We start from the raw sequence: 41,786 nt of genomic DNA, 5'->3' as shown, positions 1-41,786 counted from the left end.
ACAGTAAAAGACCGTATGATTCAACAAGCTATTGCCCAGGTGCTTACACCGATATTTGATAGACAATTTATCGAATGCAATTACGGGTTCAGGACAAGAAGATGCGAAAATGGACATAGTAAAGACGTTAAAATATATATGATTAAAGGACATATTGGATGTAAATATTGATCTGGAGAGATTCTTTGACACGGTAAACCACGATAGGTTAATAACCTTGCGTCTCGAAAAGTAAAAGTTGGGGATGTTATATTAATTATCTATAAATCTCTAGTAAGTAAGTGGCGTGCAAATAGATAATGAATATTATACTTATCAAAACCTAGACTGTCCGAATAAGAGGAATTCGGACAGCAGATGGCTTATCAATATAAAACTTTAATTTGGAATTCCTTTTTTTGTACCTATTGCTTCTATTTCTTAATCCTACACAGTTTCATCCGATCAAAAGGAAACTCAAATCGCGGGAGGACTTCTGGTCTCCCTAATGATTGTTAGTTTAACATTTGAGGTGATAGCATCCCACTTAAACAACCTAGGATCTTATTGTTGTTTTTAAGCGGGAGTTTATTAAAAAACACCAGGCAAAACACCACCTAGCTTTCTGACTCAGGACCAAGAAAACAAGCATAATACCTATCCTTCCACATCTCTTCTACGATAACCAAACAAACCCATCGCATACAAACCTAGAGCAATGATCGTTATTAAGCTTAAAGAAGACCAATTCAATGATTCTACAGGCAGTTCTGGTATATGAGCATATGGTGTTAGGTTAACAAGCCAATCCGGCATCTCTAATAATTCTCCTAGATAGACGACGAAAAAAGAGTAGATCAAGTAAAACCAAATCCAGCTCGTAAATTTAGGAGCGAATCCGAATAGTACGGTCGCCAATCCAAGCATGATCCAAACAGCTGGTAAATAAGCAAGCATTGCCTGTAATAATGTAGAAAAAGATACCTCTACATCTAGTAGCGCTAAACCTGCTCCTGCTAAGCCGACCACAGCAGTAAGTAACATCACCGTACTCGTTATGATTGCAATGGCTAAATACGTCATCAATAATTTCATTCGTGAAATTGGACGTGCTATGATATGCTCTGTTCGTTCTTTTTTCTCTTCCCCACGAATTCTTAACAGACTCATTAATGCAGGTATCGTTCCCATGATCGCCATAACAACCATGAGCATGGAGAGAAATTGTTCTGTCATCGATACTCCTTCAACAGCTCCAATCAATTCAACCATCATTTCATTTTCCGCAAAAAAACCTTCTAAATCACCGAGCACCGACCCATAACTAGCACCGATAAGGAACATCCCAATAAGCCAAGCTATTAAAGGCGTGCGCTGTAACCTGAGCGAGAGGCCGATTGGTGTTTGCAAAAAGCGAGAGGCTTCTTTCTTACCAGGCTTTTGTCGAATTAACCCTGCTCCGATATCACGAGTCTGTTGAAGGCGTAGAGCAACAAAACCAATAATAATTGCTAAGATAACCGAAACAGCAATCGGCCACCAATAATTGTTCACATAAACTTCTGTACCTAATAATATACCAAGTGGTGAAAACCAGGAAAGCAGCTCATTACCTGCGTCGCCAATCGCACGAATCATAAACGAGACACCTAGTACAGCAAATGCAAGCATTTTTGTTCCTCTCGCATTATCGGAAAGTTGTGCAGCTAACAGTGTAAACACACCAAAAACGATCCCGGTGATACCTAGCACAACACCATACAACAATGAACCATGCCAATCAATCGATTCTATTCCTAAGCTAGCTAAGGATATAGCAGTGATAAGTGTCAATACAACATTCGTAGCCACCATGACGAGTAACGCGGCGTTCGTTTGTGCGAGCCTCCCAACAGGTAAGGCACGAATCATTTCTAATTGCCCATCTTCCTCATCTGCTCTCGTCAATCCCACAACGAGCAAGATGTTCATAATCGCTACAACCACAGCCGTCATTAATAACATTTGATGTGCTAACATCGCACCATCCGTATAATTATCTAGCCCGTAACCTTGACCTACAAGTGCAGACATTGCAGGATTACGCATCGTTTCTGCTATCGCTTGACGTTCTTGATCATTTTGGAACAAACCACTTAACGCAAGAGCAACCATGAGCGTAACGACTACGATCGATACAATCCAAGTAGTTATTTTTAATGCTTCACGCTTTGAAAAAAAACGAAACAAGAGAGCCGTTTGATAACTTGATTGCTTTGCCATAACTACTTGCCTCCCTCACTTTGTGTTCCTTCATAATGACGCATAAACAAATCTTCTAATGTCGGTGGAGCACTTTCTAATTTTTTTACACCAAAATCACTAACATAACGAATTACTTCACCGAGTGATTCACCATCCACTTGAAATGTATAAGCGTTCTCCTTTGCTTCCAGATCATGCACACCTTTTACAGAAGCAATGTCATCGATCGCTCGCTTGGTCTCGACAGATAATTGAATCCGTGTTAAGTGACGTAATTCAGCAAGCGAACCAGATTCGATAATTTGCCCTTCTCTAATAATAGCTACTCGATCACATAAACGTTCTACTTCGGATAAAATATGGCTCGATAACAACACACTACTGCCAGCCTCTTTTGCTTCTAACACACAAGACTGGAAAACTCGTTCCATCAAAGGATCAAGACCTGATGTTGGTTCATCCAATATATATAGATCAGCATCCGCAGCAAAAGCTGCAATTAACGCTACTTTTTGCCGATTACCTTTAGAATAGGTGCGACACTTTTTGGTCGGATCAAAGTCAAATTGCTTGATTAACTTTTCTTTTCTTGCTGAATCAACTGTTACGCCACGCATTTTTAAAAATAGATCAATGACTTCTCCACCCGTTAAATTAGGCCAAAGGTTTACATCACCAGGTACATAGGCGATTTTTTTATGAATCTCCACCGCATCTTCCCAAGCATCTAAACCAAATATTTTCGCAGTACCTGAAGTAGATTTTAGTAACCCTAATAAGACGCGAATCGTCGTTGATTTCCCTGCACCATTTGGTCCAATAAAACCATAAATTTCACCTTTGTTTACGGTTAAATTAACACCATCTAATGCGGTAAAACCGCCAAACTTTTTCGTCAATTGACTCACTTGCAATAATGTCATCACTTTCCCTCCTCATTTTCGTAATATACTTGTTTTAATAGTTTTAAATAATCATAAAATTCTTCCCAATAGGGAGTTAAATCAATCTCGTTGAATTTCTTTCCTTGTAATTTTGCTTTTAACTCATTTTGGTAGCCCTCGAACGACCAACGAATCAGATCAAACGCCTTTTTCACATCAACATCTTGACGAAATAATTGATAGTTAATTCCATCGAACATTTTCTGATGAGCCAGAACTTGTATCTTTTCATATTTTTCTTGAATAGATTTGGGTAAATTATGCTCATTTGCGAGCATAAAAGTACCCAAGAAATTCATCATATCTGGGTGTTTATCGAACAATGCTAGTTTCACTTGTGCCATTTGATAGAGGCGTTCAATAAAATCCTCTTCTTCCATATCTACCTTCGCTAAAAAATCTTTTAGGGTAAGATCTAAGCTATATTCCAGTAGATAATAGTAAAAGGATTGTTTATTTTTAAAATAATAAAATAACATCCCTTTACCGATTCCTGCACTTTTCACGATTCGATTTGTTGATGCCTGTTCATAACCTTGTTCACCGAATTCCTGTAACGCTGCATCAATAATCCGTGCTTGTTTTTGTGGATCTAAATTCAAAAACTTCTCATTCATGGTTGGTTTCCTTTCTTTGAATACTTTAGACCACATCGGTCGGTTTCATTATAGCAAAAGTAGACCAGGATGGTCAATCTATTTTTAGATTGTTATGATAAACCGAAAAAACACCTGGTTCTTTAAGAGCTTCTACAAAGCGTCTGCATGGCACTCCAGTTACAGACGGTCGCTTTCCACGGGTGCGGCCTCAGCTAACTTGGTAAAGAAAAGCACTTTACCAAGTGGATCTTCGGACTCGCTTTTTTCCCGTTGGAGTCGCCGTCTTTCACTTCCGTTTTCCCCATATTTTTCAAGAACAATATCAAGAAGAGAATATCTTTTATAAAACATAAGGAAATGCTTACAGACTCCTTAGAGAACATCAATTTAAAATTCTTTTTCTTTTTTTGATTCTTATTTCGGTGTTTTCAAGTTTTAAAGACCCTAAACCCATGATACATCAACAAAATATTATCTTTCTTATCTTGTAAGAAAAACCAGGCAAACTACCCACCCCTTCGAAAAAACAAGAAGAGGCTATAGTTTGTAAGGAACTTATGGTGACAAGCTATAGCCTAACACTTTTCAATAAATAACCATCAGATCTGCTGTTATACCAGAATCTATAGTAAACGCCTCACAACAATTTTGTGTTGTAAGGCGTTTTTCAATGACTTATATTTTTGTGTCTCGTTCCATTAAATTAATTCCAATCCCCATGAAGAGAACACCCATTAATAATAGGATAGAGAGTGGTTGAAGCAATTCAGTAATTCCTTGATCAAAAAGAATCGCACCTTTTAAGCCTTCCATGCCATGGAAAATTGGCATCACTCTCGAAAGGGCAATCATCATTTGATTCGAGATAAGATCGATCGGCCAAAATGCACCACCAAGCATCGCCATTCCTGTTGCAACAATTGGGTTAACAGCGTCTAATTGTTGTGGTGATTGAATTAATCCCATTAGGAACATGCCTAAAGCTACAATCGAAAAGACATACACGATCAACACAAGAACAATTGCCCCAAATTGATCACCAAAGTCATACCCCAAAAGATAATGGAATAATGCAAAACTAACGACTATTTGCAGAAACCCAATCAGGAAACAGTAAAAAAGATGACCGAGATAGATTTTTGTTTTCTTGACCGGGGATAAAATTAATCGGTTCCACGTCCCATCTCGCTTTTGAATGATGATCGATGAAATAGTAATCAAGATCGTATAGATGGCAAAGTATAATGTCATCCCAATAACGACATGAAACCGTTCTGCATCTGCTTGTGAAGCATCACCTTTTAGTGCGTCCACATCAATGCTCATTAATGGTTGTTCCAGCGCCTCTTCAACTCGTCCCTGAATATCGGTTATCCCTGTTTGCTCAGCCACCTGCCTAATTCTTAATGTTTCTTGAAAAACGCGTTGCACATGTTGATCCACCGCAATCTGATAATGCGATTGATGTCCAACTAAATAATGAAATTGTTCCTCGTCTACATGTAAACCAAAGCTTATTCGCCCAGCTTCGATTAAATCGACTACATCTTCTCGATCACTTTGTTGAAAAGTTAACGTATCTGAATCATTCAAAAGATCGAGCCATTCCGCCATCTGCGGTTCAGATAGCTGGTCGGTAAAGGTGTGTACGGTCATCTTTTGGTCAGCCTGAGAACCAGCTAATAAAAAGACAAAAACAAACGTAAGGCCAAGAAAAGATAAGACAAGAAACGGATTCCGTTTTAATCGTACCCATTGCAATTCAAATACTGCCCACATTATACGGACCTCCTTTTCGGAAATAACCCTATCGCAAGGATAAATAAAAGCACCGTAGTACCGAGCAGACGAATAACAATTTGGGACATGCTATTCCATCCAACACCTTGCAATAACTGCATATACAACGTCATCGATGCTCCATTTGGCGTCCAATTACCGAGCACACGAATTATTGGTGAGATTTGTTCTACCTGTGTAAAACTCCCACCAAGAAATGCAAAGATTGTAACGACACCACCCGAGAATACCCCGGATACAGAATAACTATTATATCGAAGTGATATGCTTGTTAATAGGGCGGCAATTGCTCCGATGGACAGAGAGAATACAAAGATAATGAAACCTACACCCAACCAAAAGAAGAATGACTCGCCAGCAAAGGTTTGAAAAATTACGGTTGATAAAGAAAATAAGATTCCCAGTTGAATCACAGAGATAAAAATAGTAGAAATCATTTTTCCTGTCAAATAATTTAATGGCGATTGACCCGTTAACATCAATCGATCAAACACTTTTGTCTCTTTTTCGAGTGTTGCATTGCTAGAAATCGTACCAGCAACATAAAGTGCAAACATAACCGCCATACCGATTGTATAATATTGAAATGCAGTCACCGGTTCACGGGTTGATAAATATTCTGAATCACCTAACACACCTCTGTCATTCGATGACTGGCTGCTTTCTCCTTCCGTCACTTCAGCTAAAGCCATCTCTAAATTGATCGATGTAACAAAACTTTCTAGCATATTTTTGATCACATTGGCCCGCACTTGACCAAAATCTTGTATCAACAGTTCGAGCTCACTGCCATCACCAGTTTCCAGAAACATTTTTTCTAGTGTTGCGAATGTATAGCCTGACGGGATCGTTACCATTGCCGCAACCTCATCTTCTGCTAACGCTTCCTCTGCCTCTGCTCGATTCATTTCAAAGATTTCAATCGCATCAGAGACTTCTGGATTTTCAAATAATTCTTTTACCATTTCAATAGGATCTATGAGAGTCACTGAAGCTTCAAGTTCTTCCACTGCTCCCTCTGGCAATTCCAGCGTCTGTAGGTGGGCAGTAAAATCAGCAAATCCAGTTTCTGATTGATCTTCTTCTACAAGTGCAACGTTAATATCAGGCATCGTTTGATTTCCAGATATTAACCCACCGAGCGCAAATCCCAATATTGATATCAAAATAAACGGCATCAACAGCAAGACAAGAAGTTCAGCACGATCCCGGGCGATAATCAATAAATCTTTCTTTATAATATTCCACACGCGGATCTCCTCCTAATCTCGTAATTTCCGTCCCGTTAAATGTAAAAAGACATCTTCAAGTGTCGGTACTTCTACATGTGCACTAGTGATCTTGATATCCATCGTTTCAGCAAGAGAAAAGACATCTGCCAACACATTGGCTCCTTTAGAAACGATTAGTTTATACCCTTTTGGAGCTTCTGTTACCTGTTGAATAGCAGTTAACTCGTTTAGCGCATCTAGCATTGCTGAAGAGGTCTGATCCACTTCAATTAGTACCGTTTCTTCACTAGACAGGATGCTCTTTAGCTCTTCTTTTGTTCCAGATGCAATGATTTGCCCATGATCCATAATGTAAACTCGGTCACAAAGACGCTCTACTTCTTCCATATAATGACTCGTATACAATACGGTCATACCCTTCTCTTGATTGAGTTTACGAACCATATCCAAAATATAACTTCTTGATTGCGGATCGATTCCAACTGTTGGTTCATCCATAATTAGTATTTCTGGTTCATGCAACAAAGCCACCGCAATATTAATTCGACGTTTCATTCCGCCAGAATACGTTTTTACTAAATCTTTTTTTCGATCTTGTAATCCAACCAATTCAAGGACTTGATCAATTTTTTGTTCTAATTGCTTTCCTTTTAACCCATAAATTTTCCCGAAAAATTTTACATTTTCATAGGCAGATAATAGTTCGTACAGCGCAATTTCTTGTGGTACCACACCCAAAATCGGCCGGATACTGTTTGGATCTTTCAAGATATTTTTTCCTTGATAACGAACCTTTCCTGCTGTCGGTTTGATTAAAGTAGATATCATGGAAATGGTTGTTGACTTCCCAGCTCCGTTCGGTCCAAGCAGACCAACCGATTCCCCTTTATCTAAATATAAATTCACCTCATTTACAGCTACATTTGTCTTGAATTTCTTCTTTAATCCTTCTACTTCTAACATTCGTATAACCTCCTTCTAAGGCTTCTTGCTTCCAATCATTTGATTATCCATGCATAGTATAAAACAAAAAAGACAGTGAAAACACTGTCTGGAGTCATTACTTATGGTTTGGAACATGACCTTAGTCATATTCACACAATATGGTGGTGGATCGCGTAGATCGCAATTTGCGTTCGATCACGTAAATCCAATTTATCCAAAATCGTCGTAATATGATTTTTGATTGTTCCGACCGATAAGTATAATTGTTCTGCAATTTCTTTATTGCTTAATCCTTGACCAATTCGTAGCATAATCTCTAATTCTCGTTTCGTTAAGGACGGATCAACCTCCTGTTCGGGTTGCCTCTGCATCAGTGCAGGCATGACCTTTGCCGCTACCTGATCTTCTATCGACAATCCACCTGCCAAACAACTTCGAATCGAACGAATCAATTCTGCGGGATCTGCGTCTTTTAACATATAACCATTCGCTCCGTTTTTTAACGCTTCCAACGCATAGGATTCATCATTAAATGTCGTTAACATGAGGATTTTTCGTTCTGACCAGTTTTGGTGAATGATGCGCGCTGCTTCTAGCCCTGTCATTTCTGGCATACGAATATCTAAAACGACAAGATCATAATGATTATTTCTACACAAATCAATCGCAACTTTGCCGTTTTCCGCTTCACCCGTCACACGTAGTTCTGGATCTGTTTCGATCATCATTTTTAATCCTTGCCGAACTAGCGCTTGATCTTCAGCTAATAAAATAGAAATCATTACAATTGCTCTCCCTTCGCTAACGGAAATGTGCCAATTATTCGAAACTCCTCATTCGCCTGCGTTATTTCTAAGTTCCCAGATATTTGGTCGATTCGCTCACGCATTGCGGTTAAACCAAACCCTTCCTGAAAAGAAGTGGTTTTATCAACTGGATTACTAATCTGAAACCGAAAATAACGACCAGTCGGGACACTGAAGGCGACACTAGCTTCTCGCGATTTACTATGTCGCATAATATTCGTTAGTGCTTCTTGTACCGCTCGATAAACCGTGATCGATTGTTGGTTCGTTAGCATCGAAGATAAAGCGCCTTGTTTTACAGAAAAAGTAATTCGAACATTGCTTTCCGCTTCTAACTTTCGTATCAATTGAATCACTGCCGACAATCCACCAACCTCATCATTTTTCAATGTTTTTACCGCAGTTCTTGTATCCGCTAAACTTTCTTGAGCCAAATCTTTTAACAAAAGCAACCGATCTTTTGATTCCAAATCCGTTGTTTGCATTTGGGCGACCTCTAATTGCATTAACAGTGCGGTTAGTTTATGGCCCACCGAATCATGCATATCTCGAGCAATTTGTGCGCGTTCTTCTTGGCGTACTAATTCTTCACTCGTGACCAACTGCCTTTTCACCTTGCGAAATTCACTTCTCAGGGCTTCTTGTTGTTCCACCAATTTTTGTTCATGATCAATGGTTTGGTGAAATGCTGTCAATGCAATACTTAATAAGATCGCATACAAACTAATCGATAACAAATATTCTAACGGCCCATACACATATGGAACAATTGCTCCAAAATAAAGAATCGTACCGATAAGAATTGCGTGTATGTTTTTCAATCGATAGGCAGCTTTTCCTCCGATTAATCCGAATATTAGGAGAGCAAAGAAATTAACCTGTGTCGTATGTAACGGCCAAAACACTACGATACTAATCATGCTCATGAGAATAAATAAAAACATATGATAGGACGGCTTTTTTTCCAGCAATGGTGAAAGAAAATAACAACCAAAAAAGAGCGCACTTCCTACCATAAAGGTAAGACCTTCTATATCGCCACTGAACAATCCAGCTAGTGACCACGTAACAATTAACAAACCGAACCAAACCCAATAAGACCGCATTCCACTTCACTCCTCTACCTACCGATAACTCTATTCATAGCATAGCAAAAGGTTTTCTAGAACAAAAGGAAAATTTTCAAGTTGATGACAGAAGGGAAGTGGCATTGATAATACAGATTTTTTGTGGGGTGCTACAACTTACAAGAAGAGTTCCGTAATAATATTTACTACGAAACTCATCTCTATTATATTATCTTGCAGTGAGATTATTAATTGTTGGTGTATTATATAATTTATACTCTTTAAATCCATGTCCCCGTTTAAATGTGTAATCCCAAGTAATAGACCTTGTGCTACCAATAGTATGAGAAATAAACTGTGTAGTCCCAAATGCAGTTAAACTAACTCCTGTAGTATTAGTTCTGGTTGAAATATGTTCTCTCGTATGAGTAGAACCTGGTAGATATATAGAACCTGAAACGGAATTGAAAGACACTCCATTGCCACCTCTTATTGAAGCACCCCAATTAGTTCCTCCGATCCATTGATGTGCCCTTTTAGTTCTATATTGATTACCGTTATGGTGTTTCCAAAGCGTATTCAAAAATTCTACTTGTGTTCTTGCCCATACTCCATTCGATGATACTGTAGTTCCTGTTCTTACAGGATAAGTTGTTTTACTGCCATAAGATATGGAACTACTTCCGCTTACTTCAGCAGCTCCGCTTTTATAAGCGGTTCTTGTTTGATAATTAGATGCTGTAGTAGAAGAACTACTAACTGTTAGCATTACATCTACACCTTTGATAGCGTGTACTGGAACTAAATTAACCCATTCAGTTGTTCTAGTAGTACCGGCATTATAATAACCAACACAAGCAATGCAAAGAGTAGATACAGAATCAACATTATCAGGATGTAAATGCAAATGTGGATCAGCACTCTCAACAAAATTGAAATCTAATCCTTCATCTAGATTATTTGAAGTAATATAATCCAAAATATTTATTTTTTCATCAACATTTATCTTATCGTAATTTTTAATATAAAATTGATCGTAATTAAAAACACTTAAATGCTCAGGAGTTGATATTACTACTGAATAGGGGATTTTAAAGTAATCCTCAGTAGATAACTTCTCAATTAGACCTTTAGGTGGAATAATCTCAATATTATTTAATTCATCATAGGTAATAATTTCGTTAACAATTTCAGTTTAATTTATTTCTTCAAAAATTTGAACTTGGATTTTGGACTTCTTTATATATTCATTTTTTGACATTGATTTATTTCTCGAATTTAGTGTACCTGTATTATTTTCAGAAAAACGAGTAAATTCTTTTTCTAAAACTTCTTCCAAAATTTCTAAATCTGTAGTAATTTTTGTAGAATATTGTTCTAAAGATTTTAATATTTGTTCTTTAGCCTGTAATTCAATTTTGTTGTCAACTTCAGAAGCTGAAAGCACATTAGAAAATGATAATAGCAATAAGACCGTTAAAGTTTTCGTTTTAAATACCTTTTCATTATCGATTCTTTAGAGATTGACTGCATTGTAATTACCTCCTAATAATTGTTTTTTCATTACATGAGTATAGTAACATTTTTTACATAAAAAATACATATATTTTAATTTTTTTGAAAAAAATGTTTTTATATTTTAAGAAACTGATATTTATCATATAATGATTTAAAAAAGAAAGGATTTTAAAATGAAAAAAACAGTATTAACTATAATCTCTATTCTCATTATTGGTTTGACAATATTAATATTTAATAAAATTTATTTTAAGCCAGCGTTAATAATTGACGGGTACAGTTTGCTACCTATAGATGGCGAAACATATTTCCATGTTCAATTTATACCAAATCATCATCCCCATATAAGATATTTTGAGGAGGTTAAAATGAATGTATGTACCACAAGAATTTAAGTATTACATATTTCCTGATATGTATGATTACACTAAAATAGATTTTTCTACTAGTGCGAAGATTCCAACAAAGTTAGAGAGCGGACTTTCTTATGCTGTCATCGTTGGACCAATTGATTCAAATTATAATTATGAGGAAACTGAGATATCGGTTTTATTTACCAAGTACAAGCATTCATTCGAGTGGCCGTGGGTCAATTAACCCAGAAAACACAAATGCTTCTATTCATTACGATTTATTTTTGGTAAAACTCTATACCTATGTTTACACTTTAGTATAGTTTTTGATAGGTAGTATAAGCCCTTAATCCAATTAGAGCTATGGGTTTTACTTTCCTTCATTTTTGATTCAGAATATCCGTTCAAGGTTTAACAAGGAATAACGATGGTTATTGCATTTAAATTGAGCCACTTCTGCGTAGTTTTAAGCTATCGATTGCGGAGAATAAGGCCATCATTTGCGAGGTCGAGAGACACTGATAGTAAACAAGCTTATTAAAAAACAGAGTCAGAGCCACAGCGGAGAAGCTTGCCATTGACTGTAACGCCCGATTCTTTGCATTTGCTGGGAGAGGGCGGGGCCTCACCAGCGAATGCTTAGAATCGGATTGACCGTGTTATCATATTTGAGCAGGTGTGCCTATTGGCATTATTTATTGCAGGCCTGCGATTGTTCCTCAAAACGCGGACAACGGTATTTACACTATTTATAGCGAAAGATTTGTAGTGGTTCACCATTCCTCAATTACTGACTCAAACTGTCCGCAATACTCAAACGGTTTAATGTTTTACGAAATTACCAAATAAAAGTATTCCTCTGTATATGTCGTTTTTCTTAATCCCGCATGCAACTTATCCATTCCAACCGGTTGTTATAATGTTATGTAAATAGCTATTTAATCAGTAAACAGGTTGCGTTAATTTAATGAAGGTGATTTCCCGTGAGCTTTGCATATATGAAACTAGGAGAATAACTGTACTTATATAATAAACAGAAAGTATACGCTTACCTATAAAAAGAAAAAAATAAGGCACTGTAGAGGAACAGTGCCTTAACTCTATCATTAATACCCTTACAAGAATACTTTTTATTTTCTCTACTGCTTATACTCCATATAAACAACTTGCGTGACAAGGAAGTCTTCTACGCCATGTTTACCATCCGTACCACCTAACCCTGATTTACGCATTCCGGCATGATAACCTTGAACAGCTTCCATATTTTCGCGATTAATAAATGTTTCGCCAAATTTTAATTGGTTCACTACTTTCATCGCTTCGTTTAGATCATTGGTGTAAACAGAAGATGATAGTCCATATTCCGTGTCATTACCTAATTCTATTGCTTCGTCTAACGTTTTGTACGTCATCACTGGAATGACTGGCCCGAATATCTCGTCTTGAATGATGTCCATATCTTGTTCTACTTTTGTTAAAATCGTTGGTTGATAGAAATAACCATAGGACTTTCCTTCTACTGGATTGCCTCCTGCAACTAACTCCGCTCCTGCTTCTACTGCATCTTGCACCATCTGATCGACTTCTTCCAATCGTTCTTCATTAATGAGCGGGCCAATGTCCGCATCTTTATTTTTCATCGGCTTGTCTGCAGTCACATCGGCAAATGCTTCTTTTAACTTTTCCACAAACGTATCGGCAACCGATTCTTGCACATACACACGTTCTGCATTGGTACATGCTTGTCCATTGTTTAATAAACGTGATGTCTTAATATTTTCAACAGCTAAGTCTAAGTCGGCATTTTCCGTTACGATTGCTGGCGCTTTCCCGCCTAACTCTAAATTCACTTTTGTGATGTTTTTTGCAGCTGCTTCCATTACTTTTGTACCTGCACCAATACTTCCAGTAATTGATACTAAATCAACATCAGCATGAGAAGATAGTTGATTTCCTACCGTTGATCCTGTCCCGGTAACATAGTTGTAAACACCCGCTGGGACAATATTCATATCATCAAGCATTTTCGAGAAAAAGTACGCCGTGTTAGGGGTTTGCTGACTCGGCTTTAATACAATACTACATCCGGTAACCAGTGCGGTGGCAACTTTACGCGCCAAAATAAACACAGGGAAATTCCAAGGCACAATTCCGGCTACAACACCGATTGGTTTTTTGTATAGAAAGATATTCTCATTAGGTCGATCACTCGGAATAACCTCCCCTTCTATTCTTCTCGCCCACTCCGACATATACTTGAAATAATCGATCGCTAATTCTACTTCCCCTTTTGCTAAATCATAGGCTTTTCCTTGCTCTTCTTGCAATAATTGAACAAACGTTTCAAAATAGGCTTCCATTTCATTCCCTAGTTCTCTCACAATCTCTCCACGCTCTATCGGAGGGCGTAATTCCCATTCTCTTTGGGCACTATTCGCAGCTTCAACGGCTTTGTTCACATCGTTTTCCGTTGCTTTTGCTATCTTAGAAATAACTTCTTCCGTCGCAGGATTGATCACATCAATTGTTTCCGTAGCTTCTGACTGTACAAATTGACCATTAATATAAAGCTTGTGTGTTTCCATGTATAATCCTCCTTTTTTCGTTACCAATTCTTTACCACTTGTTTGGTTGGGTTAAACATTCGGAGGATTTTCTTGTATACGTATAAGGAGAAGACGACTAAATTACCTGGTATAACAGAGTAAAGGGGGAATGAATTTAACTATACTTGATCATTTGATAGATAGTGATCACTTCATTCAGTGAAAATGACAAGGGAGTGAACGAATAAGGTATTTCTTCTAACCAATAACCTTTCACCTCTTCTACAGCTAATGTAAAACTAATAGTTCTCTTGATAGTTGTGATAAAACAATAGCTAGTTTAGCTATCTTTCGTTACAATATAAGAAAATTGTTAATGGGAATGTGTGGTGAAAATCGTGTTAAAAATCTTATTAATAGAAGATGATTTTACTTTATGTCAAGAAATTAAAGAGCGCTTATCGACTTGGAATTATGATGTACACACCGTTGAGGACTTCCATCAAGTGATGGATCGTTTTACTAATGTCAATCCAGACCTTGTTATTATCGATATCCAATTACCACAATTTGATGGATTTCATTGGTGCCGAATGATTCGCACGCACTCTAAAGTGCCAATTATCTTTCTATCGTCACGCGATCACCCAACGGATATGGTGATGTCGATGCAGCTTGGAGCAGATGATTACATTCAAAAACCTTTTCATTTTGATGTGTTAATTGCAAAAATTCAAGCAATACTTCGACGTGTTTATAATTATAATGCAGAAACGAATCATATAAAAACATGGCATGGGGCTACGATTGACTTTGAAAGAAACACTATTGAAACCAACGAAAACTCTATCGAACTAACGAAAAACGAAGCGTTTATTTTACAAGCCTTACTTAGTAAAAAAAACAAAATTGTCAGTCGCGATCAATTAATGGAAATGTTATGGAAAGATAGTCGATTTATTAGTGATAATACGTTAACCGTAAATGTTAATCGATTAAGATCTAAACTTGAAGTGATTGCGCTTGATCAGTTTATTGAGACAAAAATAGGACAGGGTTATATAGCTTTAGCTGAGGAGAATGATTATGTTTAAAACCTATTTACAAGAACGAATCAGTTGGATCACATTTATTGTCGGATTACAATTGCTGAGTATACTAATCGCATTGGTTGATCCGACACTTTCTTTAGCAGGCATCTCCTATCTCGTTTTACTATCTTTTATTTTTTTGGTCCTATTTATCATTGTCCGTTATCACCGAGAAAGCCGTTTCTATAAAAAATTAGAAGAGCACAACGATGACCATTATCCAGTAAGCCCGTTTCAAGCAATTGTTACAGATTACTTAACAACTATTTCAAATCAATATGAACAGCACTTATCAATAAATCACATGGAAATAGAACAAGAAAAAGATCAATTATTAGCATGGATTCATGAAGTGAAGACACCTTTAACGGCCCTTCAACTTGTCATAGATCGTGTTAATGATCGATCTCTTAAGCAGAGCTTACATTATGAGTGGTTGCGACTACACTTATTGCTTGATCAACAGCTACATATAAGGCGCATGCCTGCTATTGAAAATGATTTATACATTGAAACCGTTGATCTATCTTCTCTTTTAACAGAAGAAATCAAACCACTCTATACATGGTGTCAGCAAAAAAAGATTGGATTTGATTTAGACCTCAACAATTCAGAAGTTATGAGTGATGGGAAATGGTTGGCCTTTATTATCCGACAAATAATTATTAATGCAATAAAATATAGTAATGAATCCACAATTGAGATCAAATGGTATGAAGAAGCTCAACATAAGAAGCTTTCTATCCAAGATTACGGTCAAGGTATCGCTACACAAGATTTACCAAGAATCTTTGATAAAGGCTTTACTTCAACCTCAACCCACAATAACCAAGCCTCCACAGGAATGGGGCTATACTTAGCTAGAAAAGTTGCTTCCTCTCTCCAAATAACGATTGATGTTAACTCAACATTGGGGGTTGGAACGGATTTCACGCTAACTCTTCCTAATCGAAATGCGTTTATGGAGCTATCAAGCATGTGACAAAGATGTCACATGCTTTGTCGTTTTTGTTAGTCAATTCAAACGCATGACTTTTCGTATAAGTTTATACTTTAATTAAGATCACATAAAGGAGTGTAGTAAATTGACGATATTAAAAGCAGAAAAGATCCATAAAGCTTATGGGAATAAATTCAATAGACAAGAGGTATTAAAAGGGATAGATCTAGCCATAGAAGAGGGAGAATTCCTTAGTATTATGGGGGCATCCGGCTCAGGGAAAACAACCTTATTAAATGTGCTCTCATCAATAGACAAATTGACAAGTGGAGCTTTACAAATAGAAGATCAAGATATGACAAAATTAAAAGAAAAACAACTTGCCACATTTCGCAAACTACATCTCGGTTTTATTTTTCAAGATTATCATTTACTTGATACGTTAACCGTAAAAGAAAATATCCTTTTACCTTTGTCAATTGCTGGATTTTCAAAAAAACAAGCACAAGCAAAATTTGATACACTAGCAAATCAGCTTGGTTTAAAAGAAATTTCCAATCATTACCCTAACCAAATTTCAGGTGGTCAAAAACAGCGTACATCAGCAGCTCGCGCCTTTATTCACCAACCCTCTATTATATTTGCAGATGAACCGACCGGCGCTCTGGATTCAAAAGCTGCAGCTGATTTATTAAACCTATTGAGTGATCTTAATCAACAACGTAAAGCAACGATTGTCATGGTCACACATGATATGACAGCAGCTAGCTTTTCAAAACGCGTTGTCTTTATTAAAGATGGTCAAGTTTATACCCAATTAAATAAAGGTGATCAAACTCAGCAAAGGTTCTATCAAGATATTATGAAGACGCAAGCAGTATTAAGCGGGGTGCCTCATGAGCATTAATCGTTTAATCATTCAGAACTTGAAACAGAATGTTAAAAACTATTATTTATATGTACTTGCCTTAATATTTAGTGTGGCATTATATTTTTCTTTTGTGACATTACAATATGATCCTTCTATGGATCGAGCAAGTGGCTCGATAAGAGGTGAAGCAGGCATTCGGTCAGCTTCCGTTCTCTTGTTTGTCATCGTAGCGGTCTTTTTATTGTATGCTAACCGTATTTTTATTAAGCGACTCAGTCAAGAAATCGGATTGTTTCAACTTATTGGTATGAATAAAAAACAGATTTTCCGAGTTCTAACGATCGAAAACAGCATCTTATATTTTAGTTCACTAGCTTTTGGGATCGGCATCGGCTTTATCTCTTCTAAGCTAATCATGATGATCTTATATAAAATTACTGGGGTGGATGACGTAGCTTCCCTCCATTTCTCAATCGAAGCCTTACAACAAACCTTAATCATCTTTTGTATTGTATTTGTATGTATTTGCTTCACCAACTATCTGTTTATTCTAAAGAACACGATTCTCCAATTGTTTACTGTATTAAAGTCTACAGAACATCGGGTTAAACGCTTTGCTTGGTTGGAAGTGATCATTGGTTTATTAGGATTACTTAGTATTGGATCAGGCTATTACGTTTCACAACGCCTGTTTGATGGTGATTTTACAGGTATAAACCATTTGTTTTTAGCGATGATTTTCATTCTATCCTCCGTGATTATTGGAACATATTTCTTTTTCAAGGGAACGGTTAGCTTTATCCTGAATATGATGCGAAAATATCGACGTGGTTATTTAACGATCAATCATGTGTTAAGCCTATCATCACTTATGTTCCGAATGAAATCAAACGCTTTGTTATTAACGATAGTAACAACTGTATCTGCTTTATCGATCGGTTTACTATCACTCAGTTACATTACCTACTATTCCGCCGAAAAAACAGCGATGCAAAATGTAGCTGGTGATTTTTCCTTTACGACTGAACAAACAGCTGATCTATTTACTAATACGTTGGAAGAAGCGAATATTCCCTTTCAGCGGATACAGCGTGATGTTATCTATGTAGAAGCAGATGTGGAGGCTATTGCAGAAACTGAGTTTGCTCAACAAAACATAGAAGAAATGCCTTTGATCTTACCGGTCGTATCAGCAGAACAGGTGGAGAACCTTGATCTAGTAGAAGGAGAGACCCGTTTTGCTGGTGCAAGTGTGCTGATGGAAACGATGCTAACACTTAAGGATGAAGGCGAGATCTCCTGGATAACACCTGAAGCAACGATAGATCAACATTTTTCAGGACGAGAAAAAACAACCATTCTTTCCTATTTGTTTACGAATGGTGGCTTACCTGTAGGTATAGTTAATCAAAACACTTTTGAACAATTGCAAGTTTATCAAGATGAGGATTTACAGGTTGATTATAATGTCTTTTTTGCTGTTAATATTACGAATCGATCACAACTTGATGATGCTAATAAGCTTTTCAACCATTTAATTGATGAATTCGAAGCTGAATCCGGTCCACTATCTCTTGTCGAAATGAGCCAAGACCAAAAAGAAAGCATGGGGCTAGTTATGTTTATTGTTGGCTTTTTAGGCCTAACCTTTCTCATAACATCTGGCTGTATTCTGTATTTTAAGCAGATGGACGAAAGTGAAGATGAAAAGGCGAACTATACGATTTTAAGAAAAATTGGTTATACCAAACATGACTTAATTAAAGGTATTCGCATAAAACAAATCTTTAATTTCGGTATTCCACTTATTCTTGGATTATCGCATAGTTACTTTGCAGTTAAATCTGGCTGGTTTTTCTTTGGTACAGAGCTCTGGACACCAATGCTAATCGTAATGGTGATTTATACAATTCTCTACTCAGGGTTTGGTTTGTTATCTGTTAGCTACTACAAGGAGGTAATTAACAAATCGTTATAGATAAAGTGAATCAGTGGGGATTTTCAGTTATCCCCCCCACTGACTGTTAGCCCTAAAGGATAAACTAAAGACCCTTAAACCATTTTGGGTGCTAGCGTCCATAAGACGCCCACGTTGTTTTGAAGTGGGTGTCTTATGGACGGTTGCCCCGGGGTAATAGTTATTTTCATTGATTTGAGGGTAGCTCGTTAATGATTCAGCTTTAAACAATCTTTGTTTAAAACAGCTTGTTGTTCTCTACTACTTCACATGTAAAAAAACACAATATAAGGACTATAAACCTTCCTTATCCCAATCAATGGTACTTCGAACGGTATCAATTGGACGAACTCGTTTCTCTATTTCTTCACGCTTTGGCTCTAAAAATGGTGGAAGAGAGAGTTTTTCTCCTAGAGTTTCGTAAGGCTCATCTCCCATAAATCCTGGACCGTCTGTCGCAAATTCAAACAAGATTTGTCGGGCAACTCGTGCATATAACGATTCAAAGAAATGACGATCGACATAGCCTGAAGTTTGAAAACCAAATTGAGGTAATCGATCAATCCATTCATGCAAAGCATCCGTGTCCTCAACGCGAAAGGCAACGTGATGGACGGTGCCATATCCTTGAATGCCATCACCCACTCCTTCCAGGTGCTCCACTATAATTTGCGCTCCATTTCCACCTTCTCCAACTTCAAACAAATGGACCTGGTCTGTTTGATCAATCTCTTTGAATAAAAGAATTTGCTCCAAAACTTTTTTAAACCGAGAAAAATCTGAAATGCGAATTGTAATTGGACCAAGTCCAGTGATTGCATATTCTAATGGGATCGGTCCTTTTTTCCATGGAATTCCCGCCTCTACACCTACATTATTTTCATCAGAAACCAATTGATATTTCTGATCGTCAAAATCCACGAAAGACAAAACTTTCTTCCCGAATTGTTCCTGAATCCCTTCATGTTTTACTTCCAATCGATCAAATCGATCACGCCAATATTCTAGTGCAGCATCATCAGGAACCCGAAATCCAGTTCGATAGATTTCATTAGTTCCGTGCGCACCTTTTGGAATATTAGGAAAATCAAAGAATGTCATATCTGTTCCTGGGTTTCCTTCATCATCTGCGAAAAACAAATGATACGTCTGAATATCATCTTGATTTACTGTCTTCTTCACCAAACGCATCCCTAAAACATACGTAAAAAAGTGATAATTTTTCTCGGCACTGCTTGTTATTGCGGTTACGTGGTGAATACCTTTTAAACCACTGACCATGTAAACTCCTCCTTTTATATTGTTCATATTTTCATTTATTAAAATTATCTTTAATTCGAGATAAATATAACATGGATATAAAATATTCGCAAATGAATTGCTTTCTTTAGTATTTCCCTTGATTCAACGTAAAAAAAGTGAAACTTCAATCAGTGGGGGGGTTTTAGTTATTCCCAGTTATTCCCCCACTGATTGTTAGTTAAACCATTCGGGGTGCTAGCGTCCGTTACTCCCACTTAAACAACTTGATATTCTCGTTGTTTTGAAGTGGGAGTCTTACGGACGGTTGCTCCGGGATAAACGATGGGTTTACCTAATAAAATATGTGGGATATACAACTAGAGGTGAAGAAGATGACACAACTATTGCTTGGGATTGCCACGCTTTTTATTGGTCTTAACTTATATTATTTTTTCATGAATAAAACTTATCGGAAAAGTTATTTTAGTACAGCCTTATTTCTAAAATTGTTTTTCGTCTTATGTGGAGTCCTATTGGGATTCGCACTCTTGTATTATGCGTTATCGATTCAAGAAGTTATTTTGGTAGATGAAGCTAACGGTGAGCCCATTCAACATAGCTTTTGGGAAATGCTCTATTTTAGTGGCGTTACACTTTTGTCAATTGGATACGGAGATATTGTCCCGATTGGAGTAGCACGATTTTTCTCACTTATTCAAGCTTCCATTGGTGTCTTGCTACCGACGGCTTATTTTTTAAAAGCATTTGATCATTCCAACCAGAAAAAAGAAAAAGATTAAGGAGAAATATTTCGTACAACGAATTAAATATGCTATGATAATCATACAATATATAACAATGAGGAGTGAGGATATGAAAGGATTAACTGCAGAGGATTTATTGCAATTTTCATTTGTACAAGAACCGCATCTTTCACCAGATGGTAACACTGTTGTTTATGTCAAAAAAACAATCAATGATAAAAAGAAGTACCAATCAAACTTACATCTAATTGATTTAAGCACAAATAAGGATATTGCTTTTACACATGGCAAGAAGAAAGTAGGGCAACCTCGTTTTTCTCCAGACGGGACTACAATTGCATTTGTTTCTAATCGCTCAGGAAAACAACAAGTCTGGTTGATTCCTGTTCATGGTGGGGAAGCAAAACAACTCACTTCTTTTCCAAACGGAGCTACTAACCCTGTATGGTCCCCTGACGGAAAAAAACTTGTCGTTTCTGTTTCTTTAGGGAAAGATGACTCACTAGATAAAAAGGAAGAAGAGAAAAAAGAAAAAGATGAGTTAACCCCTTACGTTACGACAAAATTAAAATACAAAGCAGATGGTGCTGGTTTTTCTAAAGAAAAATATCAACAGCTTGTGTTAATAGAGTTAGATAATGAGAAAACGAGTGTGTTAACGGAAGGTGAATTTGATCATCGCCAAGCTGTTTTTTCTCCAGACGGAACCACTCTTGCGTTAATTGCCAACCGAGAAGAAGATGCGGAATATCAATTAATTAGCGATCTATATTTACTCGACATTCAATCGAAAGCACTCACAAAACAAACGGACAGTTCTATGCGTTTACATAGCCCACAATACGCACCAGATGGGAAGAAAATTTCCTTATTAGGCAGTGGAACCGAATATGCTGGTTCTACATTAACCGAAGTATATACGTTTGATCTCGATTCCAAAACACTTGTTACCTTAACGGAAAATTGGGATGTGGAAGCAAGTGATGTTTGCATTAATGATATGGGTACAGATGGAGGAAGTGATGGTGCGATCTGGTCGAAAGATGGAAAGGCATTATTTTTCTTAGCCGGTGAAAAAGGAGCAACCTCCCTCTATCAAGTAACCTTAGATCACCAAATTACGAAGGTTTTTGGGGAAAAAGAACAAATCTATCAATTTACGTTTAATCAAGCGCAAACAAAAGTTGTTTATGCATCTAGTAAAGCAGATGTGCCCGGCGATCTTTATCTGCATCAAGTAGGAACCGGTGAAAGGGAACAGCTGACTACGAGTAATCAAGCATTGCTTGCGGAGCGAACATTATCGATACCTGAAGAAATTGACTTTACCGGATCAGACGGCACACCACTACATGGCTGGATTACGAAACCTGTTGCTTTTAAAGCTGGTGAAAAATATCCACTTATTGTCGAGATCCATGGTGGACCTCACTTAATGTATAGTCACGGTTTTGTCCATGAATTCCAAGTGTTAGCTGAGAAAGGATATGGTGTGCTGTATATTAATCCACGAGGTAGCCACGGATATGGGCAAGCATTTGTTGATGCGGTACGTGGTGATTATGGTGGCGGAGACTATCAGGACATTATGGATGCGGTTGATTATGCATTGGAGACATTTGAGTGGATTGATGAGGATCGTTTAGGTGTTACCGGTGGCAGTTATGGTGGCTTCATGACCAACTGGATTGTTGGACATACGAATCGGTTTAAAGCGGCGGTGACGCAACGATCGATTACAAACTGGCATAGTTTTTATGGGGTAAGTGATATCGGCTACTTTTTTACCGATTGGGAATTAAAAGCGGATTTATTGTCCGATCCAGATAAGCTGTGGCATCATTCTCCCATTCGCCATGTGAATAACATAGAAACGCCATTACTTATTTTGCATAGCGAAAAAGACTATCGCTGTCCGATCGAGCAAGCAGAACAGTTATACATTGCATTGAAGATGCGGAAGAAACCAACAAAATTCGTCCGCTATCCAGAATCGAATCACAATCTATCTAGAACAGGTGACCCTGCATTACGCGTTCATCGCCTTCATGAGATTGTTGAGTGGTTTGAGAAATATTTATAAATTTTTATATGTTTTAAGGGACGCGGAATACTTCTATTTTTGTTGCTGAAATTCGGTAGGTACCTTTTATGCATAAGTGAAAAAATTCAAGCTACCCTGTGTTGCGAAAAACGGGGTAGCTTTTATCGTAATAGGATGGAGTTCACCTAAAGAATCCTTCGGGAAAATTTAAAGAAGGTGTTTCCTTTTTTTGGAAACGTGATATAATAACATTATATGGTATTATAGTTTGTAAAATTAAAAAATAAGGAGGAAAAAAGAATGAAAAGTAAGTTTACTATTTTGATTTGTTTTGTACTTATCTTTACTTTTTTTGTCTCTTCCACCCAATTAGTTACGGCAGCAAGAAAAGAAAATGAAAAAACAGGTTTAATTGCAATGTATAATCCTAGTGGTGGTGGTTTTTTAGCTTCAATTGCTTTAAAAGTAGAAACAAGTATATATTACACTCCGACAGGGTTTAATCCTGATTATAACTTCGTGGAGTTTGTCGTTCAAACTTCCACATTAAAGGGATCTTTTGCTCAATGTGGAGGAACCATGAACACAATATCTCCTCTTAAAATGGGGGGGACAGAGATCACTTTAAGACCTGATACTTTTCTTATACCCGATGATGGTTATGCACGCGATATATTGAAGTCAACAAGAGATGGGAGACAAAAAGGAACCTATACGATTGAATCTTCCGGTCAGTTTTACCCTAACCCGAGTACTTGTATGGGCGGTGGTAGAGTTACTAGTACCTTTACTTTCTACAATTATTAATAATTCGGAGGTATAATAAAATATGAAAACGAAAAAAATTATTATTTTGTTTAGCGGTTTGTTTTTTCTTTTAGTAATACTAGCTCCAATGGCTTTAGCCGATGATTTTGGCATTGGTAACTTTTTCAGTGAAAAAGAACAGAAATTAGAAGGGGTAAATTCTTCTGACGTTTTAGTAAAAGGTGAAAATTTCACCATTACTCAAGAGGAATTTGTAGATCATAAGGAAAATTTGAAAATGATATATGAATTGAATGATATTTCGCTTGATGTTTCCAATGAAGAGGTGATCGATCAGATCGTCGAGAACAAATTGTTATTAAAGGTTTCTGATGAACAAGGTATTGAGGTAACGAAGAATGACGTTCAAGAATACGCCTTGCAAACGAGAAAAGCCTTTGAAGAAGAAAATATTTCTAAAGAATTAAAACAAATTCATTTAGAGCTAGCAAAACAATTAAATGTTTCTCCAGAAGAGTATTTCACTCATCCAGATGTTCTTAAGCAATATGAAGATGTTGTAAAAATAAATAAGTTAGTTGATCATATGGAATTAGAGGGTACGTTAAATGATAAATATTCGCTAAGTGACTTTGTGCATGATTTAAAAGTAGAAAATAAGGATACTTTAAACATTAATAAGCAGGCACTTGAACAGTTTGAATAAAAATATGGATTTTAATTATAAAGAATTATAAAACCTCCTTTTTGTTGATGCCAAGAGCAAAAGGAGGTTTTATTATTGAAAAAAACTTTTAACAATTTTGTTATTGTTGTTTCATTTTTTCTGTTCATATTTTCGCTGAAAGCACTGCTACTAAAGTTACACCAATTATTGCAAATCCCCTATTGTACTAAGGATACTTTCCGGGGGGGAACACGTCAAGAAAATTGTAACAGGTTCAAAATGTATTCTCTCTTTTACACCTTCTTTCCTTCCTTTTTGTAAACAACGCTATACCCATAAAATGAACCCACTAAAACAATAAGCAGCGACATGACATTTTGAATAATGTTTTGCTCGAAAAATACCGAAATCATCACTAGTAAAACAGTGCTATAGAACAAGTCTTTTTTTAGCTCTCTTTTCATTAGGTACTTCCTAAATAAATCATATAGTGTAATGCACAGAGCAGTAGTGAGTAAAAAGTACACTAGCAAGAAACCATCTCCTTCTAAAAAGAATTTTCTGATCAATAGGGATGAGCCTTGATATGGATAAATGCCCACGCAGATGGGGCAGCCTTTACACGCCCATTCCTAATATTTACACAACAAAAATTACATAGGATTAACCTCAACCACTATACTAGCAATCAAAAATATAGCGTAAAGATTCCCTCGCTCGAAACTTAGTCCATCATCAAAAGCCCAATCCCATAATTGATCCTCTTTATTATTCGTCACTATCCACTTCTCGAAAGGTTTCGTAAACAGCTTACTAAAAATAATAAACAACAATCCCCCGATAATCATATCAATAGGCCGATCCACGTTAATTGCTGTTTTTAGGATAGTTATCAAAATAAACGGAAGAACAAACGAAACAGATATATAATAAAATTTAAGTTTAATCATTTTATTCTCTCCCCTCTCTTTTTAAATCTTGGTATTTTGCACCCACTCTCTCTGATCAATGATCGAAAACAGAAGATATAGGCAAAAATTCAACTTTTTAAAACAACAATAGTTATCCTCGCACTTTTCCCTTCATCCTATTATCTATTTGGATACTTCATCGACACAATTCCCAAAAACTCATCTAAAGTCATATCCTTTTTAGAATTCAACCGCAACGCAATTCTATCATCAAATTTCATCAATTTAGTTGTTTCATTAGGTACAATAACACAAGGTATGTCAGCAAGTATTGAAGCTATTGAACCATTCGGGGAGTCTTCAAATACAATAGCTTCTTTAGAACTAATTCCAAAATAGCTAAGAACATTATTGTACAAGTCTGGTTCTGGCTTTACATTCTCTACATCATCAGAGGTACAAATATAATCAAAATATGATTTAATACCTAATTTATTTATATGGTAATCTATCCAACTTTTTGTAGAACTTGATGCAAGTGCAATTTTAATACCAAGTTGTTTGGCTCTCTCTAAATAATCTTCAACACCTTCTCTTGGAGATTTACCATCCAATAATTCTTCATATATATCACTCCGTTGAAATCTAAAGTTATCTCTACTGATTTCTGGGAATTTTACTAATAATCGTTCATAAGGGTCAAACCTCAGAGAACTACCAATAGAATCCATCCAATTTTCCAGAGGGAAATCTACTTTATATAATTTATATAATTGTTGAAAAGCTTCAAGGTCATATGTTTCAGTGTCAAACACTAATCCATCAAAATCAAATATTATTACCTTAACCATTATGCATTCCCCCAAATAAAGTAACCATGTACTCCTTCTACAAGCTAAATAATTTCTTGTTCAATATCCCTTCCCATTAGTATCATAAGAACTCTATATCTAATGATACCATTAAATAGTAAATTAATCCCATTAACTCGCTATTAGCAATACTCCTTCCCCCTTCATGTAAGGGTGCAACATTGTCATAGGCTGTCGTTAGATCGAAACTTCGGATCCCATTGGAATTTCTTTGCGGATGATAATAATACATTTTACTTTCTTCTATATGTATTTGTGGTGTTGCAGTTGCCTGATTGTCTTCATATAATGCCAACATGTTATTCAAAGAATCATACGCCTTAACATTTAGGTGGATCTTCTTCCCCTTGAAAAGTATAAATTTTAGCGAAAACATCGGCAATTACCAAAGCTATTAACATTACTATAGCTAGAAACATCGCTGCTTTTAATACGATCTCACCTCTGTTCTCCATTTTAATTAACAGCTACCAGTGTTGCTTGATGTTGGTTACTCTAAGATTTGAAATAAACTATCTTCTTTTCTAAATCTTCACGATAACTGAAGATAGATCTTCTTCCGACATCATAGTGTTGTTCTTTTCGATTAATATCGCTATCATCTTCTATATAAGAAGCGTACTCGATTAATGGATCTTGTACTTGTTTCCAAGAAGAAAAGTCGTTATCAATTAGTTGACTCATATACTCTTGAAATAGTTGGTGATAACCGGCATCACCTGTTACTTTAGAGACAAGACCTATTAGCTTCATCATGTTAATGCGTTGAATATCAGCAATGACATTCCTATGTTGTTGCTGCTCGAAAATATTTTTTATAATCTGTTTAACTTTATAGTCTGGTAATACAATTCTTTTATTGTTAATGCATTCATAAAGATAATTTTCCAGGATATATAGATAATCAAGATCTAGAGGTTTTTTACGATGACAATCCTCTAAAAATGTAGCATAATCTTCTATCGTTAGTTCCTCAATATTTGCAAAGGTTAATAGGTATTTAACGACACTTTCCTTTGATAAAATATAGCGCGTTCCTTTCCAAAAGTAACCATCACTCAATAATGTTTGTGCTATTAATCCAGTAAAACTGATCACGAAGACAAACATGAAATTTAACTCAAAGAAATATTCTAAAACCGCCCATATAATAGAATAAGAGAGCAAGCACGATACTGTATTTATCGTTATGATATTTTTGAACTTTTTACGCAGTTCATTTTCACTATATCCTTTTTTATAAAAATAGATTAAATTTAACGGCAAAACATCACGAATTGGCTCTTGATTCATAGATAACTTTATTGGGTTAAAGTTAATTCTTTTATCCATGGTAAATGGATATAGGATGACATATTTTAAAGGCATTTTCAGAAAAATTTTTAATAAAATAACCTCAATAAGAACACTCACCACGTAAATTATGTAAAGAATAAAAAAGGTTAGTAGTAAGTAAATCGCCAACGAAACAAGAGATAATTCTCCCCAAATAGGATTTTGATGAATTAAGAAAGCATAAATTGGTCCGATTACAAGAAGGTAACATACAACTAGCATATCTTTTGTGTGTAGGTTCATATTCTTTTTCCTCACTTTTAAAATATTTAAGATAATTGCCTACTCTTATGAAATAAACAATTGTACACTACGATAAAAGCACCCCACACCGATACATTACGCACATATCGCCTGTGATACAAATTGAATGACAAGATACGATTTTTTTGAACTGACTAGTTATCCTTAATTGAGATATTTAGATTTCAGTTAAAGAGGAATTTTAACTAGTGGGAGTTACGGATGGTTTCATTTGGAAAAGTTCTAATTATAAAGACAATGGAGATAGGAAAGCACAAATAAAGAGCGCTAACAATGATTGTTAATTTTTCAACAATTACTACAAAACTAGCATGTATCTAATTACCAAGTCAATACGTTTTTCTAAAAAAATCCAATCAAAACATTTATACTAAGTGACACTTCAATCAGTGGGGGTCGGTATTTCTCGACTGATTGTTAATCTTAAAGGATGACCTAAAGCTCCCTGAAGCCTTGAGCAGTGCTATCGTCCGTTACTTCCGCTTAAACAACTTTGATCTTCTTATTGTTTTGAAGTGTGGAGGTGGGAATAATTTTCAATTAGTTCCAGTTGAAGACTTTAGATTCTTTCATAGTGTTAACGGAGCCATGGAGTTGAAAGCAGGTGTTATATGTTATAATTGTCATCATTAGTGGTTATGGAATTAAGGTTCATAAAGTTTGGGGAGGAAGTTATGAAGATACTTTTAACAGGGTTTGAGCCTTTTTTAGGTTTGGAAACAAATCCTACTGCAGAAATCGTCACAGCGTTAGATGGAATGAAAATCGGCAACAAATCTATTCATGGGAGCGTGTTACCCGTTGATTTTTCGGGAACAAAGGAAGCGTTGCTAGCAGAAATAAAGACATTGAATCCTGATGTTGTTCTTTCATTAGGGCTCACATTTGGACGCAGTTGCATTACACCAGAACGAATCGCAATAAATTGCATGGACGGAGAAAAAGACAATGCTGGCGTTTCCTATCAAGATCAGCTTATTGAAAAAGAAGGGCCAGACGGCTATTTTTCCACACTTCCAATCCGCAAGATGGTCGATGCACTTGTTGCTGCGGAATTACCAGCCAAAATATCAAATACAGCCGGCACTTATCTGTGCAATCAGACGATGTACGTTGCTCGTCATTACGCTGAAAAAAATAACCCGGCGCTCCGAGCTGGCTTTATTCACATCCCCGCCGACCATAAACTTGCTTTGCAAAAGCCAATGACAAGCTCCTGGTCATTGCAAGATCTTCAACGAGGAATAGAAATTATAATCGAACAATTATAGTGTGTGTATAAAAAGGCGATGAAGTATTGAGGACCGGAGAGTAGGCTTACTAACATGAGAACTGGATGAACGAAGAAATACGCGCTTATCATTTGGTTACTTCTGAACAACCACTTATAAGGATCGTATAAAGAATATAGGAAAAGCCATGAAATATACGCACAGGTATATTTCATGGCCTTTTTAATTTATTCGCATTCTCTGCGATTTGTTCGCATCTCTTTCATTTTATTCGCATTCTCCGCGATTTGTTCGCATCTTTTTCATTTTATTCGCATTCTCCGCGATTTGTTCGCATCTTTTCGAATTTATTCGCATTCTCCACGGTTTGTTCGCATCTTTTCGGATTTATTCGCATTCTCCGCATTTTGTTCGCATCTTTTCGAATTTATTCGCATTCTCCACGGTTTGTTCGCATCTTTTCGGATTTATTCGCATTCTCCACGGTTTGTTCGCATCTTTTCGGATTTATTCGCATTCTCCGCATTTTGTTCGCATCTTTTTCGATTTATTCGCATTCTCTGCGATTTGTTCGCATCTTTTTCATTTTATTCGCATTCTCCCCGATTTGTTCGCATCTTTTCCGATTTCTTCGCATTCTCTGCGATTTATTCACGACTTTTCCAATTTGCTCGCGTTCTCCGACTTTTGCTCACGACTTTTTGAATTTGTTCGCGTTCTCCGACTTTTGCTCACGACTTTTTGAATTTGTTCGCGTTCTTCGGGATTTACTAGCATTCTCCGCGGTTTGTTCGCATCTTTTCGAATTTGCTCCCAACATTAATATGCGCCTACCCCTTTTTCAGCAACCTGTAAATCCAAGGGGGTAATCCCGCTTCTTGCCCACTCAGCTTTTAACTGTTCAACGTTCGCTTGTTCTTCGACAAAAGCAATGCCACAGTCTCCGCCACCTGCGCCAGATGATTTCGCGCTTCCGTATTTTGATGCGAGTGTAGCTAGCTTTTCAAGAACAGGGGTTTCGATAACAACCTGTGCTTGGTTGCTAATAAATTGAAGTGCCTGGCGATTTTTCCTTACACCTGCTAACACAAGTTCGGGTTGATTATTTGCAAAGCCATCTAAAATGAATGCAACTGCCTGTTGGCTTTGTTGCAAAAATTGATCATATGTTGATGGATTGGCTTGCTTTAGCTGACGAATATTGTGTACCATTGGCGCGGTAGAAGCAGCATTACCTGTCCATCCTACAAGAAAATGAAGTGAAGGTGGTAGTTGGATCGGTTCAATTTTCAGACCTGGCCAAGGACCATCGATAATTTTTTTGATCGATCTTACTTCTGTTAACTGCTGATTCAACCAATCGCCATCAAAAGTACGATACTGAATCCAACCTCCAAAGGTTGAGGCGGCAATGTCTGCACAAGACCCGTTTCCTTGGGTGTGAAAATGCGCTGCCGAAGCTAGTTTAAATATCGTCATTAGATCTTCAGAACCTTGATACCATTTCAACAATGCCGTGACCACAGCAACGACAATCGCAGCACTTGAGCCTAAGCCATATTTTTGACCAGAAGGATCATCCAATTCACTTTTGACAGTGAGCGTAACTGCTCGATCGACATCCTTATTAACATAAGCATATACCAACTTGATTACACTTTTAATAAATCGTAAGCGGTCATCGTTGATGGAAAATAGAACCTCTCCCGCTTCTACCTTCCATTGCACATCTGTTAAACCCAATTGTGGCAATTCCAAACGATTGACACTACTCGGATAAACCTCCACGGTTATGTAGCGATCGACAGCAACGACGATCGAATCTTGATTTAATTCTGTTACCGCATATTCACCAGCAATCAATAGTTTACCAGGGGCTTTAACGGTATAGTGAGGTTTAGCCATTGTTTTATTCGCTCCTATTCTTGATCCAAATAGCTTATGCCTGGACCGATTCGGCAGTGTTGTATCGACTGTACAACATCGAGTGACTGGATTTGACTCGTGATTTGATCTACTTGACTTGGTTGACAAACTACCTTGACATTAGGGCCAGCGTCGATCGTAAAATATGCTTCTAATCCTTGATCACGCAATGCTTGAACAGCTTCCATCACTTGCATGGTCGCGCTATTCCAATACAAAAATGGTGGGTTTGCGCCTAACGTGGTGGCATGCATTTTACATGCATTTGCTTCCAACGTTTTTCCTAACAACGTAAAATCGCGAGTGGCAATCGCTTGTTTCATTGTTTGTAAATCGAGTTCTACTGCGTGTAACCAGCCTTGGTAAAAAGGGGACGTTTCAACCGTTCGTTTCATCCCTTCCCTACTTAACACTTTTTTTGCTACCGATGACACTTCGATAGCTAAAACCCGAAGATCCCATGCATCTTTATCTAATAATGGGACGGCATAACAGTCCAAGCCGTCCTCCAATTCCCCTTTTTGCCATTCAACAAAACCACCATAGATCGAACGGCTCGCAGAACCTGAGCCTTGACGTGCCACTTGTGATAATGCACGATTATCAAGTTCAAGGCCGACCGCCTTTGTTGCCGCAGCAGCTAAAGCCGCATAACCAGAAGCAGACGAAGCAAAACCTGCTGCTGTTGGCACATGATTTTCTGACGTAATAACCGCATAATGTTTTTCACCAGCAAGCAAGCGAATTTTATCCATGAACGCACTTATCTTTGTCGTTTCTTGCTGACTTGCCTGCTGTCCATTTAGAAAAAATTGATCTGCCTGTAGTTTCGGGTCAAACCGAACACTCGTGTCTGTATAAAACTTATCTAATGTGATCGACAAACTACTATTTGTCGGTAAAAATAAGGCCTCATCACGTTTGCCCCAATATTTAATCAAGGCAATATTCGTATGTGCTCGTGCTTTTGCTTTCACGACTTCATCACCTCACCGATTGTACATAGCCATGTTTGAGCGGCAGACTCTCGAATCAATGCTGCTTCAATTTCTGTCGCAACTTCTAACGATGGCGCAAGCGCAATGATACAACCGCCGCGACCCCCACCGGTTAACTTTGCTCCGAGCGCACCTGCATTGTTACTTACTTCCACATAATGATCCAGACCTGGATCACTAACTCCTAATGCACGCAACTGCTCGTGTGCTTGATTTAAAATGATACCTAACTCAACCGCTTGCCCATTTTTCAGCATCATTTTTGCTTGATCAGTTAACTCGGCTAATCTATTTATCCTTGCTTTTGTCTGATCAACTTCGGCTTCATATTTTTGTTTAATACTCGCAACCGCTGCATGTGTATCACCGATTCGACCAGTATCTGCAACAATAAAATGTAACGGCTGATCGATTTCCACTGACTGAATAGGCTTATTTTTTTCAAACCAGATCGGTTGATCACTACTCGTAGCTTCCATATCAATGCCACTCGGAGTTCCATGAGCGTACTTTTCTGCTAGATCAACAAACTGCATTAAATCGGAACGCTCTAGTTTTTTTTGAAAAAAATCATACAAACTTCTTACCAACGCAACGGCAATCGCCGCACTAGAGCCTAACCCTCGACCAATCGGAATAGAGGAAATAAGTTCAATCTGAAAATCTTGCGTCGCGTGCTGTAAATGTTGACAGACAGCTTCTACACACTTTGCCAATCCTTCTAATTTCACAGGAATGTCACGAATGGCTCCGGAATAGAAGTTGCTGACAAATTCAACCGGGCCGGGACGATAGTTGATTTCCGCTGTCACATTCACCAACGGAAACGGAATCGCAATGGCTGGTTCGCCATAAACAACAGCATGTTCGCCAATTAAAATGAATTTACTGTGCGCTTGGCCAACGCCTATTTTCTGAGATGCTTTTATCATGGTTCGCCTCTCCTTAATTTCTCTCACCCTATCTTTACCTCACTAGCAATTGGAAGAGCCAAGGTGCGGCATACAATGCCATGAACTGCACCCCATAGTTCACGCCCAATCGGTGCATAAAACCAGCCACTAGACCGATGATTAGAACACCGCCGATATTTATCCAACCGGCATCAATAAATGCTAGTAAGACGACTAAGCCGAAAAACATGCCAAGCATCGCTTCGTGAGGAATTTTTTTCAATACAAATAAACAAATACGTTCTGCGTATTTAACGATAAAGAAGTAAGTGATCGCAATCGCTACAACCGCACCAATAACTACTGCCCAAACGAAATCACCCATCGACAACATATGATGCATATTATTTTCTAATGTAAAGACAGGTGGTGCATTAAATAACGCGTTCGCAGGGCCAATCGCCACCGGGGACAATGGCACGCCCAAAGCAATCAAAGGAATTAAAGTTCCCGCAATGTAAGCCGCATTAGTCAACGCATCCATACTAGAAATCGCTAGCGCACTTTTCTTAACGGGATCTTTTTCCCAACTAGAAACTAATTCTCCTAGTAAAATAGTAATTCCAACTGGACTTAAAATGAAAATGATGACACCGAAGAATGAAGCGATCGTACTGACACTCAATTCTTGTGTAGTTAAAATTTTAAATGGATTTGGTATGCCTTGATATTGATTGTTTTTTGAAACGTTGATTGTTTTTTTATCATAACGTGGTAGAGATTTACGCTTGTTTTTGCTTAATAATTCAAATAGCGTCAAAATGACAGGACCAATAGTGATCCCCAAAAAGAACGAGACAAACACATTGGTTCCTTCTGGCACAACACCTATTTCCCAATAGATATATCGTAACCCTTGAATTAGTATAGCAAATGGTACAATGGAAGCAAGTGCGATCCATCGTTTTTTAGACATGAGTGCCAAAATCACTGCACCAGCCAGAAATAGTTGGTTGGCATTATCACTGATGACGTCAGAAAAATCAACGAGCGCATTAGCCAAAAGTAGACTGATAGGAACAGCGATAATTGTACCAATGACAGAACCTGATACCATTTTTCGAATCGCGAGTTCCGTTTGACCATGTTCTTTTAATACGAGTGCATGTTCAACCATCGGTGCTGCCATGACACCACCTGGAATTCCGGCAACTGCAACAGGAATGGAATCTGTCAATTTTTTCGCAATAATTGCAGCCATGAAAAAGGCAAGAATAACAACTGGTTCCAAACCTGTTAAGACTAACACTAATGTTACCGGAGCAAGCACAGCAGTCTCATCAGTCCCCGGTGCGATACCAATTAAAGTGTAAATGACCGTACCCGCTACTGCGGCGAGGATCATCTGAAGAATTAAACTAGGATCCATTTAGCCTTCCTCCCTTTCTATCTCTTTAAACTGACGCTTCGGTTGGATTAATATACTAGAAATGATGAATCCAATCAGAGCACCGACTAAACCAAAAATCAATGGCATCGGCGCTTCACTTGGTGCAATAAAATATGCCACTAATGCTACAACCGTTGTAATGACCATGGCAAGCATTAAATCTTTTATTTTCACAACATCTGCCCATACTTCTATATTTTCACCTTGCTCTTTTTTATGTAAAGAATCAGGTGTCTTTGTTCCCTTCATTCTCGCATTCCTCCGTTAAGATCAGTTTTTTACAGACTCGATTTCCATTATAGCCTAATTGAAAACGATTATCAACAAACGCGTGATAATCATCACACTCTATACTATATGAAGAAAGCAAACATACGCAAGCAACAAACAACCCGACTTTGCGCAAGATGAGTAACTTGACCTCTCGTTTCCCCTATACTTTCTCTTCTTTTTTAAGTACTAGTTGACATTCCTCTGTCGTGTTACTAAACTAATGACATTGGTGGTGAACTTATGATAAACACAAAGCTATCGGTTGCAATTCATATTTTAACAATGATCGCAACGAAGTCTGATACTCCGATCACATCGGATTTTATTGCAGGAAGTGTAAATACTAACCCTGTTGTCATTAGGCGAATTAGTGGCCAATTAAAAAAAGCTGGCTTAATCTCTGCACATGTAGGAAAGGCGAGTTTTACGTTAGAAAAAGAACCAGAAGAAATTACGATCCTAATGGTTTATCAAGCGGTTCAAACCCACGACGACCTCTTTTCTATACATGACAACCCCAACCCCCATTGTTGGATTGGGAAAAATATTCAATCGACATTAGATAAAACCTTTCAACGAGCGCAACGTGCATTAGAGCAAGAATTAAATAACCAAACACTAGCTGATCTTATAAAAAATCTTTCAACCAATCGTTGAAGGATTTTTCTTTTTTCATACGTGTTGCAAAAGTTAGCAAATTAGAATGGCGAAGCTCCTAAGACCAGAGTGTAGGATTTCTCTACCTGAACACCGATGAACGAGCAAACAAAAGTCGCTCATCATTCGGTTTCTTTGAACATCTGTTCTTAAGCATATATCACGGATTATTGCTTATCCTTACTAGTGCACTACTAGTTTGGGCTTCGATTTCGCTCAACCATTGCATCCTATTTGACTCACGTTTTTGTTGTAACTATAATGGTTACATATGCAACACATTTTAAAGGAGGTTTTTACTAATGAAAATTGGAATTATTGGTGCAACAGGAAAAGCAGGACGGCTTATTTTACAAGAAGCAAAAGAGCGGGGGCACGATGTCACAGCAATCGTTAGAAACCCAGCAAAAGTAACGGATACTTCTGTTAAAACAGTCGAAAAGGATATTTTTTCAATCACTAAACAAGACGTTGAAGCTTATGACGTGATTGTTAATGCGTTTAATGCCCCAAGTGGAGAAGAGCATTTGCACGTCGACTCTCACAATGTACTAATTCAGGCGTTGAAAGGAACGGATACCCGATTGATTGTTGTTGGTGGTGCGGGAAGTCTTTACGTTGATCAAGAAAAAAATCTTCGTCTTCTCGATACGCCAGACTTTCCTGACTTTGTCTACCCAACTGCATCCAATATGGCAAATGCTTTAGACATTTTAGCCTCAACCAATGATGTTAAATGGACCCATTTAAGTCCTGCTGCGGTCTTTGATCCCGAAGGAAAACGAACCGGCTCCTATCAAGTGGGAACAGACACAGTCATTACGAATAGTGACGGAGATAGTTATATCAGTTATGCTGATTATGCGATCGCATTGGTCGATGAAATCGAGCACCCTAAACATTTAAATGAACGATTCACCGTAGTAGGAGAAAAATAATGTTTATCGTTTAGCAAGTCGGGTATTGCTTTCTTAAAGGAGGCGATACCATGCCTTGGGATACGAATGACTATCCAAGCTCATGGAAAAACTTTGATTCGGTATTAAGGAAAAAAGCGATTGAGATGGCCAATGCGATGATTAATGAAGGTTATGATGAGGATCAAGCCATTCCCATTGCAACAAATCAAGCGAAAGAATGGTTTGACAATGCTTCAGCTAACGAACGTGATGAGATGGCCAAAAAAACAGATGTGCAACTACGAAAGACTGACGATGATAGAAACAGTCGACCAGAACTGTTAGACCATGCCATCCATGTCCTACCTGATGACGGATGGGTAGTAAAAACAGCAGATGCCAAAAGAGCAGCAAATCGCTACGAGACAAAAGAAGAAGCCATTGAGCGCGGGAAAGAAATTGCCAAAAACAAAGAAACACAGTTAGTGATTCACAAACAATCAGGAGAAATTCAAACCGTCCGAAACTATGAAGCATAGAGCTCTGTTCGCGAAAGACTTTTACGGAATTTCTCAACGAAAAAATATGAAGCTATATTTTATCCCGAAGCCACCGTCCGTAAGACTCCCACTTCAAAACAACGAGAAAAGCAAGTTGTTTAAGTGGGAGTAACGGACGCTAGCACCCCGAATGGTTCAAAGGCCTTTAGGTCATCCTTTAGGGCTAACAATCAGTGGGGGAATACATAAAAACCCCCACTGATTGAAATTTCACTTTATAAGGGTCTGATGGTGACAAGCTAACGCTTGTCATGTCACGCTATAGCGTGACACTTTCCAATAAGTAAAACGACAGATGACCATGAATGGTCATCTGTCGTTTTACTTATTGGAAAGCAACCATCAGACCCTACTGTTATACTAGGAAATCTTTTGCATCTATTTAAAGATATAACACCTAAGAATATCGCCATAAAGCTAATTTTTTTACTTAATAATCACTATCTGACTGTTCTCCTTGAACAATAGCGATTCCTGCACTAGCACCAATCCGCGTAGCACCCGCATCCACTACCGCTTGAGCAGTGGCTTGATCGCGCACGCCACCAGATGCTTTAACGCCAATTTCTGGTCCAACGGTTTTACGCATGAGTGCAATATCTTCCACGGTCGCTCCACCTGTGGAAAAACCTGTGGATGTTTTTACATAATCCGTACCTGCTGTAACGGCAAGCTCGCATGCTCTTACCTTTTCTTCTTCGGTTAAAAGGCTCGTTTCAATGATAACCTTTACTAGCGCTTTTCCTTTCGCCGCTTCAACTACTGCTGCAATATCGGACTTCACTAGATCATCATTGCCATCTTTTAATGCACCAATATTAATTACCATATCAACTTCTGTTGCACCATTTTCAATCGCATCTTTCGTTTCAAAAGCTTTCACAGCAGATGTGGATGCACCTAGTGGAAATCCAATTACCGTACATACGTCTACTTCAGATCCCGCCAACTGTTTTGCGGCTTCTTTTACCCATGCCGGGTTAATACAAACAGAATAAAAGCCATACGTTTTTGCTTCTTCACAAACCTTAATCACTTGTTCTTTTGTTGTATCTGCTTTTAACACAGTATGATCAATTTTATTCCCTAGTTCTTGACTCATCTTCTCATCTCCTTATTTTTCTGCTTTAAGATCACCGGCTAAGAACGCACCTGGCAATAATGCCGCCACCGTGGTCTCTTCTACATCACCTTGTAGATTGGTCAATACTACTTTCATGTCTTGCGGACATAATTCTGCAATCACTTGACGACAAGCGCCACAAGGGGAAACGGGTCGTTCGGTATCTGCCACTACTGCCAACAGATCAAACGCACGAGCTCCTTGCCCATAAGCACTAAATAAAGCCGTTCTTTCTGCACAATTACATAAAGAATAGGCAGCATTTTCTACATTGCACCCATGATATATCTCACCATCTGTTGTTCGTAGCGCGGCACCCACCTTGAATTTCGAATAGGGTGTGTATGCTTTTTCTCGCGCTTTTTTCGCCTCTGCAATCAAACCTTCTATCGAAGCCATATGTTGTCCCCCTTTTTATGTAATGGAGTCGCTCGATTATTGCGCTCCGATTCGTTCTAACACTGCTTTTACCAAAGCCAAAAATGATTCTCGTACTTTTTCCGTTGTTTCAATCACTTCTTCATGATTCAATGGTTGATCCAAAATTCCTGCAGCCATGTTAGAAATACAAGAAATACCTAACACATCCATTCCCGCGTGACGGGCAACAATAACTTCTGGGACTGTGGACATCCCTACTGCATCTCCACCTATCGCTTGAAGCATTTTGATTTCAGCTGGCGTTTCATATGTTGGTCCTGTATTCCACACATATACGCCTTCTTTCAAGTTCAACTGCAAATCGGCTGCTACATCACGAGCAATTGCTTGAAGGTTACGATCATATGCGGTTGACATGTCTGGAAAACGAACACCTAATGCAGGATTATTTGGGCCGATTAATGGATTTTGCGCCGTGTTATTGATATGATCCGTAATTAACATCAAGTCCCCTGGGATAAAGCTCGTATTTACTCCACCAGCCGCATTTGTGACCAATAATGTTTCGACACCGAGCGCCTTCATCACACGCACAGGAAATGTCACAACATCTAACCCATAACCTTCATAATAATGAAAACGACCTTGCATCGCGATTACCGTTAATCCATTCAATTCCCCAAGCACTAATTGACCTGCATGTCCCTCGACTGTCGATTCAGGAAAGTTCGGAATCGAATCATAAGAAATTTTCACTGGATTCGTAATTTCATCTGCTAACATTCCTAACCCGGAACCTAAAATCAGTCCAACGCTTGGTTGTTCAGTAAATTTTTCTCGAATACATGCGACAGCCTCACTAATTTGTTGTTGCAAAATTTTCTCCTCCTATTTCTTCACAGCATCTAAAAAACTCTCACCATAAACTGGCATGTTGACACCAAAATTATCAGCAATCGTTGCCCCGATATCTGCAAAGGTTTTTCTGATTGGTAATGCTTCTCCTTTTACTATCCCTTTATGGTGAACAAGTAACGGAACATATTCACGCGTGTGATCGGTACCATGATGAACCGGATCATTTCCATGATCTGCTGTAAGAATGAACAAATCATCTTCACGCAACTTTTCCAACACTTCAGGTAAACGGCGATCAAAGGTTTCTAGCGCTTCTCCATATCCTTGAGGGTCTCGACGATGTCCATATTTCGCATCAAAATCGACCAAGTTTAAGAAGTTCAATCCATGAAAATCTTTGTCCACGGACTGAATGAATTTTTCCATACCATCATCATTATCGGTCGTTCGGATCGATTCTGTAACTCCTTCACCATCGTAAATATCAGCTATTTTCCCTAAAGCCAAAACATCCAATTGATTGTCCTTCAGTTCGTTCATCACGGTTCGACCAAAAGGTTTCAACGCATAATCATGACGATTAGACGTTCGTTCAAACGCACCTGGTTTACCGATAAATGGACGGGCGATAATCCGACCCACCATGTATTTATCATTCATCGTTAATTTTCGTGCGATTTCACAAATGCGATATTGCTCTTCAATTGGTACAATCTCTTCATGAGCAGCAATCTGTAGTACTGAGTCCGCAGAGGTGTAGACGATTAATGCCCCTGTCTTCATGTGTTCAGCACCGAGCTCATCAAGTATTTCTGTTCCTGATGCCGGTTTGTTCCCAATAATTTTACGTCCTGATTCTGCTTCAATCTGTGCTAACAAATCATCCGGGAAACCATTCGGAAATGTTTGAAATGGTTGTTCAATCTGCAGGCCCATCAGTTCCCAATGACCTGTCATCGTATCTTTTCCATTTGATGCCTCTTCCATCTTTGTATAATGAGCGAGAGGAGTTTCTGCTTTTTCGATCCCTTGAATTTCTTTAATATTACTTAACCCTAACTTCCCCATCGTTGGCATGTTTAGTCCATTCATGTGTTCGGCAATATGCCCAAGCGTATCTGCACCTACATCATTAAAGTCGGCCGCATCTGGCGCTTCACCAATACCAACTGAATCGAGTACAACCAAAAATATCCGTTTAAATTTTGCTACCATTCTTTAACCTCCCATACTAAAAAAATCTTTCATATAGTCTGCAATGACTCCTCCAAAATACACACCGACAATACCGAGAACACCTGCTAGCACTGGTGGTGCTGGTAACGGTAATTTTAAAAACTTGAATATAATCCCAATAATAATCCCTGCAAGTAAGCTTAATAATAATTCTCTCATATCTCGCTCTCCTAATATTTATTATTCATTTGAAATCACATCGTAAATAAGTGGAGGGACTTCCTTCACCTGTTCACCGATATGATAAGCCGCCAGAATTCGTTTTTCTACCTCTTCTACTTCATGTGAGTTGCTGTGCATGATAACCAATGGCTCCTCTTTCGCTACCGATTCGCCAATCTTTTTCTTTAAGATTAATCCTACTGCTAAGTCAATTTCTGCGTCTTTCGTAAGACGACCTGCTCCTAGCATACTTGCAGCATGACCGATCTCATCTGCATCAATTGCCGTTATCACACCCGCTTCTTTTGCTCGGACTTCGATCTGATATGAAGCTTGCGGTAATTTTTCCGGTTGATCAATCATGGTAGGGTCTCCACCTTGCGCAACAACAAACTCCTTGAATTTTTCAATTCCTCGCCCAGAAGTAATTACTTCTTTTAGTTGTTCCCTAGCTTGTTCAATTGAATCCGCTTTGTTTGCCAAAACAACCATGTGACTTCCTAACGTTAAACAAAGTTCCGTTAAATCTTCCGGACCTTGTCCTCGCAACGTATCGAGCGCTTCTTTTACTTCAAGTGCATTTCCGATTGCTTTACCGAGTGGTTGGCTCATATCGGAAATCACTGCAATTGTTTTTCGCCCTGCTCCGTTTCCAATCCCCACCATCGCCTGTGCTAATTCTTTAGCTCCGTCCAGTTCTGTCATAAAAGCACCGGAACCTGTCTTGACGTCCAAGACAATCGCATCCGCACCAGAGGCGATTTTCTTACTCATAATCGAACTCGCAATCAACGGAATCGAGTTCACCGTTGCTGTGACATCTCGTAGTGCATATAATTTTTTGTCTGCAGGTGTTAAGTTCCCACTTTGACCAACTACCGCAACTTTGTTTTTGTTAACGAGCTGATTGAACGTTCGCGCATCAAGTTCTACTTCAAAACCAGCAATCGACTCTAACTTATCAATCGTCCCTCCCGTATGGCCTAATCCACGCCCCGACATTTTAGCAACCGGAACCCCTAACGTCGCGACCAATGGAGCCAGAATTAGGGTTGTCGTATCACCAACACCACCCGTGCTATGCTTATCGACTTTAACACCTTCAATATCCGTCAAATCAATTTGGTCACCAGACTCCACCATTGCCATCGTTAAATGGACACGTTCTTCGGTAGTCATTCCTTGAAAATAAATCGCCATGGATAGTGCAGAAGCCTGATAGTCTGGAATCTGTTCATTCGTATAACCATGTATAAAAAAATCAATCTCAGCTTTTGTTAATGTATGACCATCACGTTTTTTTGCAATAATATCCACCATACGCATATGCAATCATCCTTTCTAAGCTACTTTCGAAAAAGTAACATGCTTTCCTTATT

The 41,786-nt window shown here is 38.1% G+C and carries 41 protein-coding genes; 13 read left to right on the top strand and 28 right to left on the bottom strand.

From position 1 onward, the window contains the following. Positions 1–636: 636 nt before the first annotated feature. From OWO01_RS14490 to OWO01_RS14445, 10 genes are all read right to left on the bottom strand, one after another. Entirely contained in the window at positions 637–2,241 is a 1,605-nt protein-coding gene (locus tag OWO01_RS14490; protein ID WP_268781186.1) for an ABC transporter permease, read from the bottom strand. A 2-nt stretch (positions 2,242–2,243) separates the two neighbouring features. Then, on the bottom strand, positions 2,244–3,146 hold the full coding sequence (locus OWO01_RS14485) for an ABC transporter ATP-binding protein (RefSeq protein WP_268781185.1): 903 nt from the start codon (positions 3,144–3,146) through the stop codon (positions 2,244–2,246). After that, on the bottom strand, positions 3,146–3,784 hold the full coding sequence (locus tag OWO01_RS14480) for a TetR/AcrR family transcriptional regulator (protein ID WP_268781184.1): 639 nt from the start codon (positions 3,782–3,784) through the stop codon (positions 3,146–3,148). Before OWO01_RS14480 ends, OWO01_RS14485 begins: the two co-directional genes overlap by 1 nt. A gap of 657 nt (positions 3,785–4,441) precedes the next feature. Beyond that, positions 4,442–5,545 (bottom strand): ABC transporter permease, encoded by a 1,104-nt coding sequence (locus tag OWO01_RS14475; RefSeq protein ID WP_268781183.1) that lies wholly within the window; start codon positions 5,543–5,545, stop codon positions 4,442–4,444. Next, positions 5,545–6,816 (bottom strand): ABC transporter permease, encoded by a 1,272-nt coding sequence (locus OWO01_RS14470; protein WP_268781182.1) that lies wholly within the window; start codon positions 6,814–6,816, stop codon positions 5,545–5,547. The genes OWO01_RS14475 and OWO01_RS14470 overlap by 1 nt, the downstream gene beginning before the upstream one ends. Before the next feature lie 12 nt (positions 6,817–6,828). After that, complete coding sequence (locus tag OWO01_RS14465; protein ID WP_268781180.1) at positions 6,829–7,761, bottom strand: ABC transporter ATP-binding protein; 933 nt, start codon at positions 7,759–7,761, stop codon at positions 6,829–6,831. 131 nt (positions 7,762–7,892) lie between these two features. After that, positions 7,893–8,525, bottom strand: a complete 633-nt coding sequence (locus OWO01_RS14460; RefSeq protein ID WP_268781179.1) for a response regulator — start codon at positions 8,523–8,525, stop codon at positions 7,893–7,895. Further along, entirely contained in the window at positions 8,525–9,655 is a 1,131-nt protein-coding gene (locus OWO01_RS14455; protein ID WP_268781178.1) for a sensor histidine kinase, read from the bottom strand. The genes OWO01_RS14460 and OWO01_RS14455 overlap by 1 nt, the downstream gene beginning before the upstream one ends. Positions 9,656–9,845: 190 nt before the next feature. Continuing rightward, positions 9,846–10,595, bottom strand: coding sequence for a hypothetical protein (locus tag OWO01_RS14450; protein ID WP_268781177.1), 750 nt, complete (start codon positions 10,593–10,595; stop codon positions 9,846–9,848). A gap of 216 nt (positions 10,596–10,811) precedes the next feature. After that, the gene (locus OWO01_RS14445) at positions 10,812–11,084 is read right to left on the bottom strand and encodes a hypothetical protein (protein WP_268781176.1); all 273 of its coding nucleotides are present in this window, start codon (positions 11,082–11,084) and stop codon (positions 10,812–10,814) included. Positions 11,085–11,506: 422 nt separating this feature from the next. Here OWO01_RS14445 and OWO01_RS14440 point away from each other — a divergent pair, with 422 nt between their 5' ends. After that, on the top strand, positions 11,507–11,731 hold the full coding sequence (locus OWO01_RS14440) for a hypothetical protein (RefSeq protein ID WP_268781175.1): 225 nt from the start codon (positions 11,507–11,509) through the stop codon (positions 11,729–11,731). A gap of 895 nt (positions 11,732–12,626) precedes the next feature. Here the strand turns inward: OWO01_RS14440 and aldA are convergent. Continuing rightward, complete coding sequence (aldA, locus tag OWO01_RS14435) at positions 12,627–14,072, bottom strand: aldehyde dehydrogenase (protein ID WP_268781174.1); 1,446 nt, start codon at positions 14,070–14,072, stop codon at positions 12,627–12,629. A 359-nt stretch (positions 14,073–14,431) separates the two neighbouring features. On the opposite strand from aldA, the gene OWO01_RS14430 reads away from it, so the two are divergent. From OWO01_RS14430 to OWO01_RS14415, 4 genes are all read left to right on the top strand, one after another. Further along, positions 14,432–15,127: a response regulator transcription factor gene (locus OWO01_RS14430; protein ID WP_268781173.1), complete on the top strand. Its 696-nt coding sequence runs from the start codon at positions 14,432–14,434 to the stop codon at positions 15,125–15,127. Further along, the gene (locus OWO01_RS14425; RefSeq protein WP_268781172.1) at positions 15,120–16,106 is read left to right on the top strand and encodes a sensor histidine kinase; all 987 of its coding nucleotides are present in this window, start codon (positions 15,120–15,122) and stop codon (positions 16,104–16,106) included. Before OWO01_RS14430 ends, OWO01_RS14425 begins: the two co-directional genes overlap by 8 nt. Before the next feature lie 103 nt (positions 16,107–16,209). Further along, entirely contained in the window at positions 16,210–16,971 is a 762-nt protein-coding gene (locus OWO01_RS14420) for an ABC transporter ATP-binding protein (protein WP_268781171.1), read from the top strand. Further along, the gene (locus tag OWO01_RS14415) at positions 16,961–18,913 is read left to right on the top strand and encodes an ABC transporter permease (protein ID WP_268781170.1); all 1,953 of its coding nucleotides are present in this window, start codon (positions 16,961–16,963) and stop codon (positions 18,911–18,913) included. Before OWO01_RS14420 ends, OWO01_RS14415 begins: the two co-directional genes overlap by 11 nt. A gap of 273 nt (positions 18,914–19,186) precedes the next feature. Here OWO01_RS14415 and OWO01_RS14410 read toward each other — a convergent pair whose 3' ends face one another. Then, positions 19,187–20,173, bottom strand: a complete 987-nt coding sequence (locus OWO01_RS14410) for a ring-cleaving dioxygenase (protein ID WP_268781169.1) — start codon at positions 20,171–20,173, stop codon at positions 19,187–19,189. A gap of 353 nt (positions 20,174–20,526) precedes the next feature. On the opposite strand from OWO01_RS14410, the gene OWO01_RS14405 reads away from it, so the two are divergent. The 4 genes from OWO01_RS14405 to OWO01_RS14390 all read left to right on the top strand — a co-directional run bounded on the left by OWO01_RS14405 (position 20,527) and on the right by OWO01_RS14390 (position 24,416). Further along, complete coding sequence (locus tag OWO01_RS14405) at positions 20,527–20,934, top strand: potassium channel family protein (protein WP_268781168.1); 408 nt, start codon at positions 20,527–20,529, stop codon at positions 20,932–20,934. 73 nt (positions 20,935–21,007) lie between these two features. Further along, complete coding sequence (locus OWO01_RS14400) at positions 21,008–22,981, top strand: S9 family peptidase (RefSeq protein ID WP_268781167.1); 1,974 nt, start codon at positions 21,008–21,010, stop codon at positions 22,979–22,981. 261 nt (positions 22,982–23,242) lie between these two features. After that, the gene (locus OWO01_RS14395) at positions 23,243–23,749 is read left to right on the top strand and encodes a hypothetical protein (protein WP_268781166.1); all 507 of its coding nucleotides are present in this window, start codon (positions 23,243–23,245) and stop codon (positions 23,747–23,749) included. 22 nt (positions 23,750–23,771) lie between these two features. Further along, positions 23,772–24,416 (top strand): SurA N-terminal domain-containing protein, encoded by a 645-nt coding sequence (locus OWO01_RS14390; protein ID WP_268781165.1) that lies wholly within the window; start codon positions 23,772–23,774, stop codon positions 24,414–24,416. Between the two features lie 254 nt (positions 24,417–24,670). Here OWO01_RS14390 and OWO01_RS14385 read toward each other — a convergent pair whose 3' ends face one another. From OWO01_RS14385 to OWO01_RS14365, 5 genes are all read right to left on the bottom strand, one after another. Continuing rightward, positions 24,671–24,841: a hypothetical protein gene (locus OWO01_RS14385; protein ID WP_268781164.1), complete on the bottom strand. Its 171-nt coding sequence runs from the start codon at positions 24,839–24,841 to the stop codon at positions 24,671–24,673. Positions 24,842–25,030: 189 nt separating this feature from the next. Further along, entirely contained in the window at positions 25,031–25,327 is a 297-nt protein-coding gene (locus OWO01_RS14380; RefSeq protein WP_268781163.1) for a hypothetical protein, read from the bottom strand. Between the two features lie 140 nt (positions 25,328–25,467). Further along, on the bottom strand, positions 25,468–26,139 hold the full coding sequence (locus OWO01_RS14375) for an HAD-IA family hydrolase (protein ID WP_268781162.1): 672 nt from the start codon (positions 26,137–26,139) through the stop codon (positions 25,468–25,470). A gap of 82 nt (positions 26,140–26,221) precedes the next feature. Next, positions 26,222–26,467, bottom strand: a complete 246-nt coding sequence (locus tag OWO01_RS14370; protein WP_268781161.1) for a hypothetical protein — start codon at positions 26,465–26,467, stop codon at positions 26,222–26,224. A gap of 188 nt (positions 26,468–26,655) precedes the next feature. Next, positions 26,656–27,738, bottom strand: coding sequence for a hypothetical protein (locus OWO01_RS14365; RefSeq protein ID WP_268781160.1), 1,083 nt, complete (start codon positions 27,736–27,738; stop codon positions 26,656–26,658). A 695-nt stretch (positions 27,739–28,433) separates the two neighbouring features. On the opposite strand from OWO01_RS14365, the gene OWO01_RS14360 reads away from it, so the two are divergent. Further along, on the top strand, positions 28,434–29,030 hold the full coding sequence (locus OWO01_RS14360) for a pyroglutamyl-peptidase I (protein ID WP_268781159.1): 597 nt from the start codon (positions 28,434–28,436) through the stop codon (positions 29,028–29,030). Between the two features lie 780 nt (positions 29,031–29,810). Here OWO01_RS14360 and OWO01_RS14355 read toward each other — a convergent pair. From OWO01_RS14355 to OWO01_RS14335, 5 genes are read right to left on the bottom strand one after another with little or no spacing between them, the layout of a single operon-like run. Then, positions 29,811–30,896 carry a phosphomevalonate kinase gene (locus OWO01_RS14355; RefSeq protein WP_268781158.1) on the bottom strand — a complete coding sequence of 362 codons (1,086 nt, stop codon included), beginning with the start codon at positions 30,894–30,896 and terminating at the stop codon, positions 29,811–29,813. A gap of 14 nt (positions 30,897–30,910) precedes the next feature. Next, positions 30,911–31,894 (bottom strand): diphosphomevalonate decarboxylase, encoded by a 984-nt coding sequence (gene mvaD, locus OWO01_RS14350; protein ID WP_268781157.1) that lies wholly within the window; start codon positions 31,892–31,894, stop codon positions 30,911–30,913. Further along, complete coding sequence (gene mvk, locus OWO01_RS14345) at positions 31,891–32,847, bottom strand: mevalonate kinase (protein ID WP_268781156.1); 957 nt, start codon at positions 32,845–32,847, stop codon at positions 31,891–31,893. Before mvk ends, mvaD begins: the two co-directional genes overlap by 4 nt. Before the next feature lie 34 nt (positions 32,848–32,881). After that, positions 32,882–34,237, bottom strand: a complete 1,356-nt coding sequence (locus tag OWO01_RS14340; RefSeq protein ID WP_268781155.1) for a tripartite tricarboxylate transporter permease — start codon at positions 34,235–34,237, stop codon at positions 32,882–32,884. After that, entirely contained in the window at positions 34,238–34,507 is a 270-nt protein-coding gene (locus tag OWO01_RS14335; RefSeq protein ID WP_268781154.1) for a hypothetical protein, read from the bottom strand. 264 nt (positions 34,508–34,771) lie between these two features. Between OWO01_RS14335 and OWO01_RS14330 the strand changes: the two genes are divergently transcribed. The 3 genes from OWO01_RS14330 (at position 34,772) to OWO01_RS14320 (ending at position 36,626) form a co-directional block, all read left to right on the top strand. Next, positions 34,772–35,188: an Rrf2 family transcriptional regulator gene (locus OWO01_RS14330; protein WP_268781153.1), complete on the top strand. Its 417-nt coding sequence runs from the start codon at positions 34,772–34,774 to the stop codon at positions 35,186–35,188. Positions 35,189–35,490: 302 nt separating this feature from the next. Then, a complete protein-coding gene (locus OWO01_RS14325; RefSeq protein WP_268781152.1) occupies positions 35,491–36,126 on the top strand; it encodes an NAD(P)-dependent oxidoreductase in 636 nt (211 codons plus the stop codon). Positions 36,127–36,176: 50 nt separating this feature from the next. Beyond that, positions 36,177–36,626 carry a DUF2188 domain-containing protein gene (locus tag OWO01_RS14320; RefSeq protein ID WP_268781151.1) on the top strand — a complete coding sequence of 150 codons (450 nt, stop codon included), beginning with the start codon at positions 36,177–36,179 and terminating at the stop codon, positions 36,624–36,626. Positions 36,627–37,077: 451 nt separating this feature from the next. On the opposite strand, the gene deoC is transcribed toward OWO01_RS14320, so the two are convergent. Genes deoC through OWO01_RS14290 form a run of 6 tightly spaced genes read right to left on the bottom strand, consistent with a single transcriptional unit; the run spans position 37,078 to position 41,733 of the window. Further along, positions 37,078–37,749 carry a deoxyribose-phosphate aldolase gene (deoC, locus tag OWO01_RS14315; protein ID WP_268781150.1) on the bottom strand — a complete coding sequence of 224 codons (672 nt, stop codon included), beginning with the start codon at positions 37,747–37,749 and terminating at the stop codon, positions 37,078–37,080. Between the two features lie 12 nt (positions 37,750–37,761). Further along, positions 37,762–38,169 (bottom strand): cytidine deaminase, encoded by a 408-nt coding sequence (gene cdd / locus OWO01_RS14310; protein WP_268781149.1) that lies wholly within the window; start codon positions 38,167–38,169, stop codon positions 37,762–37,764. A gap of 36 nt (positions 38,170–38,205) precedes the next feature. Continuing rightward, positions 38,206–39,027 (bottom strand): purine-nucleoside phosphorylase, encoded by an 822-nt coding sequence (locus OWO01_RS14305; RefSeq protein WP_272506162.1) that lies wholly within the window; start codon positions 39,025–39,027, stop codon positions 38,206–38,208. A gap of 12 nt (positions 39,028–39,039) precedes the next feature. Beyond that, the gene (gene deoB / locus OWO01_RS14300) at positions 39,040–40,224 is read right to left on the bottom strand and encodes a phosphopentomutase (protein WP_268781148.1); all 1,185 of its coding nucleotides are present in this window, start codon (positions 40,222–40,224) and stop codon (positions 39,040–39,042) included. Positions 40,225–40,227: 3 nt separating this feature from the next. Next, complete coding sequence (locus OWO01_RS14295) at positions 40,228–40,404, bottom strand: XapX domain-containing protein (RefSeq protein ID WP_268781146.1); 177 nt, start codon at positions 40,402–40,404, stop codon at positions 40,228–40,230. Positions 40,405–40,425: 21 nt separating this feature from the next. After that, positions 40,426–41,733 (bottom strand): pyrimidine-nucleoside phosphorylase, encoded by a 1,308-nt coding sequence (locus OWO01_RS14290; RefSeq protein ID WP_268781145.1) that lies wholly within the window; start codon positions 41,731–41,733, stop codon positions 40,426–40,428. Positions 41,734–41,786: the final 53 nt, after the last annotated feature.

Source organism: Natronobacillus azotifigens, from assembly GCF_026805325.1.
GTDB classification, from domain to species: domain Bacteria; phylum Bacillota; class Bacilli; order Bacillales; family Amphibacillaceae; genus Natronobacillus; species Natronobacillus azotifigens.
This window is presented reverse-complemented; position numbering and strand designations above follow the sequence as displayed.

Excerpts from the sequence above, each read along its gene's own strand:
- OWO01_RS14490 (WP_268781186.1), bottom strand. The coding sequence starts at position 2,241 with ATGGCAAAGCAATCAAGTTATCAAACGGCTCTCTTGTTTCGTTTTTTT.
- OWO01_RS14485 (WP_268781185.1), bottom strand. The coding sequence starts at position 3,146 with ATGACATTATTGCAAGTGAGTCAATTGACGAAAAAGTTTGGCGGTTTT.
- OWO01_RS14480 (WP_268781184.1), bottom strand. The coding sequence starts at position 3,784 with ATGAATGAGAAGTTTTTGAATTTAGATCCACAAAAACAAGCACGGATT.
- OWO01_RS14475 (WP_268781183.1), bottom strand. The coding sequence starts at position 5,545 with ATGTGGGCAGTATTTGAATTGCAATGGGTACGATTAAAACGGAATCCG.
- OWO01_RS14465 (WP_268781180.1), bottom strand. The coding sequence starts at position 7,761 with ATGTTAGAAGTAGAAGGATTAAAGAAGAAATTCAAGACAAATGTAGCT.
- OWO01_RS14460 (WP_268781179.1), bottom strand. The coding sequence starts at position 8,525 with ATGATTTCTATTTTATTAGCTGAAGATCAAGCGCTAGTTCGGCAAGGA.
- OWO01_RS14455 (WP_268781178.1), bottom strand. The coding sequence starts at position 9,655 with ATGCGGTCTTATTGGGTTTGGTTCGGTTTGTTAATTGTTACGTGGTCA.
- OWO01_RS14440 (WP_268781175.1), top strand. The coding sequence starts at position 11,507 with ATGTATGTACCACAAGAATTTAAGTATTACATATTTCCTGATATGTAT.
- aldA (WP_268781174.1), bottom strand. The coding sequence starts at position 14,072 with ATGGAAACACACAAGCTTTATATTAATGGTCAATTTGTACAGTCAGAA.
- OWO01_RS14425 (WP_268781172.1), top strand. The coding sequence starts at position 15,120 with ATGTTTAAAACCTATTTACAAGAACGAATCAGTTGGATCACATTTATT.
- OWO01_RS14415 (WP_268781170.1), top strand. The coding sequence starts at position 16,961 with ATGAGCATTAATCGTTTAATCATTCAGAACTTGAAACAGAATGTTAAA.
- OWO01_RS14410 (WP_268781169.1), bottom strand. The coding sequence starts at position 20,173 with ATGGTCAGTGGTTTAAAAGGTATTCACCACGTAACCGCAATAACAAGC.
- OWO01_RS14405 (WP_268781168.1), top strand. The coding sequence starts at position 20,527 with ATGACACAACTATTGCTTGGGATTGCCACGCTTTTTATTGGTCTTAAC.
- OWO01_RS14400 (WP_268781167.1), top strand. The coding sequence starts at position 21,008 with ATGAAAGGATTAACTGCAGAGGATTTATTGCAATTTTCATTTGTACAA.
- OWO01_RS14395 (WP_268781166.1), top strand. The coding sequence starts at position 23,243 with ATGAAAAGTAAGTTTACTATTTTGATTTGTTTTGTACTTATCTTTACT.
- OWO01_RS14390 (WP_268781165.1), top strand. The coding sequence starts at position 23,772 with ATGAAAACGAAAAAAATTATTATTTTGTTTAGCGGTTTGTTTTTTCTT.
- OWO01_RS14385 (WP_268781164.1), bottom strand. The coding sequence starts at position 24,841 with ATGAAAAGAGAGCTAAAAAAAGACTTGTTCTATAGCACTGTTTTACTA.
- OWO01_RS14380 (WP_268781163.1), bottom strand. The coding sequence starts at position 25,327 with ATGATTAAACTTAAATTTTATTATATATCTGTTTCGTTTGTTCTTCCG.
- OWO01_RS14375 (WP_268781162.1), bottom strand. The coding sequence starts at position 26,139 with ATGGTTAAGGTAATAATATTTGATTTTGATGGATTAGTGTTTGACACT.
- OWO01_RS14365 (WP_268781160.1), bottom strand. The coding sequence starts at position 27,738 with ATGAACCTACACACAAAAGATATGCTAGTTGTATGTTACCTTCTTGTA.
- OWO01_RS14360 (WP_268781159.1), top strand. The coding sequence starts at position 28,434 with ATGAAGATACTTTTAACAGGGTTTGAGCCTTTTTTAGGTTTGGAAACA.
- OWO01_RS14355 (WP_268781158.1), bottom strand. The coding sequence starts at position 30,896 with ATGGCTAAACCTCACTATACCGTTAAAGCCCCTGGTAAACTATTGATT.
- mvk (WP_268781156.1), bottom strand. The coding sequence starts at position 32,847 with ATGATAAAAGCATCTCAGAAAATAGGCGTTGGCCAAGCGCACAGTAAA.
- OWO01_RS14340 (WP_268781155.1), bottom strand. The coding sequence starts at position 34,237 with ATGGATCCTAGTTTAATTCTTCAGATGATCCTCGCCGCAGTAGCGGGT.
- OWO01_RS14335 (WP_268781154.1), bottom strand. The coding sequence starts at position 34,507 with ATGAAGGGAACAAAGACACCTGATTCTTTACATAAAAAAGAGCAAGGT.
- OWO01_RS14330 (WP_268781153.1), top strand. The coding sequence starts at position 34,772 with ATGATAAACACAAAGCTATCGGTTGCAATTCATATTTTAACAATGATC.
- OWO01_RS14325 (WP_268781152.1), top strand. The coding sequence starts at position 35,491 with ATGAAAATTGGAATTATTGGTGCAACAGGAAAAGCAGGACGGCTTATT.
- OWO01_RS14320 (WP_268781151.1), top strand. The coding sequence starts at position 36,177 with ATGCCTTGGGATACGAATGACTATCCAAGCTCATGGAAAAACTTTGAT.
- deoC (WP_268781150.1), bottom strand. The coding sequence starts at position 37,749 with ATGAGTCAAGAACTAGGGAATAAAATTGATCATACTGTGTTAAAAGCA.
- cdd (WP_268781149.1), bottom strand. The coding sequence starts at position 38,169 with ATGGCTTCGATAGAAGGTTTGATTGCAGAGGCGAAAAAAGCGCGAGAA.
- deoB (WP_268781148.1), bottom strand. The coding sequence starts at position 40,224 with ATGGTAGCAAAATTTAAACGGATATTTTTGGTTGTACTCGATTCAGTT.
- OWO01_RS14295 (WP_268781146.1), bottom strand. The coding sequence starts at position 40,404 with ATGAGAGAATTATTATTAAGCTTACTTGCAGGGATTATTATTGGGATT.
- OWO01_RS14290 (WP_268781145.1), bottom strand. The coding sequence starts at position 41,733 with ATGCGTATGGTGGATATTATTGCAAAAAAACGTGATGGTCATACATTA.